Source organism: Staphylococcus sp. HMSC068G11 (assembly GCF_001815825.1).
Taxonomy (GTDB): Bacteria; Bacillota; Bacilli; order Staphylococcales; family Staphylococcaceae; genus Staphylococcus; species Staphylococcus epidermidis.
The window spans coordinates 67,944-125,614 of sequence record NZ_KV822090.1 but is presented as its reverse complement, the minus strand read 5'-3'; the positions used below and the strand labels follow the sequence as shown (position 1 = coordinate 125,614).

General features: G+C 31.7%; 58 protein-coding genes and 2 pseudogenes (1 of these 60 only partly in view). 21 read left to right on the top strand and 39 right to left on the bottom strand.

Going from position 1 to position 57,671, the window contains the following annotated elements; translation table 11 throughout:
- On the bottom strand, positions 1-244 hold the 5' portion of the coding sequence (locus HMPREF3058_RS06855; RefSeq protein WP_002445834.1) for an ABC transporter permease. Its footprint begins 569 nt before the window's first position; only the first 244 of its 813 coding nucleotides appear in the window; it begins with the start codon at positions 242-244; its stop codon lies off the left edge, out of view.
- Positions 245-575: 331 nt separating this feature from the next.
- Here HMPREF3058_RS06855 and tagH point away from each other — a divergent pair, with 331 nt between their 5' ends.
- A complete protein-coding gene (tagH, locus tag HMPREF3058_RS06850) occupies positions 576-1,370 on the top strand; it encodes a teichoic acids export ABC transporter ATP-binding subunit TagH (RefSeq protein ID WP_001832071.1) in 795 nt (264 codons plus the stop codon).
- Between the two features lie 77 nt (positions 1,371-1,447).
- Here tagH and tarA read toward each other — a convergent pair whose 3' ends face one another.
- Entirely contained in the window at positions 1,448-2,206 is a 759-nt protein-coding gene (tarA, locus tag HMPREF3058_RS06845; protein WP_002499295.1) for an N-acetylglucosaminyldiphosphoundecaprenol N-acetyl-beta-D-mannosaminyltransferase TarA, read from the bottom strand.
- 173 nt (positions 2,207-2,379) lie between these two features.
- Between tarA and HMPREF3058_RS06840 the strand changes: the two genes are divergently transcribed.
- Positions 2,380-3,126 (top strand): M50 family metallopeptidase, encoded by a 747-nt coding sequence (locus tag HMPREF3058_RS06840; protein WP_002491447.1) that lies wholly within the window; start codon positions 2,380-2,382, stop codon positions 3,124-3,126.
- Between the two features lie 163 nt (positions 3,127-3,289).
- On the opposite strand, the gene HMPREF3058_RS06835 is transcribed toward HMPREF3058_RS06840, so the two are convergent.
- A complete protein-coding gene (locus HMPREF3058_RS06835) occupies positions 3,290-3,934 on the bottom strand; it encodes a metal-dependent transcriptional regulator (protein ID WP_002445831.1) in 645 nt (214 codons plus the stop codon).
- A 119-nt stretch (positions 3,935-4,053) separates the two neighbouring features.
- On the opposite strand from HMPREF3058_RS06835, the gene HMPREF3058_RS06830 reads away from it, so the two are divergent.
- The 3 genes from HMPREF3058_RS06830 to mntC are packed head-to-tail and all read left to right on the top strand — an operon-like array spanning position 4,054 to position 6,563.
- A complete protein-coding gene (locus tag HMPREF3058_RS06830) occupies positions 4,054-4,800 on the top strand; it encodes a metal ABC transporter ATP-binding protein (protein ID WP_002445830.1) in 747 nt (248 codons plus the stop codon).
- Entirely contained in the window at positions 4,801-5,637 is an 837-nt protein-coding gene (locus tag HMPREF3058_RS06825) for a metal ABC transporter permease (RefSeq protein WP_002445829.1), read from the top strand. It begins immediately after the preceding gene.
- A gap of 5 nt (positions 5,638-5,642) precedes the next feature.
- Positions 5,643-6,563 (top strand): manganese ABC transporter substrate-binding lipoprotein MntC, encoded by a 921-nt coding sequence (mntC, locus tag HMPREF3058_RS06820; RefSeq protein ID WP_070731233.1) that lies wholly within the window; start codon positions 5,643-5,645, stop codon positions 6,561-6,563.
- Between the two features lie 734 nt (positions 6,564-7,297).
- Here the strand turns inward: mntC and HMPREF3058_RS06815 are convergent.
- The 8 genes from HMPREF3058_RS06815 to HMPREF3058_RS06780 form a co-directional block, all read right to left on the bottom strand.
- Positions 7,298-9,337, bottom strand: a complete 2,040-nt coding sequence (locus HMPREF3058_RS06815; RefSeq protein WP_002487622.1) for a cation:proton antiporter — start codon at positions 9,335-9,337, stop codon at positions 7,298-7,300.
- A 440-nt stretch (positions 9,338-9,777) separates the two neighbouring features.
- Entirely contained in the window at positions 9,778-10,242 is a 465-nt protein-coding gene (gene mnhG2, locus HMPREF3058_RS06810) for a Na+/H+ antiporter Mnh2 subunit G (RefSeq protein WP_002445826.1), read from the bottom strand.
- Positions 10,217-10,519 carry a Na+/H+ antiporter Mnh2 subunit F gene (mnhF2, locus tag HMPREF3058_RS06805; protein ID WP_001832031.1) on the bottom strand — a complete coding sequence of 101 codons (303 nt, stop codon included), beginning with the start codon at positions 10,517-10,519 and terminating at the stop codon, positions 10,217-10,219. The genes mnhG2 and mnhF2 overlap by 26 nt, the downstream gene beginning before the upstream one ends.
- Complete coding sequence (gene mnhE2, locus HMPREF3058_RS06800; RefSeq protein ID WP_001832121.1) at positions 10,516-10,998, bottom strand: Na+/H+ antiporter Mnh2 subunit E; 483 nt, start codon at positions 10,996-10,998, stop codon at positions 10,516-10,518. The genes mnhF2 and mnhE2 overlap by 4 nt, the downstream gene beginning before the upstream one ends.
- Positions 10,995-12,497, bottom strand: coding sequence for a Na+/H+ antiporter Mnh2 subunit D (gene mnhD2, locus HMPREF3058_RS06795; RefSeq protein WP_080033641.1), 1,503 nt, complete (start codon positions 12,495-12,497; stop codon positions 10,995-10,997). The genes mnhE2 and mnhD2 overlap by 4 nt, the downstream gene beginning before the upstream one ends.
- Positions 12,487-12,831, bottom strand: coding sequence for a Na+/H+ antiporter Mnh2 subunit C (gene mnhC2, locus HMPREF3058_RS06790; RefSeq protein ID WP_001832057.1), 345 nt, complete (start codon positions 12,829-12,831; stop codon positions 12,487-12,489). The genes mnhD2 and mnhC2 overlap by 11 nt, the downstream gene beginning before the upstream one ends.
- Positions 12,828-13,253, bottom strand: a complete 426-nt coding sequence (mnhB2, locus tag HMPREF3058_RS06785; protein WP_002474372.1) for a Na+/H+ antiporter Mnh2 subunit B — start codon at positions 13,251-13,253, stop codon at positions 12,828-12,830. The genes mnhC2 and mnhB2 overlap by 4 nt, the downstream gene beginning before the upstream one ends.
- Complete coding sequence (locus HMPREF3058_RS06780; RefSeq protein ID WP_002491412.1) at positions 13,240-15,642, bottom strand: DUF4040 family protein; 2,403 nt, start codon at positions 15,640-15,642, stop codon at positions 13,240-13,242. Before HMPREF3058_RS06780 ends, mnhB2 begins: the two co-directional genes overlap by 14 nt.
- A 698-nt stretch (positions 15,643-16,340) precedes the next feature.
- Between HMPREF3058_RS06780 and HMPREF3058_RS06775 the strand changes: the two genes are divergently transcribed.
- The 5 genes from HMPREF3058_RS06775 (at position 16,341) to sarA (ending at position 20,145) form a co-directional block, all read left to right on the top strand.
- Positions 16,341-16,547, top strand: coding sequence for a sigS mRNA-stabilizing protein SroA (locus tag HMPREF3058_RS06775; protein WP_001832147.1), 207 nt, complete (start codon positions 16,341-16,343; stop codon positions 16,545-16,547).
- 15 nt (positions 16,548-16,562) lie between these two features.
- Positions 16,563-16,787, top strand: a complete 225-nt coding sequence (locus HMPREF3058_RS06770) for a DUF2922 domain-containing protein (protein WP_001832040.1) — start codon at positions 16,563-16,565, stop codon at positions 16,785-16,787.
- A 363-nt stretch (positions 16,788-17,150) separates the two neighbouring features.
- On the top strand, positions 17,151-18,080 hold the full coding sequence (locus HMPREF3058_RS06765) for a DMT family transporter (protein WP_002487600.1): 930 nt from the start codon (positions 17,151-17,153) through the stop codon (positions 18,078-18,080).
- Positions 18,081-18,405: 325 nt separating this feature from the next.
- Positions 18,406-19,359 (top strand): efflux RND transporter periplasmic adaptor subunit, encoded by a 954-nt coding sequence (locus tag HMPREF3058_RS06760; RefSeq protein WP_002445819.1) that lies wholly within the window; start codon positions 18,406-18,408, stop codon positions 19,357-19,359.
- A 411-nt stretch (positions 19,360-19,770) separates the two neighbouring features.
- On the top strand, positions 19,771-20,145 hold the full coding sequence (sarA, locus tag HMPREF3058_RS06755; RefSeq protein WP_002475867.1) for a global transcriptional regulator SarA: 375 nt from the start codon (positions 19,771-19,773) through the stop codon (positions 20,143-20,145).
- 172 nt (positions 20,146-20,317) lie between these two features.
- Here sarA and HMPREF3058_RS06750 read toward each other — a convergent pair whose 3' ends face one another.
- From HMPREF3058_RS06750 to adhP, 13 genes and pseudogenes are all read right to left on the bottom strand, one after another.
- The gene (locus HMPREF3058_RS06750; RefSeq protein WP_002445817.1) at positions 20,318-21,094 is read right to left on the bottom strand and encodes an alpha/beta fold hydrolase; all 777 of its coding nucleotides are present in this window, start codon (positions 21,092-21,094) and stop codon (positions 20,318-20,320) included.
- 207 nt (positions 21,095-21,301) lie between these two features.
- Complete coding sequence (locus HMPREF3058_RS06745; RefSeq protein WP_002445816.1) at positions 21,302-22,021, bottom strand: hypothetical protein; 720 nt, start codon at positions 22,019-22,021, stop codon at positions 21,302-21,304.
- Between the two features lie 244 nt (positions 22,022-22,265).
- Complete coding sequence (locus HMPREF3058_RS06740; RefSeq protein WP_002491441.1) at positions 22,266-22,775, bottom strand: SA0570 family protein; 510 nt, start codon at positions 22,773-22,775, stop codon at positions 22,266-22,268.
- A gap of 204 nt (positions 22,776-22,979) precedes the next feature.
- Positions 22,980-23,777 carry an alpha/beta fold hydrolase gene (locus HMPREF3058_RS06735; RefSeq protein WP_002445813.1) on the bottom strand — a complete coding sequence of 266 codons (798 nt, stop codon included), beginning with the start codon at positions 23,775-23,777 and terminating at the stop codon, positions 22,980-22,982.
- On the bottom strand, positions 23,755-24,483 hold the full coding sequence (locus tag HMPREF3058_RS06730) for an HAD family hydrolase (protein WP_002445812.1): 729 nt from the start codon (positions 24,481-24,483) through the stop codon (positions 23,755-23,757). Before HMPREF3058_RS06730 ends, HMPREF3058_RS06735 begins: the two co-directional genes overlap by 23 nt.
- A 58-nt stretch (positions 24,484-24,541) precedes the next feature.
- The gene (locus HMPREF3058_RS06725) at positions 24,542-25,486 is read right to left on the bottom strand and encodes a FecCD family ABC transporter permease (protein ID WP_002469602.1); all 945 of its coding nucleotides are present in this window, start codon (positions 25,484-25,486) and stop codon (positions 24,542-24,544) included.
- A 276-nt stretch (positions 25,487-25,762) separates the two neighbouring features.
- Positions 25,763-26,650, bottom strand: a complete 888-nt coding sequence (locus HMPREF3058_RS06720) for an ABC transporter substrate-binding protein (RefSeq protein WP_002487615.1) — start codon at positions 26,648-26,650, stop codon at positions 25,763-25,765.
- 278 nt (positions 26,651-26,928) lie between these two features.
- On the bottom strand, positions 26,929-27,681 hold the full coding sequence (locus HMPREF3058_RS06715) for a MerR family transcriptional regulator (protein WP_002496397.1): 753 nt from the start codon (positions 27,679-27,681) through the stop codon (positions 26,929-26,931).
- A gap of 54 nt (positions 27,682-27,735) precedes the next feature.
- Positions 27,736-28,370, bottom strand: a pseudogene (locus tag HMPREF3058_RS06710) (endonuclease III domain-containing protein).
- Between the two features lie 254 nt (positions 28,371-28,624).
- Positions 28,625-30,286, bottom strand: coding sequence for an arginine--tRNA ligase (gene argS / locus HMPREF3058_RS06705; protein WP_002487632.1), 1,662 nt, complete (start codon positions 30,284-30,286; stop codon positions 28,625-28,627).
- Positions 30,283-30,738 (bottom strand): YwiB family protein, encoded by a 456-nt coding sequence (locus HMPREF3058_RS06700; RefSeq protein WP_002445806.1) that lies wholly within the window; start codon positions 30,736-30,738, stop codon positions 30,283-30,285. The genes argS and HMPREF3058_RS06700 overlap by 4 nt, the downstream gene beginning before the upstream one ends.
- Positions 30,739-31,187: 449 nt before the next feature.
- Complete coding sequence (locus HMPREF3058_RS06695; RefSeq protein ID WP_002491436.1) at positions 31,188-31,580, bottom strand: hypothetical protein; 393 nt, start codon at positions 31,578-31,580, stop codon at positions 31,188-31,190.
- Between the two features lie 82 nt (positions 31,581-31,662).
- Positions 31,663-32,685: an alcohol dehydrogenase AdhP gene (adhP, locus tag HMPREF3058_RS06690; RefSeq protein ID WP_002491435.1), complete on the bottom strand. Its 1,023-nt coding sequence runs from the start codon at positions 32,683-32,685 to the stop codon at positions 31,663-31,665.
- Positions 32,686-32,973: 288 nt separating this feature from the next.
- Between adhP and larA the strand changes: the two genes are divergently transcribed.
- From larA to larC, 4 genes are read left to right on the top strand one after another with little or no spacing between them, the layout of a single operon-like run.
- Positions 32,974-34,242, top strand: coding sequence for a nickel-dependent lactate racemase (gene larA, locus HMPREF3058_RS06685; protein ID WP_002499572.1), 1,269 nt, complete (start codon positions 32,974-32,976; stop codon positions 34,240-34,242).
- 19 nt (positions 34,243-34,261) lie between these two features.
- Entirely contained in the window at positions 34,262-35,089 is an 828-nt protein-coding gene (gene larE / locus HMPREF3058_RS06680) for an ATP-dependent sacrificial sulfur transferase LarE (RefSeq protein ID WP_001832048.1), read from the top strand.
- A 14-nt stretch (positions 35,090-35,103) separates the two neighbouring features.
- Positions 35,104-35,880, top strand: a complete 777-nt coding sequence (gene larB / locus HMPREF3058_RS06675; RefSeq protein ID WP_002475589.1) for a nickel pincer cofactor biosynthesis protein LarB — start codon at positions 35,104-35,106, stop codon at positions 35,878-35,880.
- Positions 35,877-37,064 (top strand): nickel pincer cofactor biosynthesis protein LarC, encoded by a 1,188-nt coding sequence (gene larC / locus HMPREF3058_RS06670; RefSeq protein ID WP_002491429.1) that lies wholly within the window; start codon positions 35,877-35,879, stop codon positions 37,062-37,064. The genes larB and larC overlap by 4 nt, the downstream gene beginning before the upstream one ends.
- Positions 37,065-37,149: 85 nt before the next feature.
- Here larC and HMPREF3058_RS06665 read toward each other — a convergent pair whose 3' ends face one another.
- The 4 genes from HMPREF3058_RS06665 to HMPREF3058_RS06650 all read right to left on the bottom strand — a co-directional run bounded on the left by HMPREF3058_RS06665 (position 37,150) and on the right by HMPREF3058_RS06650 (position 41,127).
- A complete protein-coding gene (locus tag HMPREF3058_RS06665) occupies positions 37,150-37,656 on the bottom strand; it encodes a YwhD family protein (protein ID WP_002474377.1) in 507 nt (168 codons plus the stop codon).
- A gap of 56 nt (positions 37,657-37,712) precedes the next feature.
- On the bottom strand, positions 37,713-39,011 hold the full coding sequence (locus HMPREF3058_RS06660) for an HD domain-containing protein (protein ID WP_002491437.1): 1,299 nt from the start codon (positions 39,009-39,011) through the stop codon (positions 37,713-37,715).
- Between the two features lie 92 nt (positions 39,012-39,103).
- The gene (locus HMPREF3058_RS06655; protein WP_001832180.1) at positions 39,104-39,580 is read right to left on the bottom strand and encodes a GNAT family N-acetyltransferase; all 477 of its coding nucleotides are present in this window, start codon (positions 39,578-39,580) and stop codon (positions 39,104-39,106) included.
- Between the two features lie 608 nt (positions 39,581-40,188).
- Positions 40,189-41,127 carry an aldo/keto reductase gene (locus tag HMPREF3058_RS06650; protein WP_002475598.1) on the bottom strand — a complete coding sequence of 313 codons (939 nt, stop codon included), beginning with the start codon at positions 41,125-41,127 and terminating at the stop codon, positions 40,189-40,191.
- Between the two features lie 156 nt (positions 41,128-41,283).
- On the opposite strand from HMPREF3058_RS06650, the gene hypR reads away from it, so the two are divergent.
- On the top strand, positions 41,284-41,706 hold the full coding sequence (gene hypR / locus HMPREF3058_RS06645; RefSeq protein WP_002468721.1) for a redox-sensitive transcriptional regulator HypR: 423 nt from the start codon (positions 41,284-41,286) through the stop codon (positions 41,704-41,706).
- Between the two features lie 4 nt (positions 41,707-41,710).
- The gene (gene merA / locus HMPREF3058_RS06640) at positions 41,711-43,042 is read left to right on the top strand and encodes a hypothiocyanous acid reductase MerA (protein ID WP_002491454.1); all 1,332 of its coding nucleotides are present in this window, start codon (positions 41,711-41,713) and stop codon (positions 43,040-43,042) included.
- A 320-nt stretch (positions 43,043-43,362) separates the two neighbouring features.
- On the opposite strand, the gene HMPREF3058_RS06635 is transcribed toward merA, so the two are convergent.
- The 6 genes from HMPREF3058_RS06635 to pta form a co-directional block, all read right to left on the bottom strand.
- Entirely contained in the window at positions 43,363-43,704 is a 342-nt protein-coding gene (locus HMPREF3058_RS06635) for a YuzB family protein (RefSeq protein WP_001832090.1), read from the bottom strand.
- A 211-nt stretch (positions 43,705-43,915) separates the two neighbouring features.
- Positions 43,916-44,992, bottom strand: coding sequence for a phosphomevalonate kinase (locus HMPREF3058_RS06630; RefSeq protein ID WP_001832075.1), 1,077 nt, complete (start codon positions 44,990-44,992; stop codon positions 43,916-43,918).
- Positions 44,993-45,004: 12 nt separating this feature from the next.
- Positions 45,005-45,988: a diphosphomevalonate decarboxylase gene (mvaD, locus tag HMPREF3058_RS06625; protein ID WP_002458370.1), complete on the bottom strand. Its 984-nt coding sequence runs from the start codon at positions 45,986-45,988 to the stop codon at positions 45,005-45,007.
- Between the two features lie 4 nt (positions 45,989-45,992).
- Positions 45,993-46,913, bottom strand: a complete 921-nt coding sequence (gene mvk / locus HMPREF3058_RS06620; protein ID WP_002491450.1) for a mevalonate kinase — start codon at positions 46,911-46,913, stop codon at positions 45,993-45,995.
- 690 nt (positions 46,914-47,603) lie between these two features.
- Entirely contained in the window at positions 47,604-48,443 is an 840-nt protein-coding gene (locus HMPREF3058_RS06615; protein ID WP_002445773.1) for a lipoate--protein ligase family protein, read from the bottom strand.
- The gene (gene pta / locus HMPREF3058_RS06610) at positions 48,443-49,432 is read right to left on the bottom strand and encodes a phosphate acetyltransferase (protein ID WP_002486803.1); all 990 of its coding nucleotides are present in this window, start codon (positions 49,430-49,432) and stop codon (positions 48,443-48,445) included. Before pta ends, HMPREF3058_RS06615 begins: the two co-directional genes overlap by 1 nt.
- A 170-nt stretch (positions 49,433-49,602) precedes the next feature.
- On the opposite strand from pta, the gene hemQ reads away from it, so the two are divergent.
- From hemQ to HMPREF3058_RS06595, 3 genes are all read left to right on the top strand, one after another.
- Positions 49,603-50,352, top strand: a complete 750-nt coding sequence (hemQ, locus tag HMPREF3058_RS06605; protein ID WP_002458373.1) for a hydrogen peroxide-dependent heme synthase — start codon at positions 49,603-49,605, stop codon at positions 50,350-50,352.
- 503 nt (positions 50,353-50,855) lie between these two features.
- Positions 50,856-51,620, top strand: a complete 765-nt coding sequence (locus HMPREF3058_RS06600) for a threonine/serine exporter family protein (protein ID WP_002445770.1) — start codon at positions 50,856-50,858, stop codon at positions 51,618-51,620.
- Between the two features lie 12 nt (positions 51,621-51,632).
- The gene (locus HMPREF3058_RS06595) at positions 51,633-52,085 is read left to right on the top strand and encodes a threonine/serine exporter family protein (protein WP_002445769.1); all 453 of its coding nucleotides are present in this window, start codon (positions 51,633-51,635) and stop codon (positions 52,083-52,085) included.
- Positions 52,086-52,245: 160 nt separating this feature from the next.
- Here the strand turns inward: HMPREF3058_RS06595 and HMPREF3058_RS06590 are convergent, their stop codons facing one another.
- The 4 genes from HMPREF3058_RS06590 to HMPREF3058_RS06575 form a co-directional block, all read right to left on the bottom strand.
- On the bottom strand, positions 52,246-53,736 hold the full coding sequence (locus HMPREF3058_RS06590) for an APC family permease (RefSeq protein ID WP_002445768.1): 1,491 nt from the start codon (positions 53,734-53,736) through the stop codon (positions 52,246-52,248).
- Positions 53,737-53,851: 115 nt separating this feature from the next.
- A complete protein-coding gene (locus HMPREF3058_RS06585; RefSeq protein ID WP_002495847.1) occupies positions 53,852-54,220 on the bottom strand; it encodes a DUF423 domain-containing protein in 369 nt (122 codons plus the stop codon).
- A 24-nt stretch (positions 54,221-54,244) separates the two neighbouring features.
- Entirely contained in the window at positions 54,245-54,604 is a 360-nt protein-coding gene (locus tag HMPREF3058_RS06580; protein WP_002445766.1) for a DUF5327 family protein, read from the bottom strand.
- 9 nt (positions 54,605-54,613) lie between these two features.
- A complete protein-coding gene (locus HMPREF3058_RS06575; RefSeq protein ID WP_002445765.1) occupies positions 54,614-55,264 on the bottom strand; it encodes a uracil-DNA glycosylase in 651 nt (216 codons plus the stop codon).
- Between the two features lie 166 nt (positions 55,265-55,430).
- Between HMPREF3058_RS06575 and HMPREF3058_RS06570 the strand changes: the two genes are divergently transcribed.
- Together HMPREF3058_RS06570 and thiD are read left to right on the top strand one after the other, a co-directional pair.
- Positions 55,431-56,411 (top strand): choloylglycine hydrolase family protein, encoded by a 981-nt coding sequence (locus tag HMPREF3058_RS06570; RefSeq protein WP_002475493.1) that lies wholly within the window; start codon positions 55,431-55,433, stop codon positions 56,409-56,411.
- A gap of 106 nt (positions 56,412-56,517) precedes the next feature.
- Entirely contained in the window at positions 56,518-57,348 is an 831-nt protein-coding gene (thiD, locus tag HMPREF3058_RS06565) for a bifunctional hydroxymethylpyrimidine kinase/phosphomethylpyrimidine kinase (RefSeq protein WP_002458379.1), read from the top strand.
- Positions 57,349-57,398: 50 nt separating this feature from the next.
- Here the strand turns inward: thiD and HMPREF3058_RS12420 are convergent.
- A pseudogene (locus HMPREF3058_RS12420) lies at positions 57,399-57,587 on the bottom strand (hypothetical protein); the annotation flags it as partial.
- Between the last annotated feature and the right edge of the window lie 84 nt (positions 57,588-57,671).

Genomic DNA, 57,671 nt, shown 5'->3' with positions numbered 1-57,671 from the left:
ACCACATACTTATACCAACTAACAACCAAAATACAAACGGAATGCCATGTATTGGTGCATTGCTTCTAATTCCTAAACCAAAAACAAGCCAGTACACCATGATTTGTAAAGCAGGGTTCAATACTTCCCATGCAATACCCAGATAGTTATTATGATTGGTAATTTTAATTTGGAATTGTGCTAGTCTTTGAATTAAATAGAAGTTTTTGATATGTTCTTTTAAAACCGTTCCAACTGCGAACATTAAACTTAACCACGCTTTCTCCTATAATAGATTATCTATCTATTGTAAATCATTAATTGTTTCTCTTTAATTTGATTCATTGAGTCCATTCTTAAATAATAACATTTAACTGTTTATCATAAGCTCATTATATTATACAATCAATTCAGTTAAAAATTGTTAGAAATTTCGTGTAAGATTGAATTTTAGAAAATGAACCTCTTTCTTAACTCACTGTGTTAAATTTATTTTCAATAAAATCTTCTATTCACTTTACACTAGGTTAATAAATTTAACAACTGATGTGTTGTATATTATAATCTATATAAATGTTTATAAGGAAGGTACAAAAATGAGCGTTTCGGTAAATATTGAAAATTTGACAAAAGAATACCGTATCTATAGAAATAATAAAGATAGAATTAAAGATGCATTAATACCTAAAAACAAAAATAAAACATTTTACGCTCTGGATAACGTAAGTTTAACAGCGCATGAGGGAGATGTGATAGGCTTAGTCGGCATCAACGGTTCAGGTAAGTCTACTTTAAGTAATATGATTGGTGGCTCAATTTCACCAAGTTCCGGTGAAATAACAAGACATGGTGATGTGAGTGTCATCGCTATTAATGCAGGTTTAAACGGACAATTGACAGGTGTAGAAAATATTGAATTTAAAATGCTCTGCATGGGCTTTAAAAGGAAAGAAATTAAAAAATTAATGCCGGAAATTATAGAATTTAGTGAACTCGGCGAATTTATTTATCAACCTGTTAAAAAATATTCAAGTGGTATGCGTGCAAAACTTGGATTTTCAATTAATATTACTGTTAATCCTGACATATTAGTTATTGATGAAGCATTGTCAGTAGGCGATCAAACATTTACTCAAAAATGTTTAGATAAAATTTATGAATTTAAAGCGGCTAAAAAAACAATATTTTTTGTTAGTCATAATATTAGACAAGTGCGCGAATTTTGTACAAAAATCGCTTGGATAGAGGGCGGTAAACTAAAAGAATTCGGCGAACTTGAAGAAGTATTACCTGATTATGAGGCATTTCTTAAAACTTTTAAGAAAAAATCTAAAGCAGAACAAAAGGAATTTAGAAATAAATTAGATGAGTCACGTTTTGTCGTAAAATAAATTTGAAGAAAGTAAAACTAAAACATTAAGGGAGTGCAATAAAATTCATCCGAATTGATTGCCTCCCTTTTTCACACTTATTTTGATTTCATTTTATATTTTTGTATTGCTACCTTTAACATAAATTTAGGAATACTTATCATTCTCCCAATGCGCTTCCAATCGATAAGTACACGGTATACCCACTCAATATTTAACTTTCTAAATATTTGAGGTGCTCTTTTCTTTGAGCCACTGAATACTTCAAACGACCCACCTACGCCCATCATTACAGTGTGTTTAAATTTGTCCTTATGCTTTTGAATCCATTGTTCTTGCTTTAGAAATCCCATTCCTACAAAAATGTAATCAGGATTAAAACTTGTTATACGCTTTATGACTGTTTCATCTTCTAGATGAATATAGCCATGATGATGTGCAAAGTGAATATTAGGATATTGAGATTGAAGCTTTTTCTCTGCTGTCTCAATAATTTCATTTTTAGATCCAAGCAGATATACACGCTGATGGCTGACATGTGCTATTTTCAAACATTCTTCAAGAAGTTCTATTCCTGGCACACGCCGTTTTAAGGGCTGTTTTAATCGCTTTGAAGCTTTTACTATTCCTGTACCATCTGGAACTACATAATCAGCTTGATTAATTAAATTCCTATATTGCTCATGTTCAGTTGCATAATCCACGATTTCAGGATTAGCAGTCACTATAAATAAATTATCATCTGTATTACTAGATATGAACTGTTTAATATTTTCTACCATTTCCAACATTGTAGTATTATCAAAATTTACACCTAATATGTTAATTTTATTTTTTATTCTTTGGTTTTGATACATATTCAATCCCCACTTTACAACACGTTTAAAATGCATGAATATTTTAACACATGAAAATTTAAACAAAAAATATTTTCTAATCATTTACATCTAAAGTCTAAAGGATATCCATAGTCTTTTCATATATAATTAAATAAAGATGATTTTAACTTTTAAAAATACGAGGTCCACTTATGATTTATATACAAAATTTTATTACTACAACTATCCAATTAAATATCTATCTTATTTTAGTTATTGGACTGCTTTACTTAATCATACACTATTATAGATATAAAGGCTTTAACGCTTTCTTAGATATTTATTTAAATTATATACCGGTACTTACACACGAATTTGGACACGTCTTATTTAACAAACTCGTTGGTGGGAAGGCCAAAGATCTTGTCATTGTGACAAGCCCTCGAGAAAGAAACGTCACTTCACAACATGGCTATGCCATTACACAATCTAAAGGATACTTAGGTCAGTTCATTACAACTATAGGCGGTTATCTTATGCCACCATTGATGTTTTTAACTGGATTGGTATCTATTCACTATCAATATCCAAGTATATTTATCACTATATATTTACTTATTTTTATATATTATTTCTTTATTACTTCCCGTAAACTATCACCTTTGATTGTCATTATACTCATCTCAAGTTTACTCTATTTAGTATTTAGGCAAGACCATCAATGGTTCATTTATGACATCGTCACATTAAGTTACCATTTTATTTTAGGCGTACTTTTAGGTGAAATATTACAATCATCATGGACGATTTTTCGTCTTACCTTTCAACGTCCTAAACCTTCTTGGGATGGCAGTGCTTTAACGGAGATTACTCGAGTACCCACCTTTATCTTTAGTTTAGTATGGATATTATTCAATTTCTATACTGTGTATTTATTAATCAAATACACAATACTATAAATACGATACATAAATTTCATCATTCTATACATTGAATTGGTAATCACATTCTAACAACGAGGCAATGACTTAAAACGCTTATTACAAACACATTTAAATTTTTTCACGAAATTCCAATACCTTAAAAATGCCTAGGAAATTAATCCTAGGCTCTTTTTATCGTTTATTTTTCTGCAAAAATATTCATCGCATTTTCATAGCTTAAAATTGTTACAATATCATTCCTCTTAAGAATAATAACCTTATTGGTATCATCTTTGGATACAACTTCAACTGTATTTCCAATATAAATATCCTTACTTGATAAGTAAACTAACAACTCTGTCTTATCACGAACTCGTCGTACAGTAACACATTCTCCAGGTTCAAAATTGAGAATTGACGTAGTAAAAATTTCTTTATATTGATCACCTCTAGGAATGACGCCTCCATGAGGGCATGTTTTCGGAAAGTTTAAAATCTTATCTAAACGTTCTACAAATAAATCTGATATCCGATGTTCAAGTATTTCAGCTTCTTGATGAACTTCTTCCCAATTATATTGTAAAATTTCTATTAAAAATAATTCTAGTAATCGATGTCGCTTAATGATGTCTAACGTTTGCTTTAATCCTTCTTCAGTTAAACGGGCACCTTTATAGTGTTTTGTTTCAACATAGCCTTCCTTTTCTAAACGACCCACCATTTCACTTACTGATGGTGGTTTGATATTTAAAAATTGCGATAGTTTTTTATTTGATACAAAGGACACGTCGCCATCATTAGTCAAAATTGCTTTCAAATAATCCTCTTTTTCTTCAGTTAACATCGTTTCACCTCACACATTCACTTTATTGTACCATGAATTAACTTGACATGTTAAAACTTCAGGGTATATTATAAAATAAATTAGGTTAACCTAAACTTTTTATTAGGAGGTTTTAATTATTGCTCGAAGTGAATCATTTGAATTTATTTTTGGGAAAAAAGCACATTCTTAAAGATATTACATTCTCATTACCTATAAATGGTGAAATCATTGGTATTGTAGGACCTAATGGTGCCGGTAAATCATCTCTTCTCAAAGCATTTATTGGAGAATTTAAAGCGACTGGTAAACATACATTATATGATCACCCTATACATACACAACTTAGATATATTACATATATCCCACAAAAAGCACATATTGATTTAGATTTTCCTATAAAAGTGGATCAAGTGATACTATCAGGATGTTATGAAGACATTGGATGGTTTAAAAAAGCAAGTGTAGTTGAAAAAACGAAACTTAACCAATTACTGAATGATTTAGAACTCGACCATATACGCCATCGGCAAATTGCAGAATTAAGTGGTGGACAATTACAACGTGTTCTTGTAGCAAGAGCACTTATGAGTAATAGTGATATTTATTGTTTAGACGAACCTTTTGTTGGCATCGACATTTACAGCGAACAACTGATTATGAAGAAAATTAAACATTTAAGACATATGGGTAAATTGATTTTAATTGTTCATCATGATTTATCAAAAGCGGATCAATATTTTGATCGCATTTTATTATTAAATCAATCGTTGCAATTTTTGGGGCCAACAAAAGAAGCCCTATCATCTAAACGATTAAATGCAACTTTCATTAATTACAAAGATGATTCGCTTTTAACACTATCCTCACAAGGGAGTACGAATTAGATGTTAGATTTCTTTAACCATTTACTTAGTTATCAATTTTTAAACCGTGCATTAATCACATCTATTTTAGTTGGGATTGTATGTGGGACGATGGGTAGCATTATTGTTTTACGCGGTCTTTCTTTAATGGGTGATGCCATGAGTCATGCTGTTTTACCAGGTGTTGCTTTATCTTTCTTATTTAATATTCCAATGTTTATCGGGGCACTTGTAACAGGAATGCTTGCAAGTTTGTTTATTGGTTTTATTACTTCAAACAGTAAAACAAAACCAGATGCTGCAATAGGAATTAGTTTCACTGCATTCCTAGCATCTGGCGTCATAATTATTAGCTTAATCAATAGTACAACAGATTTATATCACATTTTATTTGGTAATTTATTAGCAATTACGCATCAATCATTTTGGACAACAATTGTCATTACTGTATTAGTTATTTTACTTATTATTATCTTTTATAGACCTTTAATGATTTCAACATTTGATTCAACTTTTAGTCGTATGAGCGGTCTGAACACAACAATAATTCACTACTTTGTCATGTTATTACTCGCACTTGTGACTGTTGCGAGCATACAAACAGTTGGAATCATCCTTGTAGTTGCTTTACTAATTACTCCAGCATCTACAGCTTTTTTAATCAGTAAACAACTTTATACCATGATGGTAATTGCAAGCATAATCAGCGTGATAAGTTCGATTATCGGTCTATATTTTAGTTATATATATAATATTCCAAGTGGAGCAACTATTGTAATCTGTACCTTTATGATTTATATTGTAACGCTATCAATCACTAGAATTAAAAATAAACAAAAAAGGAGCGCTTTAACGTAAAAAAAATTCTCGCTTTAGTAATAGCATTTTTAATTATCCTTGCCGCGTGTGGGAATCAAAGTAACCATGAACATCACTCACATGAAGGAAAATTAAAAGTTGTAACTACAAACTCTATTCTCTATGACATGGTTAAACGTGTCGGTGGAAATAAGGTCGATGTTCATAGCATCGTTCCAGTAGGACAAGACCCACATGAATATGAGGTTAAGCCTAAAGATATTAAAGCATTAACAGATGCTGACGTTGTATTTTATAATGGTTTAAACCTAGAAACTGGAAATGGTTGGTTTGAAAAAGCACTTGACCAAGCAGGAAAATCAACAAAAGATAAAAGTGTGATAGCAGCATCAAATAATGTTAAACCAATATACTTAAATGGTGAGGAAGGTAACAAAAACAAACAAGATCCTCATGCATGGTTAAGTTTAGATAATGGAATTAAATACGTAAAAACAATACAAAAATCACTAGAACATCATGATAAAAAAGATAAGTCTACATATGAAAAGCAAGGGAATGCATATATATCAAAATTAGAAGAACTTAATAAAGATAGTAAAAATAAATTTGATGACATACCCCAAAATCAACGTGCCATGATGACAAGTGAAGGTGCATTTAAATATTTTGCTCAACAATTCGATGTTAAACCAGGTTATATTTGGGAGATAAACACAGAAAAACAAGGTACACCTGGTCAAATGAAACAAGCTATTAAATTTGTTAAAGATCATCATTTAAAACATTTATTAGTTGAAACGAGCGTAGATAAAAAAGCTATGCAAAGTTTATCAGAAGAAACTAAGAAAGATATTTATGGTGAAGTATTTACCGACTCTATAGGTAAGAAAGGTACTAAAGGGGATTCATACTATAAAATGATGAAATCTAATATTGATACAATACATGGTAGTATGAAATAACATGGTAAAAATAGCCCTAAATGATATGTTAATAAGACCGGATTCGTTTTGAATTCGGTCGTTAATGGCAACGAAGACTATAGTTGAAACAACTTATTTCAAGCCAACTTTCAACTCAGTCATCGTCTGCCATTATATTTAAACATTTTGAGCAGAGGATTACTTCTTTATACTCATCATACTATATAACTAGTAGTCCCATATCGTGTGGTTTTATATTACCCTCCTATAATATAAACAACATCTTTTACACACGATATGGTGGTATTAGTTAGCTGTACATTATCATAAATAAACTGAAGCCCCACCCTCTCCGTAAATGGTGCTTTAAATAATGATGATGTACCAATACATTACTTCATATTTTTGAGCGATAAGTATGAATAATGTATATACAATGAATATCTAATTACATGTGTCATTAATTGTAATTAGTATTTATAAGTTCTATTCAATTTTTGAATAGTTACTAAAGCCACAAATAATCACTCAGTTATCTCCGTGGTATCCATTATCCTCCCCATGGAGACGTTAGTTGCACTAATCAATTGATATTAGTGCAACTTTTTCATTTTAAATAAAATTTCAAACTACATGAATGCGATCTATACAAATATGTTTAACTGAACAATACATTCTAAGCAACCATATCATTTAAAATGATAAAAGCTTCCAAATCAACTTTAGCTTAAGAAGTCATTTGGAAGCTTTGCTTATATATTATTTTTTATTCATTATGTCATACTATCTACAATAACCATTTCATCATAATTAATGGATTCTCTTAATTTTAATGCAGTACCTTCTGTTATCTCATCATTTTCAATTAGTTCTCTTAGAATACGACGTTGTTCTCTTAAAGCATTTAATTTAATTTTGGTAAGTGTATCTTCATGTCTGGAATTAAAGAAGTTGTTCGGTGTTAAGTTATCTATTCTCATCAGATATCCATCGCAAATCATACCTACTTCTAGTTTATTATCAGTAGTAGCTTCTTTGGCTAAACGACTTACGACGTTATAATGAACAAGCTTATTGATTTTACCCAATTCTAATAAGTTATCAGTAACACTAAGAGATGATGCTGAATTAATTTTTGTTTTTACACGACGTTTCAATAGCATTCCTCTTAAACCAACAATAATTCGTCTTAATAACGAAGCTTGTTTGTACACTTCTGTTCGTTCAGCGTAACGCATATAGTTTTCAAGAACACTCTCAGTAATTTCACCATCATCAACCAATTTCTCTAGCGTTTTTGTTTCTACGTTAAATGCAATCTTTTGAAGTCGTTCTAGTTCTTTGGAGTTTTCATCTTCCTTCTCAACCGTTTTTAAAAATGTGAGTTTATCGTGGTAATCTTTAATGACGTTTCCATAACGGTAACTCGTTTCAAACGTCGATTTTTGATTTAGGTAATCGATAACATGTTCTAAAATGTAGATTCTCGCCTCTTTAAATGACATATTACCTATCTTCACTTTAGGGCTATCAGGCGTTACTAAAGGCAGAATGACTTGCGCAATAATTAAACTTAATATTACCATTCCGGAAGCAATAAATAATAAATCATTTCGATAAGCAAATGTTTCATGATTTGCTAATAAATATGGCAAGGTTAAGGCGATTGCAAGTGAAATTGTTCCATGTACACCACATAGAGTCATGATTAGTGCATATAAGCTACGCTTAGGTTTACTCTCAGTAACTTTATCTTCATCATTTTTAGAAATCATTTTTTGGAATGGACTGACAGATAAATAGAAATAAGGATACAATACATATACCCACACAAATCTAAAGAGATACACTGCAAGAGCGACTAACAATGTGATGACGATTAAGAATAATAAATTATGCGGTTCAGTTTTAATAATTTTCACTATTACCTCTGGTACTAAAAAACCTAAGATTGAAAATACAAAACCATTTAAAACGTAGCCTAAAATACTCCATGTGTGATTATAGCTCATCTGTAGCTGTGTTCTCGTTTGAGCTATACGGTCACGTTCGAATCCATGCACGAGTCCCGCAACTACTGCTGCAATAATCCCTGATGCATGGAATAATTCAGCAATCAAATAAGTGACAAACGGCGTCAGCAATTGTATAAATGTAAACATGTTAATATTTTCAATGCCACGTCTCATTAATGTTAAACGAAATCTAACTAAAGCCATGCCTATAAGTAGGCCGACAATAGCACCTCCAATTGAGGCAATCAAAAATTGTTGAATCGCATCAAAAATGGAAAAAGTTCCAGTAATCAATACACCTACGGCAATTTTAAATGAAATGATACCTGCAGCATCATTAAGTAAAGATTCACCTTCAAGAATGGTCATTGCACCTTTTGGTAAAACCTTACCATTCGTAATCGCTTGTACAGCAACAGCGTCTGTAGGACAAAGGATAGCCGCAATTGCGAAAGCAGCACCTATAGGTAATTCAGGCCAAATCCAATGAATAAACAATCCTACGCCTATAACAGTAGTTATGACAAGACCTAGAGCCATCATCATAACAGGTTTGATATACTTCCTTAAATGTACTCTTGAAACATTAACACCCTCAACGAAAAGTAGTGGTGCAATCAATGTAACCATAAATAATTCAGAATCAAAATTGAATTCAACTGGAATGGGAGTGAGGTATAAAATCATCCCAAGAAAAATTTGGATAAATGCAAGAGGTACTTTAGGTATGAAAGTATGTACAAAGGAGCTCACAATAACTAGTGCGACAAATATGAGTAGAGTTTCAAATATCTCCACACTTTCACCTCTTTATTAATTTTTAATTGCAAACTTAGTCATCAAAACAATAAAAAGTTGCAAGGTTATCTACTGCAACACTGAAGAAGTGAAATAATAACAATAAAGTCATTCCTATAAGGACATAACTATTAACACTCAATCATGCCACAAATATACTATTCAAAACTCAATTATTTACTTTATCAGTGAAATCAAACATGAACATTTAAATTATAAAGCTCGCTTCTTCGAACGAGAAAATGCTTATGTGTAATTTCATTGAAAAATTAGTGACAACTGTCATTCACAATTATTCTTGCTTACAATTTTATCATTTATTAACCAAATTCTTAAATAAATAGCTTTTATATCATTAATATCTTCACCTCAGATATACAAAAAACTACTAGCATATAAGATATATCTTTTATATGCTAGTAATTTAAAAACTTAAACAATCAATCGTCTATTTTATTAATATATTCTTTTTCTTTATAGTATAATTTTTCTCGTCTTTCTTCTCGTAGTTTTGCACGTTTTTTTAATTCTTCTGGCGTATTAAACTCTTTTTGACTTAACAAGATAGTAGATTGTCTAGGTGCATCGTCTTTCCTGTACATATATGCACCATTACGGTAGGCTGCTCTACTTATCAAATGCATTCCAACCGGAGAGGTAAGATTGATAAAGACTAGTGATAATAATAATCTGACACTGAAAAAACCTGAATTCACAATAAAATAGATCAGTACACCAACTACAGTTAGTAATACTGACAATGTAGAACTTTTCGTTGAGGCGTGACTTCTTAGAAAGACATCTTGAAATTTTACAATCCCTATTGCACTAATTAATGCAATAATACTTCCTAAGAAAATAAATATCGCAGCAATGAGACTAACGATGTCTTTTATGATTTCCATTGAAGACACGTCCTTCCCCGATGAATCTTGAAATTGAGACCGAACTGACAAACGAAATAATTGCAATTAACATGATTGAGTCTAAATAAGATACCGAATTAAAAATAACGCTCATCACGCCAACAATAGACATAACAACAGCACTTGAGGCATCAAATGATACAACTCTATCAGCAGTAGTGGGACCTTTAATTAATCTGACTAGACAAACAAGTAGTGCCATACCAAAAATCACCAATGCACTTATAATAAATATTTGAGTGAACATTTCAATCATCGTGTCACCTCCAAAATTAAATCCTCATACTGCTTAATACTTTTTAGAAGATTTTCTTTATCCTTTTCTGACACATCAATACTGTGAATAAAAAATTTATTAGTATTTTTAGAAATTCGAATAACTGTCGATCCTGGAGTAATAATAATTAAAATCGTTAAAAAAGTAATAGCCCAATTACTTTTTAATGAAGTTTCATATGTGAGCAAACCTGGATTAACTTCATTCGTCTTAAATAAGATGTAATTTATGGTACTTATACTAGAAGTAATAAGCTGGTATAGGTATACAGCTAAAAATTTAATAGCCACCCATATCTTTTTCAAATAAAATTCTTCACCAAAAAAGCGATGTAGAATATAAATCACAATTAAACCAATTAAAAATCCAGCAAAGAAGGTTGTAAATTTAAATTCATCTTCATCTTGAAAGAGTACCCAAAGGAACGCGATAACAATATTTAAAACAACTTGCTTCACTTACGATTAACCTCCTTCAAATGTGTATTTACATTCTTTTGAAAGACATCTTCTTTCATATTAAGATTTGTTGCATCCTCTGTTACTTTTAGAACAACAGGGGCTGCAATACCCATCGCTAATATCACAACAACTAAAACACTAAGTAAACCTTTACGATAAATAGGTAGTGGTCTAAATTGTACCTGTTCTCCATCAGCATCACCAAAATACATTATAAACATCACTCTAAAAAGACTATACATAGCTATTAAACTTGTCACAATCATAAGTGCTAAACCAATATAATTACCATTTGTAATAGCCCCTTGGAATATTAAGACTTTACCCGGAAAACCACTAAATGGAGGCACGCCACCTATAGCAAAAATTACCACGACAAATGCAACACCAAAGAATGGTTCTCTTTTTGCCAGTCCACTTAAATACTGATAATTTCGATAGCCCGACATATAAACAAGACTACCAATTACAAAAAACAATAATGTCTTAACGATAATATCATTGGCTAAGTAGAAGATAGCACCATTTACACCTGGTATAGTATGAGAACCTAAACCTAAAATAATGAATCCGATAGACAAAATAACTTGATAAGCCGCAATTTTCTTAATATCTTTGTAAGCGATGACACCAAACGCACCGATAATCATTGTGATACAAGCCATAAACACGAGCAATGTATGCGTAACGCTTGGATGATGATCGAATAGTAAGGTGAAAAAACGAATAAGTGCATAAGCCCCAACTTTTGTCATCAATGCTGCAAATAGCGCCGCAAGTTCCGTATTAAGCACTGCATATGCTTTAGGTAACCACATGAAAATTACTAGTGCTGCCTTTGAACTAAAAGCAACTAAAAATATTAAAGATATCATCGTTATTGTTTGGTTATTTTCCATATGATTCAATCGCATCGCTAAATGTGAGAAATTAAGTGTTCCGACTGTCTTATATAACATGCCAATTCCTAATAAAAGCAACCACGAACCTAAAATATTCAGAACAACATATATTATCGCTGCACGTAATTGTTCAACAGATTGTCCTAATGTAACAAGTACAAACGAAGCAAGAAGCATAATTTCAAACATCACGTATAGGTTAAATAAATCAGAAGTTAAAAACGAACCAATAACACCTACTGTTAATAAAAGGATAAATGTAGGAAGGTGAAATCTATTGACCCGCTTCTCCCCTCTACCAAAACCGTATGCCATTATTAGCGTAACCACAAAAGATGATACTGACACCATAAGCAAACTCAGTGAATCACCTAGAAATTGAATGCCGAAAGGTGCTTTCCATCCCCCAAAATCAAGTGTTATTGGTTTATGATTAACGACATAAATAAGTAAAGCAATTGAAATAATTGTATTAACAATCATAGTTGTAATGGATAGAATTTTTGAAATTTGATTTTTATTTTTAGTGAATACTAAAATTAAAGCACATACAAAAGGCAACAACATAGGCAATATTATTAAATTACTCATCATCTTCATCACCTTTCAATGCACTTATTTCATCCTCTTTAGTTACTCTGTAAGTTCTATATATTAACACCAATAAAAACGCAGTCATACCAAATCCAATCACAATAGCTGTTAAAACGATGGCTTGTAATAAAGGATCAACAAAGTTTTGAGCATGACCTTGAATAAGCGGTTCAGACATATGAGGTCCATATTTCCCCATACTCATAATAATTAAATTACCGGCGTGTGTATAAATAGAAATACCAATAACAATACGAATTAAATTAATAGATAAAATCATATAAGTTCCAATAAATACTAAAAATCCTATCACAAGGAGTAATATTAAATTCATGATCTACCCCCACTTATAGATAGCATAACTGTAACAATCACACCTACTACTGTTAATAAGATGCCAAGCTCAAATAAAGTCACAGTAGTTACATGAACATGTCCTAGTAATGGAAATGCTACATTTGCTTCAGTCTGATATAAAAATGGCTTTCCAAAAAACATAGGCACTGATGCAGTTGCAACAGATATGAGTGAGCCTATAATCATTAATTTTTTAAAATCAATAGGCAAGCTTTTCAACACTTCATTTACATCAAAGGCAAGGAACATTAAGATAAATGCCGAGCTAAAAATCAAGCCACCAATAAAGCCACCACCTGGATTATTATGGCCAGCAAAAAATACATAAAATCCAAATGTTAACAAAATAAACACTACGATTTTTGTAACTGATTTAAGTACTACATCATTCTCTTTCATCTTGCCCCCTCCTATCTTTGTAATTAAGTAATGTATAAATACCTAATCCAGCTATGATTAACACTAGTCCTTCAAACATAGTATCTAAAGCCCTGAAGTCACCAAGTATAGCATTGACAATATTTTTTCCACCTGTAAGTTCATATGCATCTTCATAAAATTTAGCAATTGAAGGCATACCATCTGCTTGTTGAGCAACAAAAATAAGTGATACCACCGTCAATGCCATAACAAGTGACACAATGATTTTGAAGGTCTCTTTTTTTAAATTTGCCTTAGCTCGAGGGATGTTAGGTAGTCTCGAAAAACTAACAATAAATAAGATTGTCGTAATCGTTTCAACAACTAACTGTGTTAAAGCTAAATCCGGAGCTTTCATTGTAATAAAATATAATGTAACTGCGAATCCAATCATTCCATTCAATACCACCATCGTTAGTCGTTGACGAATAAAGATTAATGAAATGCCGATAATCAATGTTACAACTGATAGGATAACTTCCAACGGTCCGAAAGAACTAACATGAAGCTGATGTACATGTGGAAAACCCACAGTCAAATATCCATAAACTACAATAGCTACAAAAATAAATAATGTAATCATGATGTAATAATTCAATTTATTATTCATCAATGCACGTATACCACGAGCTGAGTATAATTCAAATTCTCTATAAATTTTCCGATAGCCATCTGTAATCGAAGCTCTTTTGATTATTTGATGCGTAACCTCTTTCCAATTCACAACTAGAGCTAAAATAAGTCCAATAATAATAACAACTATACTTAAAATTAATGGAAGATTCACACCATGCCACTGAGAAATATGTGGTACAAATGCATCAACTTCCGCACCTATCCCAGATACAGATCTGGTTGCGGGCAAAATAATAAAGTTGCCAAAAACGTTTGGAACAAAGAAGATAACTGGAATGAGTAACATTAAAATCACAGCTGGTAAACTAAATAGCCATGGTTCATGTATTTGTTTACGTTTAAACTTTTCTATATTGTATTTTCCCCAGAATGTTTCTTTTATCATGTAAAGTGCATAAGTAAAGGTCAATATACTCGCGATGACACCTATTGAAACAATCACAAATGTTAATACGAAGCCATATTGATCAAGTTCATTTGCTTTAGTTAACGAATCTAGAAACATTTCCTTACTTAAGAATCCGTTTAAAAAAGGCACACCTGCCATAGATAATGCAGCGATCAACATGACAATATGCATTTTAGGGAAGACTTTACGCATACCATTTAGCAAACGGATATCACGTGTTCCGGACTCGTGATCAATGATACCAACGCCCATAAATAATGCACATTTAAAAACCGCATGATTCATTAAATGGAATAAGCCAGCAAATAACACTAAAATATAAAACTTAGACAATTCATCTGATGTGTGCTGAGCATAACCGCCACCTAGACCTACCATTGTCATAATCATACCTAATTGACTTATTGTAGAATAAGCGAGTATACCTTTTAAGTCGTATTGACGTAAAGCAGTTAAAGATCCAAATAACATAGTTATTAGACCAGTAAATGTCACTGTATAAATATAAACATTACTAAGTCCCAATAAAGGTGTAAATCTAAATAGTAAAAAGATTCCAGCCTTTACCATTGTTGCTGAATGAAGATAAGCACTTACTGGTGTAGGTGCTGCCATGGCCTTTGGTAACCAAATATGAAACGGAAATTGTGCAGATTTAGTAAAAGCACCTAATAAAAGCATTAAAATCATTGGTATAAATAAAGGATGTCGTGAAATTGCATTGCGTTGATTAAGGATATCAGTAATTGTGTTTGTTCCCGTAATGATATATAAAATGATAAATCCTGTTAATAACGCTAGCCCACCAAACACTGTAATCATGAATGATTGAATGGCGCCTAATTGACTTTCACCATTATTGTACCAATAGGATATAAGCAAGAATGAGGAAATACTTGTGAGTTCCCAAAATACATACATTAGAATGGTATTATTAGATATTACAATGCCAATCATACTGAACATAAATAATAGTAAATAGATGAAAAATCTAGGAAGATTGTCCGTACTGTGAGATAAATATTGCGTGGCATAGAAAAATACACCCACACCTATTAGTGAAATAATTAAACCGAACATTAAACTTAAACCATCTAATCTTAAATCTAAATTAATATCAATTGAAGGCATCCATGGTAATTGAATAGCAATAAATTTATTTCGAATCACATCTGGTATTTTCATAATAAAATATGTAGATGTCACAATAGGAGCTATTAATGCAACATAGCCCGCAATCTTTTTAAGTTGACGATGACTCAGAGTGAATAAAACTATGAACATGACTAATAAATTAGTCGCCATAAGATAGACTAAACTCATTTAACCCCTCCTTTTCTTTTTTCATTTATATTAAGTGTAATCATTGTATGGCGATTTGAAACATATCGTATTTCAATAAACCTCAATATTTCTAAAGTTATCTGATATCCAAAATATAGTTAAATGATAGAAATTGATATTCCCGATTGAAAGAAATGATAATCAAATATTTTTTATTAAATTAGTTAAATCAGCAAGTTTTAATCCTTATTATAGTGCAACATGATTTGATATTGATAGTTGATTTGAATGAGTTTATTGAGCATACATTGATTCAAGCACTAACGCGTTCTCCCTATATGGTCATATCACAAAAGGTAACCTATTCTTATTTATATCCAAAAGGTAATAAAACTTTTATTTATATAAGAAAGAATCCATGAGGCTATCATTTTTCAATCATCGATAAACTTGAACTAATTCATTCTCATATTAAGAGTTCTTAATATTTTAATCCTATATAAATAGCAAGTTTAGACACTGATCAATCTTTTAAGTTGGTTATTTTAAATATCAATTTCCACTTTTCTCTTTTACTACTTAACAATTCTACTTAACTCATATACCTTCAAAAACAGGTTTCATAATTAATGATAAATGACGCATGTATCACATCAAAGCCATTTGCCTAAATTTTTCAAAAAAAGTGACCTTTTTTTCAATCTATTTCGATATATATAGTGAAAGGAGGTTTTATTATGAATGAAGTCAATCAAGTGACGATTATCTTTACTCAAATCAAACATAATTCTGAGGGTAAAGTAGTCGAACATAAGCGTCGTTTTTCTAACATTAATCCGCTTGTTTCTAATGATCAAATCAAATCTTTTCGTTCCATCATTGAACGTATTAGTGGCGAAGAGTATGACAAAGTCGAGATCGTTAAAACAGAATCTTTAATTTAAGGAGGATACATCAGTATGTCAAAAACTTTGGAACTCATATTCAAATCAAATCTTAATAAACCCGTCAAACTACTATTACCCGATTTTAATGCTATTACTACAGAACAATTAATTAAAGAAAGTATGAACCAACTTTTAGAATTAGACATTTTAAGATTTAGTTTGGGAAAGCCTGTCAAAATATATGCTGCACAACTTATTGATAAAAGTACAACTGTTATATTTGAAGATAAAAATTAATTCATAAAATACTATTTTTGACGCTTAATTTAAAGTACTAAAATCATAAATAAGACTTTATGAAAGAACAAATTTTTTAAATTGTCCAAGTCTAAAAATATAGAAAAAAGAACTTAATTTACAATATTATTTTATTAATATGAAGTGAGATATCAAATTCAAAATGATGTCTCACTTTTTTTTATTCTAAAACTTGTTTAATGTACATTTTATTATAATGAATCATCACATTAGTATCGGCTGTATGACACCTTGGAACATTCACAACTTATTTCTATACTTTGCTTATGGCTCAATCATTTTAGAAACATGATTATGAATGGTATGATAATCATATTAAATTGAGAAAGTTGGTTTTTATCATTGTTTTTTCTATATCTTTTAGGAATTTTTGTTGGTATGTTACTTCCTATTCAAACTTCAATCAACTCAAGGCTAAGCCAATTTACCCGTTCATCTTTTTATGCTTCAACCATATCTTTTGCTGTCGGAACAATATGCTTACTTGTGCTTAATCTTATTGTTCATCCACAAGTATTAACACCAGAATTCTTTTCTAAACAAACACTTAACTATACTTGGGTCCTAGGAGGACTATTAGGTGTTATCTATTTAACTGGAAACTTATTATTATTACCAAGATTAGGCGCAGCACTTACTGTTGTTATTACGGTTACAGGGCAAATTATTATGGGTGTAATCATTGATACATTTGGATTATTGGGCGCCCATCAACAATCTTTTACAATATTTAAAGGTGTTGGAATTATATTTTTAATTACTGGAATTATATTTATGAATTATGTTCGTAGACATCCTGTTAATAGACATAAGAATACACCAATAGTATTCTGGTTGCTTATTGGATTCGTATTTGGTTTCGCTCCACCAATCCAAACAACAATTAACAGCACACTAGCTCAACACACACACTCATCCATATTTGCTTCGCTCATATCATTTAGCGTGGGTACAATAGCGTTATTTATATTAACATTAGTATTTAATCGTAGTCTGAAAATATCATCTACTCATAAAACACTAGGTAAGATTAAGCCTATTTATTTTATTGGAGGGATACTAGGAATGGCATTTGTAACATCTAATATTATTTTAATGCCTTTCTTAGGAGCAGCTTTAACTACTATAATTGCTATGATGGGCCAAATGATTATGGGGATTATTATCGATCATTTCGGTTTGTTGGGTTCACCTAAAAACAAAATAACATCACGTAAGTTAGGCGGATTATTATGTATAGCTATAGGTATTATTTTATTACGATTATTTTAATCCTCTTATTCTGAATAAAAATTTTCCGCTTATATTAATGTATATTCATCACACAAATAGATTTCTATTTCAAACTGCCAGCAAAGGTTTTGTCTTTGTTGGCAGTTTTTATGAGTGATTCTTCTTATAGTAACATTTATGTAGAACCTTATATTTTAAAATTAAAGATGGCCTTCTATTTTTCATTTTATTAAATTTATTCACTTTATTTTTCGAAATAAAACAATATATAAACATAAACTAATGCATATTTTAAAATTAATATATTTTTATTTAAAACAATCGTGTATAATAGCATTACAATAATATCAAGAGGTGAACATCCATGACCAAGCAACGCATCGTTATTTCTTCATTACTATTCATTTTTATTGTCACAACTTGTAGTTTTGGTTACATTACCTTCTCTAAATTGACTTCTGAAACAGAAGATATTAAAAATATAAAAACTATAAAAGCAAAGCCCAAAATACTCCTTTCAACAACTGGTATACAAACCCCTCTTAACAGCTACACTTTCTACTACACTCCCACTTTAGGACAACTCCAAAAGCTTTTAGTAAAAAATCATAGCAAAGTATCAAAAAACGCTCCAGTGTTAGAATATTACAATTATGAGAAAGATCATTTATATAAGCAACTCCAAAATACACTTAGTAATGAACGTAACAACAAAACTTTCAATTCTAAAAATGATTTACATTATTATTCATTCAATAATCAACTTAAATTACAAATGATTCAAACTAAATCCTCAATTAAGTCCACTTTATTTTCACCAATTAACGGAAATATTTCATATATTAATTCTATCCCTTCAAAACCAAACGAAAAGATACTGCAAATTAATAGCGACGAACGTATTATTCGTGCTAATATATCAGAATCTGAGCTAAATTTATTAAAAATTAATCAAAATATTTCTGTAACATCTAGTGACCACACTCAATTCACAAGTAAAATTAAAGAAATTTCGAATATACCATCAAAAATAAAAAATGGCGTCTCATATTACGATATTTCACTTTCTACACAACCCAATTATCGAATTGGAACACACTTTAAAATCAAATTAGCCTCAAATGACATAGAGTTACCTACGACAGCTATTATTCAAAAACGCTATGTTTTAATTCTAAAAAACGGGAAAATTAAAAAAAGAGAAGTAACATACAAAAAGAGTTTAAAAAGTGGGTATATCAATATAACTAAAGGCTTATTGATAGATGAAAAAGTTGTTAAAAATCCTACTTCTAAATTAATAAACATTTATATATAAAAATGTTAGTAAAATTCTTTCCAAAAAGTATTCTTTTTAGTATAATTTTTATTAAATTAAGGGAAATTAGAAACAATCTTATTTTTTTTGAATATAGCAAATGCTACATTGCTAATTCAAGTATAATCTTTAAAAGATAATTTGTTTTATAAACACTTATTTGTTTACTTCTTATTTTTATTTAGTTATAATTAACTAAATAATATAGCATTAAATATATTCTTTAAATTTAAATTAATACTATATTATGACAGACACTTTCGTATTTTCATAAGAAAAATAGATATAAATTAATAAATTAGGGTATAGTATCCAAGTAATCTTAATTCAATAATATAATTAACTATCTTTAAATTTAAAAAGATGGGTTTTAAGATTTATGGATATGATATAAATAGGGAGGTTTCATTAATGGCTATTTCAAAAATCAATGACTGCTTTGAATTATTAGCTATGGTCACTTATGCTGACAGATTAAAAGGTATAATTAAAAAAGAATTCTCAATCAGCTTTGAAGAATTTGCAGTATTAACTTATATTAGTGAGAATAAAGAAGATGAATATTATCTTAAAGATATTATCAATCACTTAAATTATAAACAACCTCAAGTTGTTAAAGCTGTTAAAAATTTATCTCAAGAAAATTACTTTAATAAAAAACGTAATGAACACGATGAAAGAACTGTTTTAATCTTAGTAGATTCTAAGCAGCGTAAAAAAATCGATGATTTACTTAAACGAGTAAACAACCGTATCAAAGAAGCAAATAATGAAAATGAAGTATAATGGCTAGGGAGTAAAACAGATATTTCTTTCACTTATGAAAGATAAGACTGTTTTACTCTTTTATTAAGTTAATACGATAGTGATCTGAGTCCAAACTTTACTGCTACTACAAAACCCTCAAATGATTTTCCGACAATAATCATTTAAGGGTTTTTATTTATGTTCTTATTTTTTAACTAACAAAATCTAAATAGAGTTTCAGGAATTTTTCTGGTTCCTCGATATGTGGTGCATGTCCTGAATTATCAAATACAATTTTTGTAACTTGATCATAATATTGATCCATATCATAATGACTTTTATTTTGTATGAGTGGGTCGTACTTACCATTCACAATTAAAGTAGGTATAGACACATTATGATGAACACGAGTTAAATCTTTAATATTAAGCAATGCACGTACTGCAATTGCACTTTCTTCCGGAGTTGGTCTATTGTATAATTTTTGGCTTTGATACCATTTCATTGCTTTATCTTTCTCTTTAAATAATTTAGAAAATAAAATAATCATTGCCTCAGATTTATTAAACCCTGCTAATTCTTCTTGGTAATCAACCATTAATTTGTTGAAACCATTTGCAATGTCCTCACTTTTAGCCGAAACAATTGTCAATGTAATCACTTTATATTGATATTTTTCAGTAAATTCACTTGCAATGATGCCCCCCATATCATGTCCTAAAATATGTGCAGAATCGATGTTTAATGCTCTCATTAAATCATTTAAATCTTCAACATGATCTTTTAATTCATATGATTCTGTTCGTGAAGATTTCCCATGACCTCTGACATCATAAGTAATTACTCTATACTGCTTCTTGAGTTCATTTTTTAAATCCTTAAATCCTGCCAAATTTCCATCTAATCCATGAATTAAAATGATGGGGATGCCTTCGCCTTCATCAATATAGTTAAGTTCAATCTGATTACAAATTTGAATTTTATTCATATTGGCACCTCCCTTTAGTCATTTATATACCCATATTAAAATAGTGTTACGCTTTCAGGTTATTTTCAGTTTAATTAAATTATTTTTAGATTAAAATGGTGATTCATTTTCTAAAACAAGATTTATGGTAAACAAATGATATATTTTAATAAATTAAAAAACTCAGAAAGATATGTCTAGCATATTTTCTGAGTTAAAATCTTTGTATTATGATGATTTAGTACGTGCAGATAAACGTATCGTATAAAAAATGATTAGCACAACAAGTATAATCCATATTGCTAAAGAGAAAAACTGTGCAATTTCCGGATTAGTTACCATTGCATCTATTGTTTTTTGACAAAATAGTAAGCCAACTCCAACAAATTCTATACGTTTAAAGAATATACCAACAAGACTTAGAATGATTCCAGCGAAAAATACAAACTGATGACCGTAGATAGAAATAGGAATAATAGCCCAATTAAAGTGAAATCCTTGCATAATTACTAGAATTAAAGCAATAATACCAATGATTATTCCAGTTCTCATTTCATACTTATTACTGTATAAATAGTTTTTTTTGGCAATACGCACATATAATATGAGTGTTATTGGAAATATGACTAAGCAATAAAATAAGCTTATACCGGTAATTGCTTGAAAAGGTACATATTGTTTATCGTACAAATATGAAATAAGAATAAAGTTAATGATAAAGAAAATCATTGGATTGAGTTGTAATGCAAACAAATTACGCTGAATTGTTAATATTAATTGCGCAGGTGATTTACCTCTATATTCAATGTAATCTTGATCTTTTTCTTCAGACTTTTTAATATCTTGTCGATATTTTTCTTTTATATCATCAATTAAGTGTGGTGACATTCCTTTGTGACTAAAATAATCATTAATATTTTCGAGTAATACTTTATCATTCGTACGCATGATTTACTCCTTTTCATTTAAATCTTGATGTAAATTGTAGATTTCATAAGTTAATTATTTTCAAATTAAAATTTTATCATACATCTTACAATTTTACTTGAACATAATGATTAATCATATCATCATTAGCAACTAAAATAAAAAGAAGAGCTAAAGTGAAATCCATTTTACAAATTATGATTTCATCTTTAAACTCTTCAAATTTCAAACTATTTTATCTTATAAAACGTATATCCAATTCTTCTTATTTATTTAAGTCTATACGATATAACTTCACATTTTTATCTTTTGGTGAATTTGAACTGAATTGATAACTTGCTTGGCCTTTTTGAATATAGCCAAAGTTACCTGTAACATTATTATAATGTACACGACTTATAGCTTTATTACCAAGTTGTTGTTTAACGGCTTTGTATGAAGGGCCGTTTGCATTATTATACGTCATTGATACGCGTGTAACATTTCCTCTTTCTTTTTTACCATTAGCTGTTACTAACAAAACACCTTTATCAGTTCTAAATTCGTAATACTTTTCATTACTATTTGGGTTATAAGAATAGATAGGATGACTATACTTTTTTAATACACTCTTCATTGATTCGCCTATCTTAACGTTTTCTAATGATTTATCACCTTTGTTTAATTGTTGTACTGTTTTCATTGAATTACCAGTTGCCGCTTCAACGTTGTTTCCAACGCTTACTCCTGTTAAAACTAATCCTAAAACAAGTAATGATGTTATTAGTTTTTTCATAAGCACTCACTCCTTTGATTCTTTATGTCTTCTGTGCTCATGTTAATTGTACTATAAATATTACTAAAATAACAATAATATTACAAAATGATTACGTAAATTGTGTAGATAACTTTCTTTTAACAACTGTTTCAGCGCTTATAGTAAAACATATCTTGCTTAATTCATTGATTATTACCTTACAAAATTTCAGTATGAACTCTTTTATTTAGGTGCATATTGGTGAATGAAGTTTGTTGACTCTTGAGTAAATTGAGCCTGTTCTTCAACAAAAGGATATACACTTGAATGTTGATAGACGTTAAATTCACTGTGTTGAATCAAATCTGCGACTTCTTTAGCTTCTAGTGTAGTTGTACGTTCTCCGTGTTCTCCAGCAACAATAAGCGTAGGAACTTGAACATGCTTGAAAACATCTGCAATACCTTCGGATTTGAAAACATCTTTAACAGCTTGAATTTCTTCTTTAGTAGAAATACTATTTGTATCAACGACATGCTTTAAAAATTTATTCATCTTACGTGCTTTATAATATCTACGTTTATCCAAAAATTTTTCTTGCTTATCATCTTCCCAGTTACGTATTTTATGTGCATATTTTCTGAACAAGCGTTCTTCAGGCAATTCACCTTCTATTGAAGTAGGATTAACTAATATGATTGAGGATACATAGCCTGGATTTCTAACAGACATATCAGCAGCAATAAGTGCCCCCATCTCATGCCCAATAAATGCTGCTTCATCAATATATATAGCATCTAATAAAAATTTTATATCGTCAGCAAAGTCATAAAACTCTATATTTCTAGGCTTATCAGAATAACCATGTCCTCTCAGATCGATGAGCACAACCTGAAAAGACTTTGCTAATACCTTAGCTAAATCATTAAAAACAGCATAATTATCAAAAGCGGTATGCACGAGTACGACAGGATAACCTTGTCCCATAGTACTATAGTGTAATGTTGTACCGTCTTGTTTAGTAATTAAATCCATTGCCATGTTGTTCTTCTCCTTCTGTTTCAAAATTATCTGGTAAAATTTTAAGCAATTCCTCTATGGTAGTAATCGTATAATCTACTTCTTCTGTTAATGGCTCCAATTCTGCATCTTCTTGTTTATACCACACACTTACCATCCCCATTGCACGTGCAGGAGCAACATCGTTTAATGCATCATCTCCGACATACATTATTTCAGATGGTTTAACCCCCAATTGATCAATCATATCTTCAAAGATTTTAGGATGCGGCTTACGATAACCTACAGTTTCAGAAGTAGTTAAATAATTAATAACGTGCATAATCCCCAATGAATGCAATCTAAATTGTTTAATTTTGGATTTTCCATTTGCAATCACACCAATCATGTAATGATGTTTCGATAACTTTTCTAATGTATACAAAGTATCATAGTAAGGGAAAACGTAACGATAGAAATGCATTTCAAAGTCATTAAATAAATCTCTCCATTTAAGACGGTCGATATGAAATTGTTTAATGATTTCCTTATATAGATCAGGTTTATCGTTGTCTTCATCATCGTCTAATTCAATAAATTTATTCTTATAATCTGCTAGTTGCACATGAATAAAATAATCATGAAACCGTTCATATTGCTCTTCTATAAACTTTTCACGCGATTTAACTCTATCTAATAGCGTGCCTTCTAAATCAAAGACGATAGCCTTAATGCAGTTTAAATTCATTTTCAATGACCTCTTAACTTTTTAATAATACTATTGTAGCAAAAGAGTAGTGTGAACGTCATATGTTAGTCTGTTTAACTAAAATATAAAATAGGACTGGTACGCCGAGCAATGCCATCACGATGCCTACAGGAATTTGAATAGGTTGTATCATTGTACTTCCTATAAAATCTGCCATTATCATGACTACAGCACCTATGATTATATTCAATAACATTTGTAATCCTATTTGATAACGCCAATAAAATTTTCTAATCAGTTGTGGAATAATCATTCCTATAAAACCAATAACTCCAACGTATGCGACCACAACTGCTGTCATGATGGAAGCTACTATAAGAACAATATACGTTACTTGTTGTACATTTAATCCTAAAGACTGACTTTTCAATTCACCAACTTGCAATAATTTAATTCCTTTTTGCATTAAAAATAATACTATGATTGCGACAGATGCTATCATGCTAATAATCATAACGTCCTGATATTCAGCTGATGAAAACCCACCGAACAGATAACTAGCAATTGGATTCATCTTCTTAGGATTAATCAAAACAAGCAAATACAATAATGCATTCAATAGTGCACCAAGTAGTAATCCCGTTAATATAAGCATTTGAACAGGATATCCTTTGGCTAGCATCGCTGAAACACTTAAAACAAGTAACAGTGTGATTAAACTAAAAATAATGGAGAATATAGGGAACCATAAAAAACTAAGTCCCAAAAATAAAGCAATTCCAGATCCTAATGATGCACCACTAGCTAATCCCAATGTAAAACTATCTGCAAGTGGATTATTTAACACGATTTGATACACTTGGCCAGCTAATGTAAGTACTGCACCAGTGAGCATGGCTTCAAGCAATCTAGGTAAACGAACCTGGAATAATATGGTTTGATTAAAAACATCATCAAGTTTTCCTACATCCCAGCATAAACTTAAGCTCATGCTTAATATTAAAATAAATAACCATATAATAACACTTCTATATTTATTCATAACTCTCTCTTTCAATACTTTCTTAATCACTATATTAACAAAACAATACTTAAAAAGTGTAAAACGACTGTCTTCCATTCGTTGGACGATTTAGTCATCGAGTAATGAGGTTGAATCAAAGGGCATTTGCATCAGTTTAATTCAATCCCTGTTTATCATAAATATTAAAAATACCTGAGACAATAACTACTGTCCCAGGCGTTTGAAATACATCTTTGTCAGCTTATTAAGAAAAATAATTATCTAAGCAAAATACAATACATCGTATTCAAATAATTATTTTTTATATATTTCGTCTCTTAAATCCTTTAGCCCTTCATCAATACGAGGACCTGGTCGAGAAACTTCATCCCCATCTACTGTTTCAATACGTGTATTTTTTACAGCATTAATTTTATCAAAACCACCACGTTTTTTTATCATTTCTATGTAGTCTGATTTTGATTTACCTTCTGTGGAAATCAGAATATCAGGATTACGTTTAATAATGCTTTCTTTACTTACTGATTTCCAACCTTTAACATCATCAAAACTATTTTTAGCATCTAGTTTCTCTAACATATCGTTAAAGAATGTATCTTTTCCGGCAGTGTAAATGTCTGGTTTAGATGATACTTCCATAAACACTTCTTGTTTCTTATGATGTTTAGGAACGGAGTTAATGATTTTATCTACATTATGTTTTGTTTCATCAACAAGTTCTTTAGCTTGTTTTTCACGATCCGTTAATTTTCCAATTGATTTAAAGGTATCATAAGTTTCATCAATCGATTGTGCATCTTTCACATAAACGACTTTTACTCCCTTATCTTTAAGTGACTTTAGCACTTTACCTGCAGAATTTTTCTGTGACTCATGCGCTAAAATCAAATCCGGTTTAGCTTTTATTAATTCTTCTTTATTTAAATTCATCGCATCGAATTGTTTTTTACCTTTTTTTACATCTTTAGGATAATCATCCACAGTGGATACACCTACTATATCTTCTCCGATTCCTAAGCGATATAAAATTTCTGTGTTACTAGGAATGAGCGAAACAATTCTATGATATTTTTTATCGCTTTTTTCAGTGTCTTTATTATTAGATGAGTGGTTGGCATCTTGACTACATGCAGCCAGTACTACAATCAATGCGCATATAACTATCCATAGTTTACTTTTCATTTGGAGCATCACCCTTTCACAAATTATTTTTAATGTTCCTATTCATCATATCAAAATATACCAATATTTGTAGATACAATTTTATTTGATTTTCACAAAATATGAGAAAAAGACAACTTTGAATTAAATCAATTAATATATTTAACCCCAACTTGCTTTGTCTGTAGAATTTCTCGTTGAATTTCTCTGTATTGGTATCAGTTTTACAATGTAAGTATCAATCGGTAAAATGCTAAAAATGTCTGAGACAATCAACGATGTCCCAGACACATAATATTTTATAATTTAATAAACGTTTTTATCGCATCAGAAATGTATAAATTCAAACCACGTTCACGTTGCTTGTTAATAAACTTTACAAATCGCTCGTCTTCAATATAAATCTGAGCTATATATTCTAAAAATTGATTGTCACAATTAGGAACTTGTTCTTTCAAAATACATTGTAATTTCTTAATTTTTCCACTTGCTTCAAGTATAGAAACTTTGTTTAAATATAGCTGATTCATATCGTCAAAAAACATATTTAATTGCTTATTAATTTCTTCAAAATGATTTTGCTGTTCTGATTCATCCTTACTTTTTTGTTTATCTTTATATGCTTGATAATAATGGGTATCTCCATACTTACTTGCTGCTTCTTTTTCATACTGTTCATTTAAATTGAAATTTTGCATTGTAGTTACCTCAATCTCTTCATTATCTTGGTGAAAATGATGTTCTAACGTACAGATAATATCATTTAAGCGATCTCTTTTTTTAACAATGTGATAAAAATTATCATGTAATATTTTAGTTCTAAAATCACTATCACCTTCAAAATATATCTGTATTTGTTTTAGTGTTAAATCTAATTCCTTTAAAAAGAGAATATATTGTAACTTTGAAATATCTTGAACATTATAATATCGGTACCCATTAGCACTCATTTGTTGTGGTACGAGTAACCCCTTTTCATGATAATAATGAAGCGTACGTATACTAACTCCGGTAATGTCAGAAAGCATTTTGGGACTGAAGCGTTCTTTCATCATTTCACCTCCTGAATTAAAGTATGAGGTATGACGTTACGTTAAGGTCAATACTTATTTTTTAAAATAGGTATCTAAAAAGGTATAGCGTTGTTTCCCTTTACCATTAAAATAATTTTTCCAAAATTATCTAATAAAGCGTGAAACTCATTTGCATCTTGATTTGAAAATGATTCAGGAAGTGTTAATTCCTGCTTCAATTGATGATAACTTTCTGTATGTTGATATCCCAATTTTCTAAAAATACGTCTAGTATAACTATCAGGTATAAATTCTTTACCTTTAAAAATATATACTATTAAGACGTCAGCGGTCTCTTCACCTATGCCACGGATGGTGAGTAACTCTTTTCTTAAGTTATCACTGTATAACTTAGCTATACTACTATAATCAAAGTGATGTTCATTTAACCATAGTAACAATGCTTGTATAGCCTTAGCTTTATTTTTATAGAAACCACTCGAACGTATCACTTGCTGCAACGATTCTAAAGGCATTTTCAATATTGTCTGTGCATTAAAAGAAGTTTCTTCCTTTAATCTTGATAACGCTATATCTGCATTATTCCAATTAGTATTTTGGACTAGAATTGCCCCAAGCATCATTTCTATTGGTGTGTCTGCTGGCCACCAATATTGAGGGCCCATATTTTGATATAGAATTTGATATAATTTCTCTATTGATAACATGATTTCTTCCCCCGCAAAACTTCGAATGATTATTTTATCTCGCATGCTACATTATCCAATTTTCCCAAGAAGTCTGAGGTGTTGTCCTACCTAATTGTTGATATTCCTTTTATAACAAACTTTATGCTGTACCCCAATCTCGGTTTGCTATGCTTATTTTTTCTTTTGGGTATGCATATGTAATAAGGACTAAATAATGTAAGAGCCTGTACATATAAATATGTCAGGCTCTCGTGTATCTATTTTATGAAGTTTTACATAGATTCTGGTGCTGTGACACCTACTAATGCTAATGCATTGTGCAAGGTAATACGCACCGCTTCAATCATAGCTACATATGCTTTAGTTTTTTCTGTATCATCTGTAAGCACTTTTTCAGCATTGTAAAATTTATGGAATGCTGCAGCTAGATCTTGAATATAATTAGTTAGACGATGAGGTGCGCGATGTTCGGCTGCACTCTCTATCGTTGATTCAAATTCTGCTACTTTTTTTAATAAGTCGATTGCTTTATCATTATTTATTTTAGAAAAGTCTGCATCAGTAGACACTTCAATACCTTGTTCTTTAGCTTGCTTTAAAATAGAGCAAATTCGTGCATGTGCATATTGTGCGTAATAAATTGGATTGTCCTGAGATTGCTCTTTAGCTAACTCTAAATCAAAGTCAAAATGAGAATCAGGACTACGCATTGTTAAGAAATAACGTGCAGCATCGATACCGACTTCATCCATAATTTCACGTAAAGTAATCGCATTGCCTGTACGCTTACTCATCTTCACTTCTTCTCCATTTTGCATAAGGCGAACCATTTGCATAATTTGAATTTCAAGACGATCGCTGTCTACACCAAATGTTTCTAAGCTAGCTTTGAGACGATTAATATAACCGTGGTGATCTGCACCCATTAAATCAATTAAAATATCATTTCCTCTATTAATCTTGTTATAGTGATAAGCCGTATCTGGTGTGAAATAAGTATAATTACCGTCTTTTTTTATTAATACACGATCTTTATCGTCTTTGAAGTCACTTGTACGTAACCAAGTTGCACCATCTGCTTCATACGTATAGCCTAGTTCTTTCATTTTAGATAATGTATTTTCAATCGCGCCATTTTCATATAAAGATGTTTCACTAAACCAATTATCAAAGTGCACGTTAAAGTCAGATAAATCCTTTTTCAATTTTTCCATTTCATAATCGACACCAAGTTGTCTAAATGTTTTTAAGCGTTCTTCATCAGTGTAGTCTTTTATTTCTGGATGTTTAACAGCGAGGTCTTTCCCGATTTCAATAATGTCTTTACCATTATAACCATCCGCCGGCATCTCATAACTCGTATCACCTAAAGCTTCAAAGTATCGTGCTTCAATTGATCGTGCTAAATTAGTGATTTGATTACCTGCGTCATTAATATAATATTCACGTGTAACGTTGTAACCAGCCGCAATGAGAATATTAGCTAAAGAATCGCCTACAGCTGCATTTCTAGCATGACCAATATGTAAGTCTCCAGTTGGATTAGCTGATACATATTCTAATAAAATGTTAGTATTCTTAGATTGTGTTGCATATCCAAATCGATCACCTTTTGTGATAGCTTCTGGAATAATGTCTGTTAAATATTGATTATCCAGATAAAAGTTGATGAAACCTGGCCCAGCAATATCAACTTGTTTAACGTGTGCTTTGCTTGTATCTAAATGATCGACAATAGCTTGCGCAATTTCACGCGGATTACGCTTAGCAATCTTTGTTAAAACCATAGCAATATTAGAAGAATAATCTCCATTTTTAGGATCTTTAGGTATTTCAATTTTGATTTCTGGAATATCTTCTGCGAGGTTAGCTTTTCTAATACTAACTTCTATTTCTTCTATTAGCGTTTGTTTAACCTGATCGATTATACTCATTCACTTATCTCCTTATAATTTATTTCATATTGATAAGAACCCATTTTTTGTTCATCTTGATATAACTCATAATGTATTTTTAGCTTACCGCCATTATGAGTGACGAAATGCTTAAGACTTAATGTTTTAACAGTTAAAGGTATTTTTCCGGCAGGTACATCATAGAGTGTTGTCGTCTCATGTCCTTCGACGAAATGTAAGTTCATATTAATGTCACCTTTACGAATTAACTTTACACCGGTATCTTCAATTTTAATCGTAACATTGACTTTAGCATCTTCAATTTGTTCTTCGTAACGTATAAAATCTGCAAATTTTTGTTGCCAAAAACCTTTTGTAGTAAACTCAAATCTCTGCTTTTCACCATTCTGTTTCAAAACTTGATGGGTTTGAATGTTAATATTTTTATTCAATTTACTACTCACCTTAACCCTTACAATAATAAATGTCATTATAGCATAAAACTGCTATTGCTTGTAGTACTCAAGACATGTGTTCATGTCAAAAATTTACACAATATGAAAAGAACCTGAAACATCAATTTTGTCCCAGATTCTTTTTACATATTCACAATTCATAACTGATGTGAAAGTGCACTTTCCTATTCTAGATATTGTTGCCATAGAGAACTCACACATTCAATATAAATATCACCTATCACTTCAATCAGATTTGCTATTATTCAACATCAATAATGTCAGTTTCATATTTTTTTAATAAAAATCTATATTTATCGAAATATACGATGCCGAATATCATTGCTGCAATGATGAACATTGTCTTTTTCATCTTTTAACCTCATATTCCTCAAAATATTTTTAAATCTATAATATATTATAGCATTATCAAATTGTATTTCTATAAAATATTTAAGGTTCGAGTTAGTTTTCATTCATATATTTTAGATGAAATGTCCATCTTCAAATATTACACGCTCTTTTTTATTTTGAATAAAGTGATTAAAATTATTATTTTGAAAATCACTTAAAAGAGCTTTAGATGTACTATAGTTAAACATAAAATCCTCTGTCTCAATAAACATTTTTTTAAAAAGTAGTCCGTCTTTTAAAGTGATTTTTCTTATATCATTATAATCGACTTCATCTACTTTAATATATTCAAAAGTGTTAAAATTTACATTTAAAAGAGCCAAGAATTTTTCTCCAAAATAATAAACGTGTAATGGTTGTCTCTTATTTTGCCCAATTAGGAGACGCCCCTTTTCAAATGTTTGTTGTGGGAAATTTAAATCTAAAAACTCTAAAATTTTATCTTCTTTTAATTTAAATTGCATAATTAGTCCCTTCCCTTTTTTACATTCACAAATTAAAAGATAATATAATTTCCTAATATTATATTATTTTTTATGTTCACTTTTAGTGCGAGCTTCTCATATCAATGACCATTCGACCTGTGATTGTTCCCTTTTCCATTTCATCAAAAATATCGTTAATTTCAGATAATTGTCTTAATTGGACTTTAGGAATAACTTTATTTTCGGCAGCAAATTGAAATGCTTCTCTTAAATCTTGTCTGGTACCAACTAATGAACCAACGACTTCAATTCCATCAAGCACTAAACGCGGAATATCTAAATCCATTTTGTCTACTGGAAGTCCTACTGCTACCACACGTGCACCCGCCTTAACAACATCCACTGCTTGATTAAAAGGTGTTTTAGCTACAGCAGTAATCACCGTTGCATCTAATCCTTTATTATTCGTTAGACGATTAACTTCCTCAATAGGATCAACATTAGTTGAATTTATGATTGCATCAGCACCAAGCTCTTTAGCAAAATTTAATTTATCATCATTAATGTCGAATGCAACAACTTTCGCTCCCATTACGTTTTTGGCGTATTGCAATGCTAAATTACCTAATCCACCCACACCAAATACGCCTAACCATTGTCCTGGTTCGATGCCACTCACTTTTACTGCTTTATATGTTGTCACACCTGCACAGGTAATAGATGAAGCAGCCACTGGATCAAGATTTTCTGGAACTTTAACTGCATAATTCGCATCAACAATGACTTCTTCAGCCATTGCCCCGTCAACAGTATATCCGGCATTGAGAACATCCCTGCATAATGTTTCTCTACCAGTTGTGCAATACTCACAATTACCGCATGCTGCATACATCCATGCTATAGATACACGATCCCCTACCTTTAATGAATCTACGTTATCAGCAACTTCAATGACACGTCCAATTCCCTCATGTCCCAGCGTTACACCTGTTACGTCACCGAAATCTGCATTTTTAACATGTAAATCAGTGTGACATACACCACAATATTCAGTCTTTACTAATGCTTCTCCAGGTTTTAATTCTCTTAAACGTTTTTCTTCAATACTTACTCTGTGATCTTTGGTTACTACAGCTGCTTTCATAAAAAGCCCTCCCTAGTATTAAAGTGTAATTCTATTACTTCCACCCTTATTTTACACTCTTTTGAAATCGTTTTCCAAAAGTCCTTTCATTTATACTGAATTTTTTGTAAATTGTATATAGAGCGACATAATATCGTCACTTTTATAGCATATTTTATGCTTTATTCATATATTTTAATTTTTTAACTATATATATCATGTTAGTGAAAAGTCATCGCTCTTAATCACACCTTATAATTCTGGGGATGAAGATGTGTATTTTAAAAATCTTAATCGGAGGGGATGAAAGTGAAGTCGCAAGTTTTATATGGAAAATCTGAAATTGAAATCAATGTGCCTGATGATAGCACAATCATAGAGCCTCAAAACATCAATGCTATTCAAGACTATGAATCAGCAATTAAAAATGTATTAAGAAACCCCACAAATTCTAAACCTTTAAAAGAAATGGTAAACAGTAATGATATTGTTTCTATTGTTATTAGTGATATAACACGTCCAACGCCTAACCATATTCTTGTACCTTTACTAATTGAGGAATTAAATCATGTTCCTCGTGAGAATTTCGTAATTATTAATGGTACAGGGACTCATCGAGATCAAACGCGAGATGAATTGATTCAAATGTTAGGTGAAGATATTGTAAATTCAGTAAAAATCGTTCACAATCATTGCTCAGAAAAAGAAAGTCTAGCTAAAGTGGGACACAGTCAATATGGATGTGATGTATATTTAAACAAAGCATATGTAGAATCCGATTTTAAAATTGTAACAGGTTTTATTGAACCTCACTTTTTTGCCGGATTTTCAGGGGGACCTAAAGGGATAATGCCTGGAATTGCAGGTTTAGAAACAATTCAAACTTTTCATAATGCAAAGATGATTGGCGATTCGAGATCAACGTGGGGAAATTTAGAAGATAATCCTGTTCAAGACATGGCACGGGAAGTTAACCGTATGTGTAAACCTGACTTTTTACTTAACGTTGCATTGAATAAAAGTAAAGAAATTACTGCAGCATTTGCTGGTGAAATCTTTGATACACACAAAGAAGGATGCGCATATGTAAAAGAACATGCAATGTTTAAATGTGATCAACACTTTGATATTGTTATCGCATCAAATTCTGGCTATCCTTTAGATCAAAATTTATATCAAACAGTAAAAGGGATGAGTGCAGCGAGTAAAGTTGTAAAAAAAGACGGTCATATTATTATGGTATCTGAATGTGCAGATGGCTTTCCTGATCATGGTAAATTTGCCGAAATTTTCAAAATGGCAGACACACCTCAAGGTATTTTAGAACTTATTCACGATCCAAACTTTAAGGAAGTTGACCAATGGCAAGTACAAAAACAAGCAAGTATTCAAACTTTTGCCAATGTGCATGTTTATTCAGAACTTACTGACCAACAACTTAAAGACTCGATGTTAATCCCAACCTCTAACATTGAACATACAATACAAGAATTAGAACATCGATATGGTCGTAAATTAACCATTGGTGTTATGCCACAAGGTCCTTTAACGATACCGTACGTAGAAGACAAAGAATAATAAATGGAGGATGGAAACTATGACTGAATTAAATACTAAAGAAATGAAATTAGACGCACTATTGAAAGACATGCAGAGTGTAGTCATTGCCTTCTCAGGTGGAGTAGATAGTAGCTTGTTACTGAAAAAAGCGATTGATGTTTTAGGTGTTAACTATGTTAAACCTGTTGTAGTAAAATCAGAATTATTTAGAAATGAAGAGTTTGAACTAGCGCTTAAACTTGGACAAAGTCTAGGTGTTGAAGTATTAGAAACTGAAATGTCTGAACTTCAAGATGCGAATATCGTTAAAAACACGCCTGAAAGTTGGTACTATAGCAAGCGCTTGATGTATAGTCAACTTGAGAATATTAAGAATAAACTAGGATTTAATTATGTGCTAGACGGTATGATTATGGATGACTTAGATGATTTTCGTCCCGGATTAAAAGCAAGAGACGACTTTGGTGTGCGTAGCGTTTTACAAGAAGCAAAACTATATAAATCTGAAGTTAGAGAATTAAGTCATCAACATGACTTGCCTGTATGGAATAAACCAGCCTTATGTAGTCTAGCATCAAGAATACCTTATGGTGAGGAATTAAGTTTCACAAAAGTTAACAAGGTCAACGAAGCAGAAAAATTCATTTTAAGCTTAGGTATCAACCACGTACGAGTACGCTATCATCACAACATAGCACGCATTGAAGTAACAGAAGATCAATTAACTAATCTTCTTAAATTGAAAGACAGTATCATATTACATTTGAAAGAATTAGGATTTGACTATGTAACAATGGATTTAGAAGGCTATCGTACAGGTAGTATGAATGAAATCATTGATACCAAATCTACAAGTTTTAAATAAGGATGTGAGTACCTATGAGCCATAGTTATAATTCTATAGAAGAGGTGCTCAAAGCTGTAAAATCAAATCAACTATCTATTAATGATGCTAAAGCCCAACTCAGTCATTATGACGAATTGGGCTTTGCTAAAATTGACTTACATAGAGCACAGCGTCAAGGGTTTCCCGAAGTTATCTTTGGGCAAGGAAAAACAAAAGAACAAATTACTAAAATTATCTCTAGTTTGATATTTCATAATGAAGTTATTCTAGTGACACGTGTTGATGAAATGAAAGCAAAATATATTTTACAACATTATCCAAAGTTAGAATATCATCAAACTGCACAGTTAATTAGCACGCCACTGAATGATATACCACAATCTAAATATTATGTTTCTGTACTTTGTGCTGGAACTTCTGATTTACCTATTGCAGAAGAAGCTGCGTTAACCGCTGAAATCATGGGAGTAAGTGTAAAACGATTTTATGATGTCGGGGTTTCAGGAATTCATCGCTTATTATCCAACATTCATGATATACGCAAAGGTAAAGTTTCAATCGTTATAGCTGGAATGGAAGGCGCTTTAGCAAGTGTTGTTGGAGGATTAGTCAACCACCCTGTATATGCAGTACCAACGAGTATAGGTTATGGAGCAAACTTGAATGGGGTTACCACCCTATTATCAATGATAAATAGTTGCGCACCCGGAACCAGCGTATTAAATATCAATAATGGATTTGGTGGCGGTTACAACGCTGCACAGATTATCCATATGCTAGAAAATAAAGAGAGTGAGGTATCTTTATGACAAAAGCATTGTATTTAGATTGCCACGCAGGTATTGCCGGAGATATGCTACTTTCTGCTTTAGTTGATTTAGGCGCACACCCTGAAGACATTGAATCAGAACTAAAAAAGTTACCTTTAGATCAATTTAAGCTACATTTTCAAAAAAGAGTAAAACAAGGTATTCATGCAATGACATTAAACATTGATGTTAAAGAATCAAATCATCATCGTCACGTTAATGATATATTTAAAATGATAGATGACAGCACTCTTCCGGAAAGGGTTAAATATCGCAGTAAGAAAATTTTTGAAATCATTGGCCAAGCAGAAGCTAAAATTCATGGCATGTCGTTTGAAGAAGTTCACTTTCATGAAGTAGGGGCAATGGACTCTATTATCGATATTATTGGTGGTTGTATTGCACTAGAACAACTAGGGATTAACACATTATACTGTTCAGCTATTCCAACAGGTCATGGTAAAATCCATATTGCTCATGGCATTTATCCAATCCCTGCACCTGCTACTGCTGAAATTCTTAAAGGTATCCCAATCGCACATTTTGATGTTCAAAGTGAACTCACAACCCCTACTGGTGCTGCATTTGCTAAGGGACTCGTTTCATCGTTTGGGCCATTTCCTTCAGCAACAATACAACATATAGGCTATGGTGCTGGCAGTAAGGATTTTAATTTCCCTAATATATTAAGGGTTATTCAATTTGACTCTGAATTCGAGCAACAAGATAGCGTTCAAGTAATAGAGTGTCAAATAGATGATATGACACCTGAAGCATTAGGTGATTTTATGAATAATGCGTTAGAAAAAGGTGCTTTAGATGCTTACTATACGCCTATATTTATGAAAAAAAGTCGCCCAAGCACGCAGTTAACGTTAATATGTAGATTACATGATAAGATATATTTCGAACAACTTATCTTACAAGAAACAAGTTCTTTAGGCGTCAGAAGTACTTCTGTTAATAGAAAGACCTTGAATCGCGCGTTCAAAATTCTTTCTACACAACACGGCTCTGTTTCCATTAAATTTGGTCTACAAAATGGAAAAATTATGAAAATGAAACCCGAGTATGAAGATTTGAAGAAAATGGCTAAAACTACAAACCAACCGTTTCAAGTAATTCATAACGAGGTATTACAACAACTCTATCAAACATATCGTATAGGAGACACACTTCAATAAATTAAGTCTTATTCATTTAAATTTTGCACATCAAAAAAGGATAGGGACAGTCATTCTACATAAAACTGTCATCTATCCTTTTATTCTATTCAAATGCTCGATATAGTTCTTCACTAGAATTATTCCACATTTCAACGTTATGATTCTGTAGAAATTCTTTTAAAATTTGTTTGTTATCATCACCGATTTGGTCGATGATAAATTGATGTTTCATGGACTTATCCATCATATTAACATGTTCTGGCATGCTCTTATAACCACGTCTAATACTTTTGTTAACTAATAAATAGCATGCAGTCACACCCGCATAATATGGTCCTTGTTCACTACGTTCGGTCGTCACCCAACATAGCCAATATGCTTTAGCCTCCTCACCTTCAACTTGCGATTTGTCAGTAATCCACTTGACACCCTTTTCAACTTCAGCACGTGCATGCATACCACCAATATCAACAAATGCCTTCTGATTTTCAACATCTATAAAAACCGGGGCAATATTATCTAAACTAATTGAACCAATATTGGTTCCTTTATGACCATCTAGTGGATCATTTTTTATAATATTGAAATTGAAGCCTTTTTTCTCAGACAAACGAGATACCTCCTAATAATTCATTAAATAATAACGATATATCTTATTCTTAACAGTTAGTTTAATTCATTAAGCAAGTTAATAATAGAACCTTTAACTTGATAATCTTTAATTTTTAAAATCATTTCTTTAGGATAATATAATTTATGGTCTTCTCTATTAATCCCTGTAATACTATTGATTACCAATGATTGATTACTTATTTCTGTAATTCCACCATTACTTTTTAATAAATGAATCGGTTTGCGATTTGATCCCGGGCGATCATAATCATAAGGTAAATCTGAAAATGCTTCACTTACAAAGTAATAATCAGGATTAATACCACCCGCTTCAAATAATTCTTGCAATTCCGAAATGGTAATAATTGAACCGTCGAAAGGAATATATTTAAATAAATCTCTATTGATAAATCGTCTTGATAAATCACTTAATATTGGATCATTTTCATGAATCCATTTCTTCAAGTAATACAATACAACTGCTTCATCAAGTTCCACATATTGTTCAATCGTCATTGTTTCTTCAAAGAATGGTATGAAGTCTTTTGGATACATTTTAAATTCATATCCTTCATTATAAAGCTGCTTAGCTCGTTTTAAACAATTGTTTAATAAAACTTCCCCACCACGGCTTACTGGATGAAAATATATTTGCCAATACATTTGATAACGACTCATAATGAAATTTTCGACAGCATGCATACCACTATCTTTAATTAACACTTCTTCTTTAGATGGTCTCATCAACCTTAAAATACGCTCCATATCAAATGAGCCATACGTTACCCCTGTAAAATATGCATCTCTTTGTAAATAGTCCATTCGATCAGCATCAATTTGTGAGGAAATCATAGAAATAACAAGCTTATTATCGTGCGTTTTATTAATTACATCAGCTACTTGTTTAGGAAAGCTATCAGAGACTCGACTTAGTACACCATTAACCTCAGTATTTCCTGTAATAATAGCTTGTGTAAATGCTTCATGGTCTGTATTAAATATTTTTTCAAAACTATGAGAGAAAGGACCATGACCTAAATCATGTAACAACGCAGCACACAACGCTAGTGGCCGATCTGTATTATCCCACGCGTCTTGTCCTATAAATGTCTCATCAATCATTCGACGCACAATTTCATAAACACCCAAAGAGTGCCCAAAACGACTATGTTCGGCTGTATGAAAAGATAAATACAAAGTACCTAGTTGTTTAATACGTCTCAAGCGTTGGAATTCTTTTGTTTTAATTAAATCCCAAATCAATTGATCCTGTACGTGGATAAATCGGTGAATTGGATCTTTAAATACCTTTTCTTCTGTTAATTTACTCGTTGCATATGATGATAGCGTCATACTTTCCCTCCTATCCTATATATTCCAAAAAAACATTTATTTTTTATTTCTCATATCTCTAGACGAAACAATCTTAATTATTTATGTGATTGTTAAAATGATTTCTTCATTAAAGCTAAATCCATGATTTCACCATACATTTCAGGTTGATATGAGCGAATAATCTCGAATCCATGATTTTGATAATATTCGATGCCATTGCTATTATTGTTATCAACTTCTAGATAAACTGTTTCATACTGGTCTTTAAACCTTTTTAACCCCGCTTCTAGCAAACGAGTTCCATAACCTTTATGCTGAGATTCAGGTCTAACATAGTGTGCAGATAAATAAAGCTCTTCACCATAAATGAAATTTGCAAAACCAACAATCTCACTATCTTCTTCTGCCACTAAAAATAATTGCTCATTTAGTCTCTTTTTTAAATGCGTTTCATTATATGAAGCGGCCAACAGTTCATTAACTGTTGAAGCAGCATAAATATTTAAATATGTGTTATACCAAGCTTTTGTCGCAACATCTCTTATCGCTACAGCATCTTTTTCAGTTGCTTGTCTGACACTATACATGTGACTTCTCCCCTAACTATTTACTTGACTATTAATATAGGCATTATACCACATGTATGATACCTTAATTCAATCTAGACATTCAAAAAGCTTCACAAAAATTTATTTTAGAACTATTAATAACTACAACTTTTTAAATATGATTATTTGACACAATATTTTTTATACACATATTTCTAAATATTTAAATTTTAAAAGCAATCATTAAATAATCACTCAATACTATAATTTCATATTAATCTTCTTCAAATCATGATTTGGTTATTTCCCCATTCCATTCTTTTACATGATTAAATGCTTATTTTATGAGTTGCACTACGTTAGCTTTTGAACGATTTCTACCCAAAATAATGTTATCAATGTCGTCTATCTTCCTACTTATAAATAATTTCATTAATATTAAAAAGTTAATCTTAGAATTCTAATCTAAATGAGTTCAAATTCAAGACATAAAAATAAGTTAACATTCATACTCAATGGTTTGTTCCATTGCAACAACATGTATGAACAGTTGTTACAAATTTTTTTCAATTCAGTACTATTTTTTATTGCGTAAAAAATACCTGAGACAACAAATGATGTCTCAGGTTCTTAATCTATCTCTTAAGTTATTTTTTAATTGGGAATAAACTATCAATTTTGTCTATTTCACCTTGCGATAATTCAATATTTGCAGCATCAATATTTTCAACAACTTGCTCTGCACGTTTTGCACCAGGGATGACAACATCTAGTGATGGACGTGTAAGATAAAATGCTAATACGACATTGGCAATCGTTGTATCATGTGCCTCTGCAATATCAGTTAATGCTTTTACACGACGCACATTATCTTTGAATACGTCTGGTTGAAAATCAGGACGTTCTGCACGATGATCCTCAAATGTTTGATTTTCATCGTACTTGCCAGCTAGTATACCTGAAGCAAGTGGGAAGTAAGGAACAAATGTAATATTATTTTCTGCAGCATATGCCATTACTTCTTCATTTTCACGATGTAATAAATTGTATTCTAATTGAACAACATCAACATATCCATCTTTATTCGCTTCTTTTAATTGTTCTAAAGAGAAATTAGATACACCTATTGCTTTAATTTTACCTTCATCTTTAAGCTCTTTGAGAGCCGCCACTGCTTTATCTTTTGGTGTATCGTCATCAGGAAAATGAATATAATACAAATCAATATAATCCACTTGAAGACGTTCCAAACTATTTTCAACTTGCTGTTTTAAATATTCTGGATCGTTATTTTGAACAACTTCTCCATTTTCTTTAATAACATGCGAACCTTTTGTTGCAATTTGCACTTTCTCGCGTGGATATTCTTTTACAACTTGTCCAACTAATTCTTCAGAACGTTCTGGCCCATAGATATATGCTGTATCTAATAATGTTATACCATTATCAATAGCTTGACGTACAACTTCTTTACCTTGCTCTTCATCCAAATTAGGATATAAATTATGACCACCTACTGCATTTGTGCCTAATGCGATAGGAAAAACATTGACATCAGATTTACCTAATCGTACTTGTTTTACCATTTAAAGTCATCTCCTTTATTTAAAATACTCAAATATATTATACCCAAATCATAACTTATTCATTCGTGTTAATTATCTATTAGGAGCAATTATCTTGACCTTAAAATCATTATACGCTTTAATGTAACTAATGAAGTTACATTAAGGTGGGTAAAAATGAATTTAGAATTCAATATTGCAGTACATGTACTATGTTTTCTTGCTCAACATGATCAAGAACAATTTAATAGTAAAGAATTAGCTAAATTAACATGTCTGAACCCTGTACAACTTAGGCGAGTTCTAGCATATTTAACTGAACACAACTATATCAAAGTTCAGCGTGGTAAAGCAGGAGGCTATCAAGCCAATCAACATACTGCTCAAGTAGATTTAGCCAAGTTATATCAACACTTTGTTTTAGATAAAAATAATAGCCAAAGACGATTTACTGGCGATTCTGACAGTCATTGTCAAATTTCTAAGAAAATTGCTCATACAATGTCACATTATTATTCTCAAGAACATCAAATAATATTAGATTTTTACAAAAATAAAAATATTACAGATGTTTTGGCAGATATTTTACAGGAGGGATAAGACCATGAAAAATTATGATTTGATTATTATTGGTTTTGGAAAAGCAGGTAAAACATTAGCGGCACATGCTGCTAGTCACGGACAAAAGGTTGCAGTGGTAGAACAATCAACAAAGATGTATGGCGGTACATGCATTAATATCGGATGTATACCGACTAAATCATTAATTCATGATGGTATTGAAGGTAGTTCATTCAAAGAGGCTATTACTAGAAAAAAAGAAGTCGTACAGGCATTGAATAACAAGAACTATCAAGGCTTAAATTCAAAGGACAATATAGATGTTCTAAATTATAAAGCTAATTTTATTTCTAACGAGGTAATAGAACTACAAGATAATAATGGAACAATTCAAGAAACAATTACAGCAGATAAGATAGTAATCAACACTGGTTCACGTGCAAATATCCCAGATATCAAAGGGATAGATACAGCTCAAAATATATATGATTCTACTGGATTACTAAATATTGACTATCAACCTCAAGAACTTGTTATTATTGGTGGTGGTTATATCGCTCTCGAATTCGCTTCAATGTTTGCAAATTTTGGAACACATGTAACAATTCTTGAGCGTGGTGATGCTATCATGACAAATGAAGATCAAGACATTGCAAATCTTATTGTCAAAGATTTACAAGATAAAGGTGTGACTATAAACACTAATACTAGTACTATTGCATTTTCAAACAATAAAGATCAAACTATCATACACACAAATCATGGAGAAATATCAGCTGATACTGTGCTCTTAGCCACAGGTCGTAAGCCAAATACAAATCACTTAGGTCTTGAAAATACAGATGTAAAAATCGGAAAACAAGGTGAAGTAATTGTAAATACACATTTGCAAAGTACAGTGAAACACATATACGCTGCAGGTGATGTTAAAGGCGGATTGCAATTTACGTATATTTCACTCGATGATTATAGAATCATTAAATCACATCTATTTGGTGATGGTTCTAGAACAACTGAAAATCGTGGTGCAATACCTTATACGGTCTTTATTGATCCTCCTCTATCTAGAGTAGGACTAATTGCAAGTGAGGCGAAATTACAAGGATACAATATTCTAGAAAATAAAGTCTTTGTCAGTAACATACCCCGTCACAAAATCAATAATGATTCCAGAGGTTTATTTAAAGCAGTAATTAATAAAGATACAAAAGAAATTTTAGGAGCGTCATTATATGGCAAAGAATCAGAAGAACTGATTAACTTAATCAAACTTGCTATAGATCAACATATTCCTTACACAGTATTAAGAGATAATATATACACACATCCGACAATGACCGAATCTTTTAATGACTTGTTTTTAGAACCACTTTGATCTCTGATTATTAGTGGTTCTTATGCAGGAGAGTCCTTCTCCTGCGTTCCACTCTATACTTTGATCTCTGATGATTAGATACTACAAATGTAGGAATTATCTATTATGACTATTTAAAATTAAAGACCGATAAATTCATTTTTTAGAACTCATCAGTCTTTAATAAGAATATGACAGTATTCATATTTAATGCTTTCTTCTATCATATTACAAAGTAATGAAAATTAAATAGCTTCATATATTCGAATTTGCAACTTAATTATGTACTATTAACATTAAAACCACCCGCGACAATCATTCATGTCTCAGGTGGTTTTGATTTATTTCTCTGCTTTGCGCTTCTTTAACTTTTCCTTAAGTTTGCGATCTTGTTCTTCTTTACGACGTTTTCGTTCTTCGTTACGTTTTCTAAGTCGCTCTTCTTCTTCTGGATCACGTGGTTTTTTTAATTGTTTTGTAACCTTTTCCATAAGTTCTTCTTCGGTTAACGCAGCAAGTGGTCGATTATTAACAAATGCAAATGTTTTACGCCGACCTGGTCCACAATAAGATTGACAGCCTATTTCAATTTCAGCTTCCGGATCTAATTTTTCTAATTTTCGCTTCAAAGATTTTAAATTCACAGCCTGACACTCATCACAGATTAAAAATTTATTTTTCATCTTGCTACCCACCTTTCTATATAAACTCTTCCATCATCGTTAATATAACTCTATTTATTTTACTCTTTTTACTATAAAATTCAAGATACTTTTCACTTTAAAATTCATACATACCATATACTAATAAAATAAGAAAGTGGAACTGAATACACAGTCCCACCCCCCGGTTGAGCCTCGAACCCTAAATGACTTATATCACGAGTTACTTTACTTATTGTCCATGGTAAATTTTAAATTTCAATGGTTTGATATCATTCATTTGCCATTCGTTATAAATAATATTTTTATCAATTACCTTATTGATAATAGTAATGCCGCAATCGCCACCACCAGCACCTGAAGTTTTAGAAGCGCCACCGTGCTTTTCACCGACATCACATAATTTTTTTAGCTTATCTGTTTCAATTTCAACTGATGCTTCGTTATCCATAGATTGAATAATACGTCTGTTTATACGTATCATCTTTTGAACACCTTTGATATTATTAGTTTTAAAAGCTTGGATTAAACTTTCTACACAAGCATGAGATTGATCTAAAAAATCACCATAAAAACTTGGATCTGATTTTAAACGTTTGACTTCACTCACTAAGTGTGGAGAAGAAGCTGGGGACCCAGTCCATCCAATAAGTACTTCCATATTTTCGGGAGCTTGTAAAGGTTCGATATGTAAGCCTGGCCAATTTTTTTCCAAAACATCATTCACCGATGTTTCTTCCATTTGCTGTTTCACCCAGTCATGGTCGAACGTACTATATGCAAGCCAACCACTGTAGACACTAACCGCAATATCACCACATGAACTTAAACTTTGTAATTTCATATTTGCAATTACAGCTAATTTATAAATATAAAGGTTTGATAATTCCAAACCATAGAATTCATTCAAAGCTTTAACAACAGATACTAAAACAGCGGCGCTTGAACCTAATCCGTACTTCTGACCAGAGTTATCTGCTAAGTTACTATCAATGGTTAAATGAAAGTGCTTTAAATTCATATTGCAACTGCGCACATACTGTTCAAACACTTCTATAGCTGTCACAACATATTTCAGTTGCTTAGCAGCTTGAACATCTGAGATTTCAATTCTATCTTCATTACGGTCAAATTTAACTGGTTCATAATGTAATGTTTTGGAATGAATACTACCTTCAACTTTATTTGACGCCTCAATTGTCGCCGTTACAAAGCGATTTACTGCAATAAGAATAGATTTATATCCTGGTTCGGTTACTGCATACTCGCCTGCAATATAAAGTTTTCCGGGGGCTTTTACCTGAATCATTCTATCTCTTCCTTACTTAATAATTTCAACGCCAGAGCTGATGATATCACTTGCTATAATCTTCGATTCGTCAAATACTTTTAAAAATTGTTCCATCACAGCTTGTTTATTTTTCTTTTCTACTAAAACTTTTACATTGGGACCCGCATCCATTGTAAAGTAACAAGGTAAATTGGCTTTTCGACACTGTTCCACAATCGCCATAGCATCGTAGCTTTCTTGCACTAAATACGTAAAAGGAGGTTGAGCACCTAAGTTAGTGGCATGCATACGTAAACCATTTGCTTCAATGACTTCGCCTAAGCGTTGAAAATCTTGGTTTTTAACTGCCTCTTTAGCTTCATTTAAATCTTCATCAACGTGATCCAACCAATATTGATAGAATCTAGAAGTATCTCTTGTTAGTGACATACCTGACCTACTAGATACTTTTTTTGACTGATTATTAATCACTACAAATATCATTGATAAATCTTTTTCCCAACCATTGGAATTAATTTCATGTGCATATGAGGTCAAATCATCATGCCCTTTTTCCCATTCAGCAAATCCACCAAAAATACTTCTAGAAGCAGAACCTGAACCACGTCGAGCTAAACGTGATAAGTCTGTATCTGATAAGTTCAATGACAAAGCTTCATTACAAGCGGCAGCTAAAGCAGCGTAAGCACTCGCTGAAGAAGCAAGTCCAGCTGCTGTTGGCACATGATTCTCACTTTCAATTCGCGCATGCAAACGATTTCCAGCCAAATCTCTCACTATATTCATATAGTTTTGAATCTTTTCTTTCTCTTTGGCATTCACTTCATTTCCATTTAAAATAAGGCGATCTTCAGTAAAATCAGGGTCAAAAGTCACTTTTGTTTCAGTATAAAATCGATCTAAGGTAATTGATAAACTATTATTCATAGGAATAATGTAAGTTTCATCAGCTTTCCCCCAATACTTAATCAACGCAATATTTGTATGTGCTCGTGCTTTGCCACTTTTCACCAATGATTTAACCTCCTAAATGTTCAATCCATGTATGTGCTGCGCCAGCCTTTTCAACTGCAGCAACAATAGTTTTTGCAGTTTGTAAATTTTCCGCAAGAAGAAGCATGCTGCCACCTCTTCCTCCACCAGTTAGTTTACCAGCAATGGCACCATGTTCTTTCCCAATTTGAAGTAATTTTTCTATTTTATCGTGACTTACTGTTAAATGTCTCAAGTCTTTTTGACATGCGTTAAATATGTCAGCCAAATGATGGAAATCATGCTGTTCAATCGATTCACTAGCTCTGTGAACAAGTGTACCAATGTGCTCTACATATTTCATATATTCATTAGATTCACACAATACGTGAACATCTTCCACTGCTTGTTTGGTAGAACCCTTTACTCCGGTATCAATGACAACCATATAACCATTCAATTTTAGTGATTTTAATGTTTCGGCCTTCCCTTGTTTAAACCATACAGGTTTATTTGACACAATCGTTTGCGTATCGATACCACTTGGCTTACCATGTGCGATTTGCTCCGCCCAATTCACTTCTTTAATCAATGTTTTGTCATCTAAAGGTTGATCCATAAAATCATAACTGGCACGTACAAACGCTACTGCTACTGCAGCACTTGAACCTAAACCTCTTGATGGAGGCAAGTTAGTTTGAATTTTTACTGATAGTGGTTCTTTCACTCCACTTTTTTCAACAAAGCGATTAATGATAGACTTTAGATGTTCGGGAGCATCGTACAACATTCCGTCATATACGTCACTTGTGATAGAAGAATAATTTCCTTCATCTAAACTTTCAATGAGGACTTTAATTTTCCCAGCATTAAATGGAATTGCGATTGCCGGTTGACCAAATGTAACTGCGTGTTCACCCATTAGAATAATCTTTCCAGTAGATTCTCCGTATCCTTGTCTAGTCATATTTTCTCACCTTTATATACCTTCTTTAAAATATCACTTCATAAGATGTACTGACGATGTTAAAATGATTGACTTGCTGTTTAACGTGATATTAATTTAATTTCTTTACATATTCATCTTGATTGATGTCACTTAAATGTCAATTTTATCGAATACATTTATTATATCGCCAATAATCAAGCGTTTATTATAACTATTTAAAAATAAAATAACAACAAAAGGGTATAATAACTTTTTGTTTAAGTTTTCACAACACTTTAATATTATAAAACTCTTTTAAAGAGTTATCAAAATCATGAAATATATTTACCTTAAATGACAATTTTGTAAACATCGTTAAATTTTTTACTAAAGTTTTTAAAATTTTCCACCTCAACTATAATACTACAAATTTGTGATAGAATATATATCATTTTCTAACAAAGTCATCTTAACTTTTGTTTGAAAGGTATTTTTATTAAACAAAATAGTACTAGGATTGAATTTGTTGTCCTCTTTTAACCTCGAATAACACTTGTCTTTTTTATTGGTTTTCCATGTAAAATTCTCTTGGTTAGAACCCCTTTGATTGAAAATTTATATAAAAATATTTTCTATTCACATCAAGTATCACTGCTAATACGTAAAAAAACCTGAGACAATTATTTTGTCCCAGGCTTATTTTTTTGACTTATCTATAGTGTCACCTTGCTAAAAATCTAATTTTTCATTTATTTTCGCATTGCGTTCTAGCATCTTATCATAGTACCCCTCGTAACGTGTCCACTCGTCTTCTGTAATAGGATCCATATTTAAGTTTGCCCCTAAATCTTTTAGTGCATATAATAATAAAAACATAACATCTTGCACTTTAATTTCTCTATTTAAAAGAGTTTCTAAAGATGCCATACATGAGGGATCTATGTCTGGATAGTGAAACTTAGTAGTCTGCCCTTTAAGTGCACGTTGATAAAACTGTTGCATCATTAATGCCCGTTCTGAGCCAGAACCTTCAATACATAAGTATATTTGCACTGCGATACCACCACGTACTCGTCGCTGAGAAATCCCGGCAAATTTCTTATCATTAATACTTAAATCAAATTTTCCTGGGCAATACGATTGCTCAATTTCTTTAGTATCGATACTAACATCTTCATCCTCAAACATTTTACTAATCAATAAATACATCACTGTAAAGGCTTCATCAATAGTCGTTTCGGTTTGTCCTTTAAAAATCAAAGATATATTTAATATTCCTTGATCTAATACGACACCCAAGCCACCAGAATTCCTAACAATCGCATTATATCCTTGTTCATCTGTAAGAAAACGAATACCATCACTTAAAAATGGTAAACGCGAATCATGAATGCCCAAAATCACGGTGTGTTGATGTATCCACGTTCGTACTACATTACAAGATAAGTCTTTACCAACGCTTTCGGAAAAAGTGTCATCAAACGCAAAAGATTGCATGGGCTCTAAACCACTTGAATGATCGACATAACGCCAGTTGATTTGATTAAAATATTTAGTTGCTAAGTCCATTATTGTAAGGCTTGAGCAGCTGTAATAATAGATAAGTTATAAACGTCTTCAGTTGAGCAACCACGAGATAAATCATTGACTGGAGAGTTTAATCCTTGTAGGACTGGTCCTACTGCATCGTATCCACCTAAACGTTGAGCAATCTTATAACCAATATTACCTGCTTCTAGACTAGGGAAAACAAATACATTCGCATCACCTTGAATTTTTGCACCAGGTGCTTTCTTCTCTGCTACGCTAGGAACAATAGCAGCGTCAAATTGGAATTCCCCATCAATAACTACATGCTCTAATTGATCCGCTTCAGCTTTTTCTTGAGCTAACTTCAATGCTTCTTGCACTTTAGTAACATCATCCGATTTAGCAGAACCTTTTGTAGAAAAGCTTAACATAGCTACTTTAGGGTCCATTCCAAAGCTTTGTGCTGATTTAGCACTCTCTACTGCAATTTCAGCAAGTCCTTGAGCATCTAATTCTGGATTAATAGCACAATCCCCAAAAATATATTGTTCATCACCTTTAATCATAAAGAAAATACCAGATGTTCTAGATACACCAGGTTTAGTTTTGATAATTTGTAATGCTGGTCTTACTGTATCTCCAGTAGAATGTGCAGCACCACTCACTAAACCTTCAGCCTTTCCAGTATACACAAGCATTGTTCCGAAATAATTTACATTATCTAATAATTCAACTGCTTGTTCTTTAGTTGCCTTACCTTTACGTCTTTCAACAAAAGCATCTACAAGCTCATCTTTAAGTTCACTCGTCGCTGGATCTATGATTTCAATTTGCGTTAAATCTAAAGCGTGTTTAGACGCAAGAGATTTAATATTATCTTCGTTTCCTAAAACGATAGGTGAAACATAGTCAGTTTTTTGTAGCTGAGTCGCAGCAATGAGCACTCGTTCATCTTCACCTTCAGGTAATACTATTTTTACATTTTTTCCGGATAATTTGTCTTGTAATACAGATAATAAATCAGCCATAATATCCTCCTTAATTCTCTCTTATAATAACGTTTACATAGTAAATTATACGTTATTTTTTATCAGAATTCCATTTCGCTTTTGTAAACATTTTTTTAGTAGTTAAATGAATGTTTGTGATAGAATTTGAAATGAATCCAATAAGAATTTTGAAAAAGGAGAGATTGATAATGAGTGAAGCAGCAGAAACTTTAGATGGTTGGTATAGCTTACATTTATTTTATGCAGTAGACTGGACAACTTTTCGTTTAATTGCTGAAGATGATCGTGAAGCAATGATCACTGAATTAGAAACATTTGTTAAAGATAAAGCAGTTGCTAGAGAATCACATCAAGGTGATCATGCAATTTATAACATTACAGGTCAAAAAGCGGACCTTTTACTATGGTTTTTACGTCCAGAGATGAAAGAGCTAAATCAAATTGAAAATGAGTTTAATAAATTACGTATCGCAGACTATCTCATTCCAACTTATTCCTATGTGTCAGTGATAGAATTAAGTAATTATTTAGCAGGCAAATCTGATGAGGATCCTTATGAAAATCCCCACGTTAAGGCACGATTATACCCTGAATTACCACATTCTGAATATATATGTTTCTATCCAATGGATAAACGACGCAATGAAACTTATAACTGGTACATGTTACCTATCGAAGACCGTAAAACTTTAATGTATAACCATGGGATGATAGGTCGTAAATATGCTGGTAAAATCAAACAGTTTATCACAGGTTCAGTAGGTTTTGATGACTACGAATGGGGTGTTACATTATTTTCAAATGATGTACTTCAATTCAAAAAAATTGTCTATGAAATGCGTTTTGATGAAACGACTGCTCGTTATGGCGAATTTGGTAGTTTCTATATTGGGCATATTTTAAACATCGAAGACTTCAAACAATTTTTTAGTATATAAGTTAAAGTGAAAAATTAACCCTACACACCAGAATCATAATTTACTGGTGTGTAGGGTTTTTAATATGTAGAAAAGATAATACCTTATCTTAAATTTAATGACTATAAAAATTTTAAGAGCCTGTACAATTAAGATGTACTAGGCTCTTATGTTGTAGTATCCTTGGGAGAACTTTAAATCACTACTACGTATATAGTTAACCTCATAGAATATACCGTCGCTACTCAATATATTCACTGTCATCGTTAACTAATATTATTTTAACCTTTTTGAAATATTTGAAACATTATATAAAGGTAAATGTACAACTATAAGGTTTTTTTTAATATTTATTATAAAATTCATCTATATAATCATTATTTTATCTGCTTAACTCTATGAAAATGACTTTAAATAACAAGTTGCACGTCATGTAAACCTCAAGGGTTGTGGCGTTTTCCTAAAACCTTTACTATAATTATAATAATGATTTATTCTTAATTTTAAAAAAATTTGGTGATGAAATGAATAAGGATACAATTGAAACATCTCATGAAGCATTGATAAAAGATGTTGTTATGATTACTGCTCGTATATTACTAGAATCTGGAGCAGAAGGTACACGGGTAGAGGATACCATGGCACGTATTGCTACAAAATTGGGCTATCCTGAAAGTAATAGTTTCGTGACTAATACTGTAATTGAATTTGTTTTACATAACGAAGCATATCCTCGGTTGTATAGGATTAAAACTCGAGATACGAACTTAATAAAAATTTCTCAAGCTAATGAAATCTCACGTCAAATTACAAATGGCACGATGACGCTTGAAGAAGCTAAGTATCAATTAGAGGAAATATATGTTGCTAAAAGAGATAGCAGTCTACCCTTCAAAGGAATTGCCGCAGCAATTATCGCTTCGAGCTTCCTCTATCTACAGGGAGGTCGTCTGGTTGATATCATCACAGCTGTATTAGCTGGAACGATTGGATACTTAGTAGTAGAAATATTAGATCGAAAGCTACACGCACAATTTATTCCAGAATTTATAGGTTCTTTGGTAATAGGTATTATTTCTGTAATTGGACATGCATTTGTTCCTAGCGGAGATTTAGCTACAATTATCATTGCCGCGGTCATGCCTATTGTACCTGGAGTACTTATTACAAATGCTATTCAAGATTTATTCGGAGGACATATGTTAATGTTTACAACAAAATCTTTAGAAGCTTTAGTTACTGCCTTTGGTATAGGCGCTGGTGTAAGTTCAATATTAATTTTAGTCTAGGAGTGCACTCATATGTTTTGGATATTTAATTTTATATTTAGCTTTCTTGCTTCACTCTTTTTCTGTGTCATATTTGATGCCCCTAGGAAGTTGTATTTTGCTTGTGGCTTTGTCGGCGCTTGTGGATGGATGGTTTATACTCTATTATTTAACGGCTTTGAGCTCCATACGATTTACTCAAGCTTTTTCGGAAGTTTAGCGTTAGGTCTACTTAGTCATTACATGGCTCGTCGAAAAAAAGAGCCTGTAATTATTTTTATGGTTACAGGTATTATACCTCTAGTTCCAGGTGGACTTGCTTATGATGCCACTAAAAACTTAGTGTTATTACACTTTGGTAAGGCGATTAACACAATGCTTGAAGTGACATTAATAGCAGGTGCTATTGCTTTGGGTTTATTATTTGCTGATCAAATTTCTAAAATCGTTATTTCAGGTTTTGCGCGTACCAGAAAAAGATTGTAATATCAATGAAATCTTTCGCTAAAAATTAACGTTACTCTAACCAATTAAATTTATGGTTAAATATTGTTGGAAAATATATGATAAATAAAAATCCCAAAATGAAATTCTCAAAAATTTCATTTTGGGATTTTATAATATTGTCACAAAATAACTTTTAAATTTATTTATTCGTTGAATTAGATTGGCCAGGTTCATGAATCATCTCTAAAACTTCGTCTTCAGAATGATTTAAAATCAATCGACTCATTTCATCATTATTCATTTTCTTAAGTTTTGGCAAGCGAATGATAAAAAAGATTAATCCTATTACCAACCAAATTCCTAAAGCGATGTATGATGGTATCGAAAGTGCTGCAGGAGAACCTGGAATAAGCAATAAACATAAGAACACAAAGGATACAATCGATCCTATAATACCAAAAATTTTATAAACTGGTGCATACGTATTACTCTGTTTATTAAAACTAAATAATTTCGTAGCAGATAAACAAGTAATAAAATATGCAATTGAAACACCTGTAGATGACATATCTACAATCCATGTTAATGCCGTTCTACCTAACCAAGGAGCAATTAAAGATACAGCTACTAAGAAAATAATAGCGACATATGGTGTTTTATGTTTACTGTGTAATTTACTAAATACTGTTGGCATAATGCCAGAGCGCCCCATTGAAAATAGTAAGCGACTCGAACTCATTAAAAATCCATTTAATCCAGTAAAAATCCCCATAATAATTGCCACTGCTAATACTGCAAGGCCAATAAAACCGAATGCATCTTGAGTCACTGCACCGGTAAGCCATAAGTTACCATTTAAACTTGTTGCTTGTGTACCTAGCCAGCCTGTGTAAAGTAACATCACTACATAAGTGAGTGACGCAGCTAGTAAACTATAAACAATAAGTTTAAACGTCTTGTTAGGAGAAAAGTTAAATTCTTCAGCAGTTTGCGGTATATTATCAAACCCTACGTACGCCCATGGTGCAATAGAGACAATCATAATGATTGATTGAAACCATCCTTTATCTACACTTGCTAATGGCTCTAAATGACTCAAACTAAAGTGACTGCTAAAGAAAGAACCTATAAACATAAGTGCAACTACAAGGACCATTGCAACACAGAAGTAATATTGTAACGAACCAGACACACTGGCACCTCTAATAGTAATCAACATAAACACTATAAGTAGCACTGTTGCGATAACAATTTCAGTTATGTAAACATCCCAACCAGCTACTGTATATAACTTTCCGTTGTTCAAAACATTTGGTAATAAAAATTTAATCAACAAACTGAATGCTGTCGCATTTAACGCAACAACACAAACATAGCCAAATGTTAAAAACCATGAAGAGAAAAAGCTTACATATCTTCCAAAACTTAAAAAACTAAAAGCAAATGCGCCACCAGAAACAGGAAATTTTTCAACGAGTGCGCCATAACTTACTGCAATAAGAATCATCAATAACGCACCGATTACTATACCTATTGAAGAAGCAATAGGCCCTGATTGTTTAATCCAATCTCCTGGTAATATAAAAGCGCCCCATCCGATACACGAACCATATGCAATAGCCCATACAAATTTCTCGGAAAGATTCTGCTTAAGGTTACCTCTATCTACATTGTTATTTTTATTTTCCATAAATAAAACTCACCTCGAGAGTATAGTATACCCTAAAAGGTGAGTGAATTAACTCATGAACTTTTACCATTAAATTGTAAAGAACGTCATATTGTAACAAGATTGTATGAAGTGATTACCCTGCGAATTTAAGTGTAGCAATTACAAGAACAAGCCAACCAATTATAAATAGAACACCACCTATTGGCGTAATTGCACCTAAAATACGAACTTGTGTTAAGGCTAAGAAATACAAGGAACCACTGAAAAAGACAATACCAAAGAATAATAACCAACCAGCCCAATTTACATTCATTGATGTTGTACCACTTATTAAACCTATAACTAACAGACCTAATCCATGATACATTTGATAAGTTGTTGCTTTTTCCCATATTGACATGTATTTATCTGATAATTTACCTTCCAATCCATGTGCTCCAAATGCCCCAGTACCGACAGCCATCATTGCATTTAATGCACCTAAAATAATAAAAACTTTCATCATTTTGAATGTACTCCTTTATATTTAAAAATCAAAAATAGATTCACCATTACCAACATGATCATCTGTAATCATCATATTATTAGAAGTATGATGCTTTTTCATTGATTGTGGTACTTTACCACCCATTGCTTCTATTTCAGCTGCAGTTACATCATGTTTTTGTGAAGTCTGTTGTTTCATCTCATAATCATCTTTTATATTACTATTCATTGGTTTAGAACGATTTAATTTCTCTATTGTTGAACGACTTTGATGAGAACTAACAAGAGATGTGAGCATGTGTATAGCATACATATGCTTTTCAAATTCAGTATCTGTCTGAGCTTCATCTGCTTGTACCAATTCTTGCTCAATCAATTGTAGAATCTGTTCTTTGTTCATTATTCTCACCTAACTTTCACACCACTGAACTGGTGTTTTTCCTTTAGATTTTAAATAATTATTTGTAGTTGAATAAGGTTTAGAACCAAAAAATCCTCTAAAAGCCGATAGTGGACTAGGATGTGGCGATTTAATAATTAAATGTTTAGATGTATCAATGAATCGTTCCTTTTGTTGAGCAGGTCTTCCCCAAAGAATAAAAACAACATGCTCACGATAATTAGAAACAGCTTGTATGATTTCATCCGTAAATGTTTCCCACCCAATATTTCGATGTGAATGTGCTTCACCTTGTCGAACAGTCAATACCGTATTTAATAGCAAGACACCTTCTCTTGCCCAGTCTTGTAAATGGGGCGAAGTTCTATGACACCCTATATCATTTTCTAGTTCTTGATACATATTTCTTAAAGATGGTGGAAATTTAGCATGAGGTTGCACTGAAAATGCTAAACCATGTGCTTGATTAGGACCGTGATAAGGATCTTGTCCTAAAATAACAACCTTGATATCTTCAAAAGGCGTTAAATCAAATGCTTGATAGATATTTTTTTTATCTGGATAAACGATTTGAGTCGTATATTCTTTTTCTAAAAAGTCATGCATCGCCTGAAAATCATGGCGTGTTGTTATATCATGAAATACCTCTGACCATTTCATTCGTTTTCACCTCAAGCTACATTTTAACATATTCATATTGGAAAAATGACTGATTTTATAAGCATTAATTTTTGTAAACCTTTATATATTTTAGGTTTACAATCTATCTATTTTTAATTATATTACAATTACTATAGATAAATTTCAGTAGTTTGGAGTGTTATATATGTGTACGGCTATTTCTTTATATACAAAACAACGTTATCATTATTTAGCTAGAACGATGGACTTTGCATTTGAATTTAATGGTATCCCAACCATTGTTCCACGTCATTATCACTACCAATTTGATCTAGATTCAGACATGCGTCTTGAATATGGTTTTGTTGGAACAAATTTAAAAGTAGGACGTTATAGATTTGGTGATGGTATAAACGAAAAAGGTTTAGCTATTTCGAACCATTACTTCACTGGTGAAGCCTCATACAGTACCCATAAACGTTATGGTTATTTTAACTTAGCACCTGAGGAGTTTATTGTTTGGGTTTTAGGTTTTAATAAAAGTATTAGCGAATTAAAACAAAAGGTTAAGAAGATCAATATTATGAATGAAAAAAATACAACTTTGAATATCGTTCCTCCTTTACATTTCATGGTCACTGATGAAACAGGACATACCGTAGCCATAGAACCTTACAATGGCTTATTAATAGTTAAAGATAATTATGTTCATACCTTAACAAATGCGCCTAAATTAGATTGGCATCTATCTAACTTAAGAAATTATGCTTATTTAACACCACAGAAATCAACCAATCAATTAATAGGTAAAATGCTAGTAAGATCAATGGGCTGTGAAGCAGGAACAAATGGCTTACCGGGTGGTTATACTTCAACAGAACGTTTTATACGGGCTACATATTTAAGACACCAACTACGCTGTTCCCATAATGAAGATGAAAATTTAATGAATTGTTTTAAAGTTCTAGAATCAGTCAGTATCCCTCAAGGTGCAGTTATCGATGCCAATAAAATACATTACACACAATATCAATTAGTGATGGAAAGTAAAGAAAGAAGCTATTATATTAAGCCATACTTTAGTAATCAAATTTTCAAAATAAAATTAACTGAAGATCTTTTAAGTAAGAATGAGTTGACATTCTTACCTATTAATCACGAATTAAAGATAACATCAATACAGTAACTAACGTATGATGATTGATTTTGAATTTTACAAAATATAATAATTTAGCGTACGCGATAAACATGATATGATAAAGACACTAGAAATTAATGGGAGTGAATGAATGATGGCTTTAAAAAAAGTATTAACGATAGCTGGTTCAGATACAAGTGCTGGTGCCGGTATGCAAGCAGATCTTAAAACGTTCCAAGAACTTGATGTATATGGAATGGTAGCTTTAACATCTATTGTGACAATGGATAAAGAAACATGGTCCCATGATGTAACACCCATTGATATGAATGTCTTCGAAAAACAACTTGAAACAGCAATATCAATTGGACCTGATGCTATTAAAACAGGGATGTTAGGAACACAAGACATTATTAAACGTGCCGGAGATGTTTTTGTTGAATCTGGTGCAGACTATTTTGTAGTTGATCCAGTAATGGTTTGTAAAGGTGAAGACGAAGTACTTAACCCAGGAAACACAGAAGCAATGATTCAATATTTACTACCTAAAGCTACAGTAGTTACCCCGAATTTATTCGAAGCAGGTCAACTCTCTGGTTTAGGAAAATTAACATCAATTGAGGACATGAAAAAAGCTGCTCAAGTGATTTATGACAAAGGCACACCTCATGTCATTATTAAAGGTGGCAAAGCACTCGATCAAGATAAATCTTATGACTTGTACTATGATGGCCAACAATTTTATCAATTAACTACTGACATGTTCCAACAAAGTTATAATCATGGTGCAGGATGCACATTTGCTGCTGCCACAACAGCTTATCTTGCGAACGGTAAATCTCCAAAAGAAGCAATCATTGCTGCTAAAGCATTTGTAGCTTCAGCAATCAAAAATGGTTGGAAAATGAATGACTTTGTAGGACCTGTTGATCATGGTGCATATAACCGTATTGAACAGATTAACGTTGAAGTCACTGAGGTTTAAAAATACTAGATTGTATAAATACTAGTACATTTTAGCCCTAATTTATAGGCTCATTTAATTCCTACAAACTTTGTAATTATAATTAAATCAATATCTATATAGATGTGGAAAGCCTGGGACAAAAAGGTCCAAGATAAGTAAATAAAGACAATTTCTATTGAAATAATATAGGAATTGTCTTTTTTATAATTTTTTTGATAATTTTCAGCTCGTTGAGCTGTTACTTTTCTTATATTAAGCTACGATAATGTCTGAATTCATCGAATTCAGTATCGGGAATTGTTTCTGCAATATCATTTACATGTCGTGAAATATCATTTGTG

Bases quoted from the DNA above. Each gene is read 5' to 3' on its own strand.
- tagH (WP_001832071.1), top strand. From the start codon at position 576: ATGAGCGTTTCGGTAAATATTGAAAATTTGACAAAAGAATACCGTATC.
- tarA (WP_002499295.1), bottom strand. From the start codon at position 2,206: ATGTATCAAAACCAAAGAATAAAAAATAAAATTAACATATTAGGTGTA.
- HMPREF3058_RS06840 (WP_002491447.1), top strand. From the start codon at position 2,380: ATGATTTATATACAAAATTTTATTACTACAACTATCCAATTAAATATC.
- HMPREF3058_RS06835 (WP_002445831.1), bottom strand. From the start codon at position 3,934: ATGTTAACTGAAGAAAAAGAGGATTATTTGAAAGCAATTTTGACTAAT.
- HMPREF3058_RS06825 (WP_002445829.1), top strand. From the start codon at position 4,801: ATGTTAGATTTCTTTAACCATTTACTTAGTTATCAATTTTTAAACCGT.
- mnhG2 (WP_002445826.1), bottom strand. From the start codon at position 10,242: ATGGAAATCATAAAAGACATCGTTAGTCTCATTGCTGCGATATTTATT.
- mnhF2 (WP_001832031.1), bottom strand. From the start codon at position 10,519: ATGATTGAAATGTTCACTCAAATATTTATTATAAGTGCATTGGTGATT.
- mnhD2 (WP_080033641.1), bottom strand. From the start codon at position 12,497: ATGATGAGTAATTTAATAATATTGCCTATGTTGTTGCCTTTTGTATGT.
- mnhC2 (WP_001832057.1), bottom strand. From the start codon at position 12,831: ATGAATTTAATATTACTCCTTGTGATAGGATTTTTAGTATTTATTGGA.
- mnhB2 (WP_002474372.1), bottom strand. From the start codon at position 13,253: ATGAAAGAGAATGATGTAGTACTTAAATCAGTTACAAAAATCGTAGTG.
- HMPREF3058_RS06780 (WP_002491412.1), bottom strand. From the start codon at position 15,642: ATGAGTTTAGTCTATCTTATGGCGACTAATTTATTAGTCATGTTCATA.
- HMPREF3058_RS06775 (WP_001832147.1), top strand. From the start codon at position 16,341: ATGAATGAAGTCAATCAAGTGACGATTATCTTTACTCAAATCAAACAT.
- HMPREF3058_RS06770 (WP_001832040.1), top strand. From the start codon at position 16,563: ATGTCAAAAACTTTGGAACTCATATTCAAATCAAATCTTAATAAACCC.
- HMPREF3058_RS06760 (WP_002445819.1), top strand. From the start codon at position 18,406: ATGACCAAGCAACGCATCGTTATTTCTTCATTACTATTCATTTTTATT.
- sarA (WP_002475867.1), top strand. From the start codon at position 19,771: ATGGCTATTTCAAAAATCAATGACTGCTTTGAATTATTAGCTATGGTC.
- HMPREF3058_RS06750 (WP_002445817.1), bottom strand. From the start codon at position 21,094: ATGAATAAAATTCAAATTTGTAATCAGATTGAACTTAACTATATTGAT.
- HMPREF3058_RS06745 (WP_002445816.1), bottom strand. From the start codon at position 22,021: ATGCGTACGAATGATAAAGTATTACTCGAAAATATTAATGATTATTTT.
- HMPREF3058_RS06740 (WP_002491441.1), bottom strand. From the start codon at position 22,775: ATGAAAAAACTAATAACATCATTACTTGTTTTAGGATTAGTTTTAACA.
- HMPREF3058_RS06735 (WP_002445813.1), bottom strand. From the start codon at position 23,777: ATGGCAATGGATTTAATTACTAAACAAGACGGTACAACATTACACTAT.
- HMPREF3058_RS06730 (WP_002445812.1), bottom strand. From the start codon at position 24,483: ATGAATTTAAACTGCATTAAGGCTATCGTCTTTGATTTAGAAGGCACG.
- HMPREF3058_RS06725 (WP_002469602.1), bottom strand. From the start codon at position 25,486: ATGAATAAATATAGAAGTGTTATTATATGGTTATTTATTTTAATATTA.
- HMPREF3058_RS06720 (WP_002487615.1), bottom strand. From the start codon at position 26,650: ATGAAAAGTAAACTATGGATAGTTATATGCGCATTGATTGTAGTACTG.
- HMPREF3058_RS06715 (WP_002496397.1), bottom strand. From the start codon at position 27,681: ATGAAAGAACGCTTCAGTCCCAAAATGCTTTCTGACATTACCGGAGTT.
- argS (WP_002487632.1), bottom strand. From the start codon at position 30,286: ATGAGTATAATCGATCAGGTTAAACAAACGCTAATAGAAGAAATAGAA.
- HMPREF3058_RS06700 (WP_002445806.1), bottom strand. From the start codon at position 30,738: ATGACATTTATTATTGTAAGGGTTAAGGTGAGTAGTAAATTGAATAAA.
- HMPREF3058_RS06695 (WP_002491436.1), bottom strand. From the start codon at position 31,580: ATGCAATTTAAATTAAAAGAAGATAAAATTTTAGAGTTTTTAGATTTA.
- adhP (WP_002491435.1), bottom strand. From the start codon at position 32,685: ATGAAAGCAGCTGTAGTAACCAAAGATCACAGAGTAAGTATTGAAGAA.
- larE (WP_001832048.1), top strand. From the start codon at position 34,262: ATGACTGAATTAAATACTAAAGAAATGAAATTAGACGCACTATTGAAA.
- larB (WP_002475589.1), top strand. From the start codon at position 35,104: ATGAGCCATAGTTATAATTCTATAGAAGAGGTGCTCAAAGCTGTAAAA.
- larC (WP_002491429.1), top strand. From the start codon at position 35,877: ATGACAAAAGCATTGTATTTAGATTGCCACGCAGGTATTGCCGGAGAT.
- HMPREF3058_RS06660 (WP_002491437.1), bottom strand. From the start codon at position 39,011: ATGACGCTATCATCATATGCAACGAGTAAATTAACAGAAGAAAAGGTA.
- HMPREF3058_RS06655 (WP_001832180.1), bottom strand. From the start codon at position 39,580: ATGTATAGTGTCAGACAAGCAACTGAAAAAGATGCTGTAGCGATAAGA.
- HMPREF3058_RS06650 (WP_002475598.1), bottom strand. From the start codon at position 41,127: ATGGTAAAACAAGTACGATTAGGTAAATCTGATGTCAATGTTTTTCCT.
- hypR (WP_002468721.1), top strand. From the start codon at position 41,284: ATGAATTTAGAATTCAATATTGCAGTACATGTACTATGTTTTCTTGCT.
- merA (WP_002491454.1), top strand. From the start codon at position 41,711: ATGAAAAATTATGATTTGATTATTATTGGTTTTGGAAAAGCAGGTAAA.
- HMPREF3058_RS06635 (WP_001832090.1), bottom strand. From the start codon at position 43,704: ATGAAAAATAAATTTTTAATCTGTGATGAGTGTCAGGCTGTGAATTTA.
- HMPREF3058_RS06630 (WP_001832075.1), bottom strand. From the start codon at position 44,992: ATGATTCAGGTAAAAGCCCCCGGAAAACTTTATATTGCAGGCGAGTAT.
- mvk (WP_002491450.1), bottom strand. From the start codon at position 46,913: ATGACTAGACAAGGATACGGAGAATCTACTGGAAAGATTATTCTAATG.
- HMPREF3058_RS06615 (WP_002445773.1), bottom strand. From the start codon at position 48,443: ATGGACTTAGCAACTAAATATTTTAATCAAATCAACTGGCGTTATGTC.
- pta (WP_002486803.1), bottom strand. From the start codon at position 49,432: ATGGCTGATTTATTATCTGTATTACAAGACAAATTATCCGGAAAAAAT.
- hemQ (WP_002458373.1), top strand. From the start codon at position 49,603: ATGAGTGAAGCAGCAGAAACTTTAGATGGTTGGTATAGCTTACATTTA.
- HMPREF3058_RS06600 (WP_002445770.1), top strand. From the start codon at position 50,856: ATGAATAAGGATACAATTGAAACATCTCATGAAGCATTGATAAAAGAT.
- HMPREF3058_RS06595 (WP_002445769.1), top strand. From the start codon at position 51,633: ATGTTTTGGATATTTAATTTTATATTTAGCTTTCTTGCTTCACTCTTT.
- HMPREF3058_RS06590 (WP_002445768.1), bottom strand. From the start codon at position 53,736: ATGGAAAATAAAAATAACAATGTAGATAGAGGTAACCTTAAGCAGAAT.
- HMPREF3058_RS06585 (WP_002495847.1), bottom strand. From the start codon at position 54,220: ATGAAAGTTTTTATTATTTTAGGTGCATTAAATGCAATGATGGCTGTC.
- HMPREF3058_RS06580 (WP_002445766.1), bottom strand. From the start codon at position 54,604: ATGAACAAAGAACAGATTCTACAATTGATTGAGCAAGAATTGGTACAA.
- HMPREF3058_RS06575 (WP_002445765.1), bottom strand. From the start codon at position 55,264: ATGAAATGGTCAGAGGTATTTCATGATATAACAACACGCCATGATTTT.
- HMPREF3058_RS06570 (WP_002475493.1), top strand. From the start codon at position 55,431: ATGTGTACGGCTATTTCTTTATATACAAAACAACGTTATCATTATTTA.
- thiD (WP_002458379.1), top strand. From the start codon at position 56,518: ATGGCTTTAAAAAAAGTATTAACGATAGCTGGTTCAGATACAAGTGCT.